Annotated in this window: 52 protein-coding genes (1 of these 52 only partly in view); 46 read left to right on the top strand and 6 right to left on the bottom strand. The window is 58.2% G+C overall.

Annotated features, from left to right (window positions below; translation table 11 throughout):
* The 3 genes from OL236_RS00300 to OL236_RS00310 all read right to left on the bottom strand — a co-directional run.
* On the bottom strand, window positions 1–825 hold the 5' portion of the coding sequence (locus OL236_RS00300) for a glycoside hydrolase family 3 protein (protein ID WP_265070905.1). It extends 372 nt beyond the left edge of the window; 825 of the gene's 1,197 nt are visible here — the first part of the coding sequence; the start codon lies at window positions 823–825; its stop codon lies beyond the left edge, outside the window.
* A 26-nt stretch (window positions 826–851) separates the two neighbouring features.
* Window positions 852–1,763, bottom strand: coding sequence for a PD-(D/E)XK nuclease family transposase (locus tag OL236_RS00305; RefSeq protein WP_265070906.1), 912 nt, complete (start codon window positions 1,761–1,763; stop codon window positions 852–854).
* Between the two features lie 147 nt (window positions 1,764–1,910).
* Window positions 1,911–2,261, bottom strand: coding sequence for a heat-shock protein Hsp90 (locus OL236_RS00310; RefSeq protein ID WP_265070907.1), 351 nt, complete (start codon window positions 2,259–2,261; stop codon window positions 1,911–1,913).
* Window positions 2,262–2,476: 215 nt separating this feature from the next.
* On the opposite strand from OL236_RS00310, the gene OL236_RS00315 reads away from it, so the two are divergent.
* The gene (locus OL236_RS00315; RefSeq protein ID WP_265070908.1) at window positions 2,477–3,349 is read left to right on the top strand and encodes an NAD(P)/FAD-dependent oxidoreductase; all 873 of its coding nucleotides are present in this window, start codon (window positions 2,477–2,479) and stop codon (window positions 3,347–3,349) included.
* A gap of 213 nt (window positions 3,350–3,562) precedes the next feature.
* The gene (locus OL236_RS00320) at window positions 3,563–5,665 is read left to right on the top strand and encodes a methyl-accepting chemotaxis protein (protein WP_265070909.1); all 2,103 of its coding nucleotides are present in this window, start codon (window positions 3,563–3,565) and stop codon (window positions 5,663–5,665) included.
* Between the two features lie 164 nt (window positions 5,666–5,829).
* Here the strand turns inward: OL236_RS00320 and trxA are convergent, their stop codons facing one another.
* Window positions 5,830–6,138 (bottom strand): thioredoxin, encoded by a 309-nt coding sequence (gene trxA / locus OL236_RS00325; RefSeq protein ID WP_265070910.1) that lies wholly within the window; start codon window positions 6,136–6,138, stop codon window positions 5,830–5,832.
* A gap of 208 nt (window positions 6,139–6,346) precedes the next feature.
* On the opposite strand from trxA, the gene OL236_RS00330 reads away from it, so the two are divergent.
* The 4 genes from OL236_RS00330 to OL236_RS00345 are packed head-to-tail and all read left to right on the top strand — an operon-like array spanning window position 6,347 to window position 9,241.
* The gene (locus OL236_RS00330) at window positions 6,347–6,910 is read left to right on the top strand and encodes a beta-class carbonic anhydrase (RefSeq protein ID WP_265070911.1); all 564 of its coding nucleotides are present in this window, start codon (window positions 6,347–6,349) and stop codon (window positions 6,908–6,910) included.
* Between the two features lie 57 nt (window positions 6,911–6,967).
* Window positions 6,968–7,483: an ECF transporter S component gene (locus tag OL236_RS00335; RefSeq protein ID WP_265070912.1), complete on the top strand. Its 516-nt coding sequence runs from the start codon at window positions 6,968–6,970 to the stop codon at window positions 7,481–7,483.
* A gap of 9 nt (window positions 7,484–7,492) precedes the next feature.
* On the top strand, window positions 7,493–8,614 hold the full coding sequence (gene mqnE / locus OL236_RS00340; protein WP_265070913.1) for an aminofutalosine synthase MqnE: 1,122 nt from the start codon (window positions 7,493–7,495) through the stop codon (window positions 8,612–8,614).
* A 9-nt stretch (window positions 8,615–8,623) separates the two neighbouring features.
* Window positions 8,624–9,241 carry a Type 1 glutamine amidotransferase-like domain-containing protein gene (locus OL236_RS00345; protein ID WP_009646329.1) on the top strand — a complete coding sequence of 206 codons (618 nt, stop codon included), beginning with the start codon at window positions 8,624–8,626 and terminating at the stop codon, window positions 9,239–9,241.
* Window positions 9,242–9,263: 22 nt separating this feature from the next.
* Here OL236_RS00345 and OL236_RS00350 read toward each other — a convergent pair whose 3' ends face one another.
* Together OL236_RS00350 and OL236_RS00355 are read right to left on the bottom strand one after the other, a co-directional pair.
* On the bottom strand, window positions 9,264–9,605 hold the full coding sequence (locus tag OL236_RS00350; RefSeq protein WP_265070914.1) for a type II toxin-antitoxin system RelE family toxin: 342 nt from the start codon (window positions 9,603–9,605) through the stop codon (window positions 9,264–9,266).
* Window positions 9,602–9,829, bottom strand: coding sequence for a type II toxin-antitoxin system Phd/YefM family antitoxin (locus OL236_RS00355; protein ID WP_265070915.1), 228 nt, complete (start codon window positions 9,827–9,829; stop codon window positions 9,602–9,604). The genes OL236_RS00350 and OL236_RS00355 overlap by 4 nt, the downstream gene beginning before the upstream one ends.
* A 386-nt stretch (window positions 9,830–10,215) precedes the next feature.
* Here OL236_RS00355 and OL236_RS00360 point away from each other — a divergent pair, with 386 nt between their 5' ends.
* From OL236_RS00360 to OL236_RS00555, 40 genes are all read left to right on the top strand, one after another.
* The gene (locus OL236_RS00360; RefSeq protein WP_265070916.1) at window positions 10,216–10,575 is read left to right on the top strand and encodes an arsenate reductase family protein; all 360 of its coding nucleotides are present in this window, start codon (window positions 10,216–10,218) and stop codon (window positions 10,573–10,575) included.
* A 235-nt stretch (window positions 10,576–10,810) separates the two neighbouring features.
* Entirely contained in the window at window positions 10,811–11,152 is a 342-nt protein-coding gene (locus OL236_RS00365; protein WP_265070917.1) for a flagellar protein, read from the top strand.
* Window positions 11,153–11,356: 204 nt separating this feature from the next.
* Window positions 11,357–11,650 carry a flagellar biosynthesis anti-sigma factor FlgM gene (locus OL236_RS00370; RefSeq protein ID WP_009646328.1) on the top strand — a complete coding sequence of 98 codons (294 nt, stop codon included), beginning with the start codon at window positions 11,357–11,359 and terminating at the stop codon, window positions 11,648–11,650.
* Window positions 11,651–11,690: 40 nt separating this feature from the next.
* Window positions 11,691–12,176: a flagellar protein FlgN gene (locus tag OL236_RS00375; protein ID WP_265070918.1), complete on the top strand. Its 486-nt coding sequence runs from the start codon at window positions 11,691–11,693 to the stop codon at window positions 12,174–12,176.
* A gap of 4 nt (window positions 12,177–12,180) precedes the next feature.
* On the top strand, window positions 12,181–12,654 hold the full coding sequence (locus tag OL236_RS00380) for a flagellar protein FlgN (protein ID WP_265070919.1): 474 nt from the start codon (window positions 12,181–12,183) through the stop codon (window positions 12,652–12,654).
* Window positions 12,655–12,722: 68 nt separating this feature from the next.
* Entirely contained in the window at window positions 12,723–14,468 is a 1,746-nt protein-coding gene (gene flgK / locus OL236_RS00385; RefSeq protein WP_265070920.1) for a flagellar hook-associated protein FlgK, read from the top strand.
* A gap of 10 nt (window positions 14,469–14,478) precedes the next feature.
* On the top strand, window positions 14,479–15,819 hold the full coding sequence (flgL, locus tag OL236_RS00390) for a flagellar hook-associated protein FlgL (RefSeq protein WP_265070921.1): 1,341 nt from the start codon (window positions 14,479–14,481) through the stop codon (window positions 15,817–15,819).
* A 28-nt stretch (window positions 15,820–15,847) separates the two neighbouring features.
* Window positions 15,848–16,438: a DUF6470 family protein gene (locus OL236_RS00395; RefSeq protein ID WP_265070922.1), complete on the top strand. Its 591-nt coding sequence runs from the start codon at window positions 15,848–15,850 to the stop codon at window positions 16,436–16,438.
* Between the two features lie 11 nt (window positions 16,439–16,449).
* On the top strand, window positions 16,450–16,920 hold the full coding sequence (gene fliW, locus OL236_RS00400) for a flagellar assembly protein FliW (RefSeq protein WP_265070923.1): 471 nt from the start codon (window positions 16,450–16,452) through the stop codon (window positions 16,918–16,920).
* Window positions 16,921–17,145, top strand: a complete 225-nt coding sequence (gene csrA, locus OL236_RS00405; RefSeq protein ID WP_006193745.1) for a carbon storage regulator CsrA — start codon at window positions 16,921–16,923, stop codon at window positions 17,143–17,145.
* A gap of 129 nt (window positions 17,146–17,274) precedes the next feature.
* On the top strand, window positions 17,275–17,802 hold the full coding sequence (locus OL236_RS00410; protein ID WP_265070924.1) for a flagellar protein FlaG: 528 nt from the start codon (window positions 17,275–17,277) through the stop codon (window positions 17,800–17,802).
* A gap of 12 nt (window positions 17,803–17,814) precedes the next feature.
* Window positions 17,815–19,527 carry a flagellar filament capping protein FliD gene (fliD, locus tag OL236_RS00415; RefSeq protein WP_265070925.1) on the top strand — a complete coding sequence of 571 codons (1,713 nt, stop codon included), beginning with the start codon at window positions 17,815–17,817 and terminating at the stop codon, window positions 19,525–19,527.
* A 24-nt stretch (window positions 19,528–19,551) separates the two neighbouring features.
* Window positions 19,552–20,001: a flagellar export chaperone FliS gene (fliS, locus tag OL236_RS00420; RefSeq protein ID WP_265070926.1), complete on the top strand. Its 450-nt coding sequence runs from the start codon at window positions 19,552–19,554 to the stop codon at window positions 19,999–20,001.
* Window positions 20,001–20,336, top strand: coding sequence for a hypothetical protein (locus OL236_RS00425; RefSeq protein WP_265070927.1), 336 nt, complete (start codon window positions 20,001–20,003; stop codon window positions 20,334–20,336). The genes fliS and OL236_RS00425 overlap by 1 nt, the downstream gene beginning before the upstream one ends.
* 330 nt (window positions 20,337–20,666) lie before the next feature.
* On the top strand, window positions 20,667–21,971 hold the full coding sequence (locus OL236_RS00430; RefSeq protein ID WP_265070928.1) for a flagellin: 1,305 nt from the start codon (window positions 20,667–20,669) through the stop codon (window positions 21,969–21,971).
* Between the two features lie 129 nt (window positions 21,972–22,100).
* Window positions 22,101–23,480 carry a glycosyltransferase family 2 protein gene (locus OL236_RS00435; RefSeq protein WP_265070929.1) on the top strand — a complete coding sequence of 460 codons (1,380 nt, stop codon included), beginning with the start codon at window positions 22,101–22,103 and terminating at the stop codon, window positions 23,478–23,480.
* Window positions 23,443–26,274, top strand: coding sequence for a glycosyltransferase (locus tag OL236_RS00440; RefSeq protein ID WP_265070930.1), 2,832 nt, complete (start codon window positions 23,443–23,445; stop codon window positions 26,272–26,274). The genes OL236_RS00435 and OL236_RS00440 overlap by 38 nt, the downstream gene beginning before the upstream one ends.
* The gene (locus OL236_RS00445) at window positions 26,271–28,661 is read left to right on the top strand and encodes a glycosyltransferase (protein ID WP_265070931.1); all 2,391 of its coding nucleotides are present in this window, start codon (window positions 26,271–26,273) and stop codon (window positions 28,659–28,661) included. Before OL236_RS00440 ends, OL236_RS00445 begins: the two co-directional genes overlap by 4 nt.
* A complete protein-coding gene (locus OL236_RS00450; protein ID WP_265070932.1) occupies window positions 28,630–33,687 on the top strand; it encodes a hypothetical protein in 5,058 nt (1,685 codons plus the stop codon). The genes OL236_RS00445 and OL236_RS00450 overlap by 32 nt, the downstream gene beginning before the upstream one ends.
* Window positions 33,684–35,147, top strand: a complete 1,464-nt coding sequence (locus OL236_RS00455) for a UDP-N-acetylglucosamine-peptide N-acetylglucosaminyltransferase (protein WP_265070933.1) — start codon at window positions 33,684–33,686, stop codon at window positions 35,145–35,147. The genes OL236_RS00450 and OL236_RS00455 overlap by 4 nt, the downstream gene beginning before the upstream one ends.
* A 178-nt stretch (window positions 35,148–35,325) precedes the next feature.
* On the top strand, window positions 35,326–36,195 hold the full coding sequence (locus OL236_RS00460; RefSeq protein ID WP_265070934.1) for a tetratricopeptide repeat protein: 870 nt from the start codon (window positions 35,326–35,328) through the stop codon (window positions 36,193–36,195).
* Window positions 36,196–36,217: 22 nt separating this feature from the next.
* The gene (locus tag OL236_RS00465) at window positions 36,218–37,654 is read left to right on the top strand and encodes a hypothetical protein (RefSeq protein ID WP_265070935.1); all 1,437 of its coding nucleotides are present in this window, start codon (window positions 36,218–36,220) and stop codon (window positions 37,652–37,654) included.
* Between the two features lie 30 nt (window positions 37,655–37,684).
* Window positions 37,685–39,454 (top strand): glycosyltransferase family 2 protein, encoded by a 1,770-nt coding sequence (locus OL236_RS00470; protein ID WP_265070936.1) that lies wholly within the window; start codon window positions 37,685–37,687, stop codon window positions 39,452–39,454.
* Between the two features lie 26 nt (window positions 39,455–39,480).
* Complete coding sequence (locus OL236_RS00475) at window positions 39,481–40,218, top strand: phosphocholine cytidylyltransferase family protein (RefSeq protein WP_265070937.1); 738 nt, start codon at window positions 39,481–39,483, stop codon at window positions 40,216–40,218.
* An 87-nt stretch (window positions 40,219–40,305) separates the two neighbouring features.
* A complete protein-coding gene (locus OL236_RS00480; protein ID WP_265070938.1) occupies window positions 40,306–41,517 on the top strand; it encodes a sulfatase-like hydrolase/transferase in 1,212 nt (403 codons plus the stop codon).
* 10 nt (window positions 41,518–41,527) lie between these two features.
* On the top strand, window positions 41,528–42,826 hold the full coding sequence (gene aepX, locus OL236_RS00485) for a phosphoenolpyruvate mutase (protein ID WP_265070939.1): 1,299 nt from the start codon (window positions 41,528–41,530) through the stop codon (window positions 42,824–42,826).
* A gap of 86 nt (window positions 42,827–42,912) precedes the next feature.
* A complete protein-coding gene (locus tag OL236_RS00490) occupies window positions 42,913–44,439 on the top strand; it encodes a glycosyltransferase (RefSeq protein WP_265070940.1) in 1,527 nt (508 codons plus the stop codon).
* Window positions 44,440–44,443: 4 nt separating this feature from the next.
* A complete protein-coding gene (gene rfbH / locus OL236_RS00495) occupies window positions 44,444–45,784 on the top strand; it encodes a lipopolysaccharide biosynthesis protein RfbH (protein ID WP_265070941.1) in 1,341 nt (446 codons plus the stop codon).
* A gap of 69 nt (window positions 45,785–45,853) precedes the next feature.
* On the top strand, window positions 45,854–47,155 hold the full coding sequence (locus tag OL236_RS00500) for a glycosyltransferase family 9 protein (RefSeq protein WP_265070942.1): 1,302 nt from the start codon (window positions 45,854–45,856) through the stop codon (window positions 47,153–47,155).
* 68 nt (window positions 47,156–47,223) lie between these two features.
* Window positions 47,224–48,033, top strand: coding sequence for a hypothetical protein (locus tag OL236_RS00505; protein WP_265070943.1), 810 nt, complete (start codon window positions 47,224–47,226; stop codon window positions 48,031–48,033).
* Window positions 48,030–48,713: a glycosyltransferase family protein gene (locus OL236_RS00510; RefSeq protein ID WP_265070944.1), complete on the top strand. Its 684-nt coding sequence runs from the start codon at window positions 48,030–48,032 to the stop codon at window positions 48,711–48,713. The genes OL236_RS00505 and OL236_RS00510 overlap by 4 nt, the downstream gene beginning before the upstream one ends.
* Before the next feature lie 14 nt (window positions 48,714–48,727).
* A complete protein-coding gene (gene rfbG / locus OL236_RS00515) occupies window positions 48,728–49,816 on the top strand; it encodes a CDP-glucose 4,6-dehydratase (protein WP_265070945.1) in 1,089 nt (362 codons plus the stop codon).
* Complete coding sequence (fliB, locus tag OL236_RS00520; RefSeq protein WP_265070946.1) at window positions 49,813–51,237, top strand: flagellin lysine-N-methylase; 1,425 nt, start codon at window positions 49,813–49,815, stop codon at window positions 51,235–51,237. The genes rfbG and fliB overlap by 4 nt, the downstream gene beginning before the upstream one ends.
* A 121-nt stretch (window positions 51,238–51,358) precedes the next feature.
* Complete coding sequence (locus OL236_RS00525; protein ID WP_006190680.1) at window positions 51,359–51,805, top strand: universal stress protein; 447 nt, start codon at window positions 51,359–51,361, stop codon at window positions 51,803–51,805.
* A 1-nt stretch (window position 51,806) separates the two neighbouring features.
* The gene (locus OL236_RS00530) at window positions 51,807–53,564 is read left to right on the top strand and encodes a methyl-accepting chemotaxis protein (protein WP_265070947.1); all 1,758 of its coding nucleotides are present in this window, start codon (window positions 51,807–51,809) and stop codon (window positions 53,562–53,564) included.
* Window positions 53,561–54,052 (top strand): deoxycytidylate deaminase, encoded by a 492-nt coding sequence (locus OL236_RS00535; RefSeq protein WP_009646319.1) that lies wholly within the window; start codon window positions 53,561–53,563, stop codon window positions 54,050–54,052. The genes OL236_RS00530 and OL236_RS00535 overlap by 4 nt, the downstream gene beginning before the upstream one ends.
* Before the next feature lie 241 nt (window positions 54,053–54,293).
* Window positions 54,294–55,121, top strand: coding sequence for a UDP-3-O-acyl-N-acetylglucosamine deacetylase (gene lpxC, locus OL236_RS00540; protein ID WP_265070948.1), 828 nt, complete (start codon window positions 54,294–54,296; stop codon window positions 55,119–55,121).
* Window positions 55,122–55,204: 83 nt separating this feature from the next.
* Window positions 55,205–55,648 carry a 3-hydroxyacyl-ACP dehydratase FabZ gene (gene fabZ, locus OL236_RS00545; protein ID WP_006190687.1) on the top strand — a complete coding sequence of 148 codons (444 nt, stop codon included), beginning with the start codon at window positions 55,205–55,207 and terminating at the stop codon, window positions 55,646–55,648.
* Window positions 55,649–55,869: 221 nt separating this feature from the next.
* Entirely contained in the window at window positions 55,870–56,733 is an 864-nt protein-coding gene (lpxA, locus tag OL236_RS00550; RefSeq protein WP_006190689.1) for an acyl-ACP--UDP-N-acetylglucosamine O-acyltransferase, read from the top strand.
* 18 nt (window positions 56,734–56,751) lie between these two features.
* On the top strand, window positions 56,752–57,558 hold the full coding sequence (locus tag OL236_RS00555) for an LpxI family protein (RefSeq protein ID WP_265070949.1): 807 nt from the start codon (window positions 56,752–56,754) through the stop codon (window positions 57,556–57,558).
* The last annotated feature ends 113 nt before the right edge of the window (window positions 57,559–57,671 follow it).

Consider the following 57,671-nt stretch of genomic DNA (forward strand, 5'->3'; position numbering starts at 1 on the left):
ATTCTTTGCAGCGTTCCTCTTGCCGATCATCTCGCGAAACGGCACGAGGTCACTCGCTTCGAGGGTGGCGCGGTCGGCGTGCACGGTGACCGTGTCTTCATGCGTGTCGCTCTCGCCGCGTCCGAGACCGGGGAAGTGCTTGAGCGTCGCGAGAAGCCCGGCGTCGGAGTGACCTTCGAGGGCGGCGGCGACGAACTTTGTCGCGGTGGCGGCATCGTTGGCATAGGAGCGCCCATAGGTCGCACCGAGGTCGGCAACGGGCGCGAAGTTCAGGTTGAAGCCCATCGCCTTGAGTCCGTGCGCCGTGTCGGCGGCATAGCGGTATGCCGCTTGGGGGTCGCCCGTGCGGCCGATTTCGGCGGCGGCGGGCGGCGGCGGGAACGCCTCCTTCATGCGAGCGACGGCGCCGCCTTCCTCGTCGATGGCGAGAAAAAGCGGCAGTCCTGCATCTGCGGCATTTTTCTGCAAAGAATCGTTCAGCGCGCGCACCTGCTCCTGGCTCTTCATATTGCGGTCGAAGAGGATGATGCTGCCGACATGGTACTCCGAAAGCATGAAGCGGCTGTCCGCATCGAGCTCCGTTCCCTGTATGCCGATCATGAGAAGCTGCCCGACCTTCTCGGCGTCGCTCATCTTCTGTACAATGGCGGCCGCTTTTTCATCGGGCGAGAGTCTTTTTTGCGTATGGCTCGCAGCGGAATCTTTCGAGGCGGCATCGTCAGAGCGTGCAAGGCAGCCCGCGAGGAGCAGGCTGGTGCAGAAGATGATCAGACAGAGGAGTAGAGGACCGAGGGAGGTTTTGCGGTTCGCGCGATTTTTCGCCATGGATGATTCCTTGCTGGGAGTGTGTTTCATAGCAGTGACATATACTTGCTGCGAGCCATGGCGTCAATGCCGAGCAGATCCATGGCTTTTTCTGCCGAGACGCCCGCATTCTTCATCAGATTGCGGATGCTGCTGAGAAAGGCGCGTTCTTCGCCATGTGCTTTACCGCGAGCTTCACCGCGAGCTTCACCGCGAGCTTCACCGCGAGCTTCACCGCGGGCCTCACCGCGAACCTCGGCTTCGGCTACTTCGGCTTTGAGGATGTGTTCCAAGTCACTTTTGACGAGGTCTTCAATTAATTTGCACATGGTGGAGGCTCCCCTTTCGTTTTCTTTGAAAAATCTCGCTCGATTTGCTAAGACGCTGTAATGCATGTCGTTGGGGTCTTCGCAGAAGAAATCATGCATCAGGCGACCGAGCGGCGTGTCGTCTTGATATGCGGCATTGACGTAGATAATATGTGCGCCGTCGTCGAAGGCGATTCCTGTTTCAGCGAAGGACTTCTGCACATGATAGAGTGGTCGATTGCCTTTCCATACATCGTGTTCCGTAATGAAGATGACGTAGGTTTCGGGCAGTTCCCTGAAGTCCTTTCCCTTGTCGAGCTCGCGTGCGTCCATCATGCAGCTGTTGTAGCGCGCTCGCCTGGGATCGGCGCCCTCGTCATCGCGCTGGACTTCGACATCGAAGATGCGCTCACCGTCAGTGGCAATTGCATCGAAACGCACACCGCGTCCGAAGAGGTTTGGGACAGATCTTTGCGTCAATACTTCTTTGACGCGCAGTTGCGGATTGCCAAAGATGATTTGCAGCAAAAGTTCCATACAGGCGATGTCGCCGTCAAAACAGCTGTTGAAAAAAGCGTCGTCAATCAAACGCAGTTTCTTGATGATGTCACGATAGATTTTTTGTCGCTCCGGCGTGTTAAAAATCGTCATGTGCCGCTCCTTTGCAACGAGGCTTCGCTTACCTCATATTTTATAAAAAATCCGTCCCATTAGCAAGCATTCGCGCTTCTCGATGCAGGAAAAGCCGGGTGCAGCTTTTCCTGCATCCGGCTTTGGCAGTCTGTTTGATTCCGTGTCTTACTTGAGCAGAACGCTCGCATTCTCGAGCACGGCTTTGCCTGCCTGGCAGGCGGGGCAGAAGCAGATCTTGTTGCCGGCAGCTTTGAACGCTTCGGCCTTCTTTGCGAGGTTTGCCGCCTCTTCACTGCCAAAGATGCTTTTCGCTTCGTCGGACTGGAAGAAGGCGAGTGAGGCGTCGATGCTGGCAACATCTTCCTTGAGAGCGGCGATGAGCTTTTCGGAGAGCTTCTTTTCCGCGTCCGTGCCGACGGCGGCGAGCCAGTCTTCGCCGAGCTTTCGGAGTCCTTCGTAGCAGCTCGGGGCGCTGACGATCTCTTTGACCTTTCCAATGAGGGTTTGCTTGTCCATGAACAACATCCTTTCTCTTTCGTTGACATTGCCTATTACGACTATAGAAGAAATGGGGCAGAATTGCAAGTGGTTATTGACAAAGTGCGGAAAATTTACGTAGTATAGTAATGGAAGAATGGTGGAAGCGCGGCTGAGACGGGGTCGTCCGGATATGCGAAGATGGGCGGCTGAGCTTATTTGTACTTCCTTTGGAACGGAAAGGAGATTCAGGCATGAAGCATCTTCTTGTCATCGGACAGGGGCCTGCGGGCATTTCGGCGGCTGTTTACGCGAAGCGCGGCGGGGCGGCGGTCACGGTCGTTGCGAACGGCGTCGGTGCGCTCGAAAAGGCGGAAAGGATTGAAAACTACTATGGCTTCGGTGAGCCGCTGACGGGCAGGGAATTGGCCGCGCAGGGCGTCGAGGGCGCGAAGCGTCTCGGCGTGGATTTCGTCGAGGGGGAGCTTGTCGGCCTGCGCTTCAAGGACACGATGGACGGCTTCGTCGCTGAGCTCGTGCATCGGACGCTCGAAGCGGATGCTGTCGTGCTCGCCATGGGCGCTTCGCGCCTCGCGCCGCCGCTCGCAGGACTCAAGGAGTTGGAAGGGCACGGCGTGAGCTACTGCGCGATCTGCGACGCTTTCTTCTATCGCGGCAAGGAGGCCGCCGTCCTCGGCGCGGGTGACTATGCGCTTGCAGAAGCTGCGGCGCTCCTGCTGCACGCGGCGAAGGTGCATCTTTTGACGAATGGCGAGGCGGCGCCCGCGCATGTGCCGGCAGGGCTTCTCGTGCATACGGAACGGCTCGCCGCGGTCGAGGGCGAGGGCAGGGTCGAGCGCGTCGTCTTCGCGGGCGGCGCGACGCTTCCCGTCAGCGGCATATTCGTCGCCTTCGGCACGGCGGGCAGCACGGCGATTGCCAAGAAGCTCGGCATTCTTCTCGACGGTGTATATCTGAAAGTGAATGAGAAGATGGAGACAAACGTGCCCGGCGTCTTTGCCGCGGGCGATGCGACGGGCGGGCTCCTGCAGGTGGTGAAGGCCGTGCACGAGGGCGCGGTCGCGGGGCTTTCGGCGCTGAAGTTTTTGCGCGGCAAAAAGGCTTGAATGGAAGACGTGCGTCGGACGGCAAGTTTCCTTTGAAAAAATTGGAAAGAAACGCCCCTTCCATGCTATAATGATGGTCAAGGTATGTACGGCAGCCGGGGCGGGCGTGTCCGGCAGTTTTTCTTCGGGAAATGGTGATAAATTGAGGCTGCATAGAAGTGTGAGCATGAGCGGCCGAATTTATCCGTGCTTCTTTCGTCAGGAGGTTCGAAGGTGTTTGATTTTTTGAAGAGCAGAAAAGACGGGGAAGGGAAATCTTCTCTGCGCGATCGCGTGGATGCGAAGCCCTTGCCGCAGGTTCAAAAGGCGGCCGCGCAAAACGGAGCGCCGGCAGGCAGAGACTTGCAGGGCGCTGATGTCGCCGTCTGCTACCTGCATCGAAGCGAGATCGCGCGGGAAAACCTCGCGCCCATCGTCTCTCTGCCCGATGGCGTGGCGCTCGTCCTCGGCTTTGTCTCGCCCGATCTCGACTTGACGGACGTCGGCAGAGCCGTGCAGCAGGCGCTCGGCAAGGAGGTGCGCGTCGTGCTCATGACGGACGCGGGCGAGCTTTGTCGTCCGCAGGGCAGTGCGACGCTCTACCAGGAAGCCGGCGAAGGACGCGCACGCGTGCTTCTGCAGGGATATTCGCGCCGCATGATCGAGGGCGTCTTCACGATGAGCGTTCCGCTTCACTCGCAGGACTTGAAGGCGGATCGCATCGACATGAGCCTTGAGGCGCGTCTCCAGGCGATCAAGGGCGAGCTTGAGCGACATGTGCCGCCGTTTCGCATCAGTCTCTACCACACGTTCGCGCTCGTCTACATCGACGGGCTTTCGCGCTCGGAGACGTTCCTCATGCAGGCGCTCTACGAGTCGCGCAAGTTCCCGTGCCCTTATATCGGCGGCTCGTCTGCTCCCGATGCGCATGGGCGCGCCTGTGTCTACGACGGCGAAGCGAGTCTTGAAGATCATGCCGTCATCACGCTCGTGCGTCTCAGGCGCGGCTACCGCTACGGCATCTTCAAGACGCAGGCGGTCGAAAAGACGGATACGTCCTTCATCATCGACAAGGCCTCGACGGCGCTTCGCTCCGTCGAGACGCTGCAGCTTTCGTCGGGCGAGACATTGCCGGCGTTGGAGGCTTTGAAGCGCACGCTTGGCGTGCATTCTGCCGCCGATCTTGATGCGGCAATGCAGAAGTACACGTTCGCTTCCGATATCAACGAAGACTTCTTCATCCGCTCGGTCAGTGCGCTCGACCATGCGCGAGGCCGCCTGAATCTCTACTGCGACATCGTGACGGGCGAGCGGCTTCATCTGATGAAGCGCGGCTCTCTCGCCGATACGCTCGCCAAGGGTCTCACCGATTTCCAGCGCGGCAAGCCTGCGCCGCTCGGCGGCATTCTGAACGACTGCATCCTGCGCCGCCTCTGCTATGCGTCGGAGACGGGGCACATTGACGAGTTCCGCGATGTGCCTGTCGCAGGCTTTTCGAGCTTCGGCGAAATCGCGGGCCTGCATGTCAACGAGACGCTGACGGCGCTCTTCTTCTATCATGTGCCTTCGGGCGTGAGTTTCCGCGATGACTACATTGATAACTTCGCGAGCATCTACGCCGACTGCGACGCCTTCTTCTTCCGCCGCATGATCGATCGGCAGGCGCATGTGGGGGCGCTCAAGGATGACCTTGTCGCCATGTTCCGCGACTATCAGCAGAAGATTCCTGCGATCATCGCCTCCATCACGCGCATTTCCGATGAGGTGCATGCGATTCAGGCGGCGCTCAAGAACCTTTCGGACGGCTCGGCCGAGCAGAAGCAGCTCTTCGCTCAGATCGTGCGCCAAGGCGAGGAGATCGGACCGACGCTCGAAAAGCTGGCGCAGGACACGAAGCGCATCGACGAGGTCATCCGCCTGATTGCAGGCATCGCTTCGCAGATCAATTTGCTCGCCTTGAATGCGACCATAGAGGCGGCGCGTGCGGGTGAGGCGGGACGTGGCTTCGCCGTCGTCGCGCAGGAGGTCAGCAAGCTATCGGGCACGACGCAGGAAAACCTCACGGCATCCGACGAGGCGGTGCGAAAGCTGCTGCACGAAGTGCGCAAGATCGACGCCATCATGGAGGCAAACGAGGAAATGGAGAAGAAGATTCGTGCTTTCGATGCGCAGTTCAACGAGCAGATGACCGTGCTGCAGAAGACGCTTGAAGGAAGCCTCGTGCACATCGCCGAGTCGGCGCGCTCAGTCAGCGAGCTGGAAAAGGTCAGCGAGTCGGCGAATATGCGCATGGAGGCGATCAACCTCCTGATCCGAAACATCGAGCGCGGCGCGTAGGTGGGCGGGCACCGTCTGCTACATGCTGCTCGTACAGTTCGTATTCATCTGAAGAAGCACGGATGGATGCAGCGCCTATCAAAAAAAGAGCCGCCACGGCTGCAAAACCATGGCGGCTCTTTCTCGTACGTCTTGAGGAAGTGCGGAATTTATCCGCGATCCCTTCAGTTGAGCAGGCTCTCGACCATCTCGCGCGGCACGAAGCCGACGGATTCTTTCGTCTTCTTTCCGTCCTTGAAGACGATGAGCGTCGGAATCGACTGCACGCCGAACTGGACGGCGAGATCGGGCTGCTCGTCGATGTTGACCTTGCCGACCTTGAGGTCGGGATGCCCTGCAGCCACTTCGTCGATGACGGGCGTGAGCATGCGGCACGGGCCGCACCACGGCGCCCAGAAGTCGAGCAGCACCGCGCCCTTGGCGGCCGTGACCTCGCTCTCGAAGTTTTCCTTTGTAATCTCTATTGCATTCATGTTTATCCCTCGCAATCTTTTTTTTGATGGAGCTCCTACTCCATTATATCACATCTTTTTCCTCGGAAAAAGCGGGAAAGCGTGCGATTTCTTCCGTCTTGCCGTCAAATCTCTTGCAATATCGCGCTTTTTCCACTACAATGATGAACGAAAAATAATGATGGGGAATCGCTGAATTTATCCGTGCTTCCCTGGAAAGGTGGATTCCATGACACGATTGGAAGAGATGCTGCAGGCGAATGAGGCGTACTGCAAGAACCCGCCCGTCGACTACACGGGGGAGGATGTGCACGAGAGCAAGCTGCCGAAGAAGAAAATCGCCGTGTTCACCTGCATGGACACGCGCCTTGTAGAGCTTTTGGAGCCTGCCTTGGGGCTAAAGCGCGGCGACGCGAAATTCGTCAAGACCGTCGGCAACACGCTCGTCGGCCCCTTCGACGGTGTTGTGCGAAGCCTCATGGTTGCGACATACGAGCTCGGCATTGAGGAGATCTTCGTCGTCGGACACGACGAATGCGGCATGGCGAAGACGACGGCGAAGAGCCTCATCGAGGCCATGCACGTGCGCGGCGTTGACGATGCGGCGATCGCGCCCCTGCGCGAGGAACTTGTGCATTGGGCGGACAGCTTCAGCCACCCGGCGGAAAATGTCAAGGAAGTTGTCCGAAAACTGCGCGAGAATCCGCTGCTGCCGAAGGATCTCAAGATTCATGGATTGATGCTGCACCCGAGGACGGGCAAGGTCGACCTGATTGAGAGCGGCGATGCGTGAGGGCGGCATCGGATATGAGGAGAAGTTTTTTGCTGCAGGTATGCCGAAGGAGAAGTCATGATGGCCGCTCAAAGAAAGAACCGTGAGTTTGCCGCGAAGGATCTTGTCTTGACGGCGCTGATGACGGCGATCGTCTTTCTCGCCACCTTCGTGCCTCACATCCCGATTCCGCTCGGCTACGCGCATTTGGGCGATGCCGCAATCTTCCTCTTTGCGCTCTTGGCGCCGCGGCGCTCGGCGCTCTTTGCCGCGTGCTTCGGCTCGGCGCTTGCCGACTTCATGAGCGGCTTCGCGCTTTGGATCGTGCCGACGCTCGTCATCAAGTTCGTCATGGCGGAAATCGTCTGCCGCATGGCACAGGAGCGAAGCGGGCTCTGGCGGATCGCGGCGGCGCTGGCTCTCGCGAGCCTTTGGATGGCGGCGGCCTACACGCTCGCAGGTGCTGTCCTTTACGACAGCCTTGCGGCGGCGCTGGCCTCCTTCCCCGGGCTTTTCGTGGAAGGCGTCGTCAACAGCGCCTTGGCGCTCGCCGCCCTGCCGTTTTTGCGCGGGCGTTTTTTGCGCAAGGATTGAATTTTATGGATGAGGAAAGAAGTGACGGAATTGCTCGCTCCCAAGGGCTATGAAGATATTGAAGAAAAGGTGCTGGCGAAAGAGCGCCTGACGCGCGAGGACGGCGTCCGCCTCTTTGACTGCAGGAACATCGCTTGGCTCGGTGCACTCGCCGACCATGTGCGGCGCGAAAAGTGCGGCGACGTCGTCTACTACAACGTGAACTGCCATGTGAACCTCACGAATATATGCTGCGCGCACTGCAAATTCTGCGCTTTCGGACGTGACGCCGAGGACAAGGGCGCCTATGAGATGGCGGCGGACGACGCCGTCGCCGTTGTCGAGGACGCGATGAAGGATCCGCACCTTGCGGGACTGCACGTCGTCTCAGGACTGCATCCCGCGTGGACGTTCGACGACTACCTCGCGCGGCTTCGTGCGCTGCACGAAAGATTCCCCAAGCTCTACCTCAAGGGCTTCACGGGCGTCGAGATCACGCATTTCTCCAAGATTTCGGGGCTTTCCGTGCACGAGGTGCTGCAAAAGCTCAAGGCGGCAGGACTTGACGCCATCGCGGGCGGCGGTGCGGAGATCCTTTCCGACCGCATCCGCGAAGAGCTGTGTCCGAACAAGGCGACGGCGAAGGAGTGGCTCGACGCTGCGCGCACGGCGCATGAACTCGGCATCAAGTCGAACGCCTCGATGCTCTACGGGCATATCGAGACGCTCGCCGAGCGCGTCGACCATCTGCTCGCGCTGCGCTCTCTGCAGGACGAGACGGGCGGCTTCCAGACCTTCATCTGCTTCCCGTTTCTGCCGAAGAACACGGCGCTCGCCGCGGAGAGCGGCATTTCTCAGACCTCGATGTGGGACGACCTCAGGACGATGGCGATCTCGCGCCTCATGCTCGACAATTTCACGAACATCAAGGCATATTGGGTCATGCTGACCGTCCCTGTCGCCCAGGTAGCGCTCGCCTTCGGCGCGAACGACATCGACGGCACGGTGCACAAGGAGACGATTCTGCACGATGCGGGCGCGAAGAGTCCGCGCGCGCTGACGGAGGACCGCATCGTTCGCATCGTCAAGGAAGCCGGCCGCATCCCCGCGGCATGTGACTGCAACTTCAATATCCTTCATGTGTATGAATGAGGTGGAAAAATGAAAAAACTTTTTCTAGCATCTTATTTGGCCGGAGTGAAGACGTTGGTTGGAACATGGTTGGAGGAGAAAAGGCCGGAAGAGATTCTCTTCGTTCCAACGGCGGCGAATGTCGAAGAATATACCGACTATGTGGAGGAAGCGGCGGATACATTCGCCGCTCTTGGCTACCGTGTGAAACGTATGGATTTTAGCAAATTCGCACGGGAAGAATGTGAACGAGAATTGCAAATGTGCGATAGCCTTTATGTTTCAGGCGGTAATACCTTCTATTTGCTGCAGGAGCTGCGCCGCAAAAATCTTCTGGGGGCTTTGCATGAGAGAATTGAAGAGGGGATGCTTTATATCGGAGAGTCGGCAGGAGCAATGATCACGGCTAGGGATATTGCCTATGGTCAAATCATGGACGACAAAAAAGCCGCACCGGACCTAAAAGACATGAGCGGCTTATCTGTTGTGGATTTTTATATTTTGCCTCATCGAGGAGAAGAACCGTTTGTTGAAGCTGTGGAAGAAACGCTTCGTGTATACGATGGGAAACTGGAATTTTTGACAATGGACAACAGTGAGGCAGTGATTGTTGATGGTGCGGAGCACAGAGTGGAGAGAGAAGCGTAGGTGCGATCGGCTCCGCTTAGGCTTATAGGGACTCACTGTCGTCAAGTTTTGCAATTCTGCGTGCAGCGGTTTTATATACGGCAGAATCGCTGCGCAACCCGATGACGATGATAAGCATGTGATCGCGGTCTTGCACCAGTTTGTAGACGATACGGATGCCTGAGCGCTTCAGCTTGATTTTTAATAGACCGACGCGATTCGTGTCGGTGTGTGCGCCCAATGGCTTGCCGTAGCCGCCCTCGCTTGCAGGCAGGGGATTTTGAGAGACCTTGCAGATGGCTTTGACCGTTTCCCGTTTTTGACTGCCGTCAAGCCGCTCGAAATCTTTTTGTGCCGCGGCCAGGAACTGTACCTGCCACGTCATTCGATTTCGACGCTCTCAAAATCGAGAGAAGGAAGGTCGATGCCGTTTCGCTTGCAGACTTCCTCAAAGGGAATAGCCGCCTGCTCTTTGCTGTCGAAGTCTTTCAGCCTTTCGGAAGCGAGATGCAGAAGGTCAGCGTCTTCTAAGCGCTCGACAAGGGCGTTGTAATCGGCAGGCGACAGCAGAACGCACTCCGGTTCATTGTTCTTCATGACGACCGTCATGCCGATTTGTTTTACGTTGGAGAAAATTTTTCCGGCTTGGCCGCGATTGAAGGCTGTGATGGGAATCGTAGGGGGAAGCGGGCGTATTTGCGGCATGATGAACCATCCTTTCCAGATCATGCAGGTACTCTGCGTTCAGTATAGCAAGATGTCGATAAAATGGCAACGAATTTGTCGACACCTCTGCTGCGGGGATCGGAGCAGAGTATCCAGTGGTATAACACATGATCGAGAAAAGAACTGTTTTATGCGTGTAGTTTACCATGAAGCCCCAAGAGGTCAAGCCGAAGGCGCAGACCGATTGGCTAGGCTTCTGTAAGGGCGGCGCACAATGTCCACAAAGTGGACGTTTGTGCGTGTAGCTTATGAACGAAAGGAGCATTTGCATGAAGAAGGGGCTTTTCGTATGCTATCCGCGCTGCACGACATGCCAAAAGGCGCGGCGTTGGCTGGAAGAGCGCGGCGCTGCGGTCGAGGAGCGCGACATCAAGGAGGAGAGGCCGACGGCCGATGAACTGCGTGCCTGGCACGCGAAGAGCGGCCTGCCGCTGAAGCGCTTCTTCAATACGAGCGGCTTGAAGTATAAGGAACTTGGGCTCAAGGACAAACTGCCCACCCTGAGTGAGGCCGAGCAGTATGACTTGCTCGCTTCCGACGGCATGCTCGTCAAGCGTCCGCTTCTCGTCGCTGCTGACTTCGTCCTCGTCGGCTTCAAGGAAACGGAGTGGCAGGAGCACTTTGAATGAATTTCCAGCGAGATGCGCCGGGATGAGTGACTTCGTTTTATCCGTGTTTTCGGGGCTGTGCCCGGGCTTTCTGCCTTGGGTGCAGTCTTTTTTTGCTTCTTGGAGAGAAGCGCTTGCCAGGCGGTGGGAAGCCATTGGAAAAATCCTCGGATCTTCCCTTAGGAATAGAGGCGTTCGCTACGATAGATACATTGGACGCATATATTTTGGCTACTTTTACGGAGAGAGGTACAAGATGAACGGAGATTTGAAAAACTGCCCTTCGTGCGGCAAGCTCTTTATCGCACAGCCGAAGCAGAGACTGTGCATGGACTGCTTCGAGAAGCAGCGCGAGGAAGAAGAGCGTATCATCCGCTATGTGAATGCGCATCCGGAGGTGACGACACTCGATGAGATCGCCGCAGGGACGGGGGCTGAGCCAAAGGAGATCCTGCGCATGATCCATGACTCCCGCCTCTTGCAGGCAGACCGGGAGATCCGCTATCCATGCGAGAGCTGCGGCACGCTGATCTCGCGCGGGCGCTATTGCGCGGGCTGTATGCGCGATTTCAAGGCGGGGGCGAACCGCATCGGCTGAGGGCGGATGGCCGCTTCTTTCCGGCGGCGCACTTCCGTGCCCGTCGCCAAGGAACAGGATGCTTGAGAGCCGCTCTTTCGCAGAAACTTCTCATGGAGCGGCGCTTAAGCTGAAAGAATTTTTTTCCGATACTACTCATGAAAGACGGGTATGTGAGTGAGGATGCTCCGTTTCCGTCTATAACAAGAAAGGTGGTGAGGTGCGATGTCCATCCAGGTGCAGGGACGTGTGCAGACTCTTTATGGCGTCTATGCGGCGAATGAAGCTCTTTCCGCCGTGCAGACGCAGGACAGATACCGGACGGAAGCGCCGCGCAAGGACGCCGTTGTGCTTTCCGAGGAAGGCAGGACGTTCGGTGAGATTCTCAACCGCTTGAAAGCGGATAACGATAAGGTTCGAGAGGACAGAGTTGGCTTTTATGAAGAGCGCATCGCCGCAGGTGACTATTATGTTGCCGGGCGCGATATAGCTGCGAAAATGCTCGACCAGCGCATTTGAGAAAACCTTGTTTTGACGTGCTGTCACGAGGAGGATGCTTATGTGGCGTGAAATGAAGGAAGTCATGAAGGCACTTTCTTCGTGCTATGCGGAGCTTGCAAAAGTCAGCGGGGCAAAGCACAAGGCACTGGCCGCGATGGATCTCAAGGCGATCGAGCGCGTCGTGAAGGAAGAGGAACGGTTCGCGGCGGAGATCGAGCGGCTTGAGGCGCGCCGCAAGGAGGTTCTCCGAAGCCTTGCGGAAAAGGACGCGGGCATAGAGGCGACGATGAAACTGCGCGAGCTTCTGGCACGCTGTCCAGATCGGCAGATTGCCGGAGAACTTGAGTCGCTGCACGAGGAGCTTGATCGACGCATGAAGGAGGTCGAGCGCCTCGGCGAGCGGAATACGCTGCTTGCCGAAGGTGCACTCGCCGCAGTGACGGCGAACCTCAACCGCATCGGCGGCACGGCGGCGGGCGCGTCCTACGGAGCGGGCGGCAAGGAAAGCGTGACGCGCGAGCGCCGCTTCGACTTCAAGGCGTGAAGCTATGGGAGAGATCATCAAGCTGCTCAGACAGCAGATCGACTTGTGCCAGAGACTTCTCCTCGCGGTGGAACGTCAGCGCCAGGCTCTTTGCGACGGTTCGGGCGATTCTATGAGCAAGGAGACGAAGGCAATCGAGGTTCTTCTCATCGAGCTGCGACGCATAGAGAAGCGCCAGGAACTACTCCTGAAGGGTACGGCAACGCACGACCTCGCGGAGCTTCTCTCGCGCACGGCTCCGTCTGAAGAACGTGCTGTTGCGAGACGCCTGCTGGAGGAAACGAACGGGATCATGCGTGAGATGCAGGAAGCGGTCGCCATGAACGACGCCCTGCTCGAACGCCACATGCAGTTTATCCTCTTCAACATCAATGTGATGGCGGGGACGCCTGCAGAGGCGACGTACACGGCGAAGGACGTGCGGAAAGGGAAGAAGCAGACGGGCGCGGGCACGAAGGTGTTTGATGCGAACGTTTGACGGGATAGATAGAGAAAGCGCAGATTTGCAGGAGCGAGGCGGCGCTTCCGAGGGAAAAGGGTGAAAGAATGCGATCAACATTTTCCGGACTGAACACGATGGTTCGCGGCATTTACAACAATCAGCTGTCCCTTGATACGGTGGGACACAACATCACGAACGCGAATACAGAGGGTTATTCGCGCCAGCGCGTGAATCCTGCGACTACGCGGGCATTGGAGCACAGCAGTCTGTATGGCGGACTTTTCGTCGGTACCGGCGTCGATTCGGATTCGCTGACGAGAGCCCGCGATTTTTTCGCGGACAAGCAGTATTGGCAGGAGGAGGCGACGGAGTCCTACGCGAAGTACCGCCAGAAGAACTACGACAAGATCGAGGCGGTCTTCAATGATTCTAAGACCAAGGGCCTGCAGAACGAGATGCACAAGTTCTACAGTGCGTGGAACGACCTCAGCGTCTATGCGAGCGATCCCGCGAAGCGCGTCTCCGTCATTGAATCGGGCAAACAGTTTGCCGACCGCCTCGAAGAATCGGCGCAGAACGTGCAGAAGCAGCTTGATCTCGTCTATCGCGAGATGGACACGCAGGTCAAGGATGTCAACGAGATCACGCGGAAGATTGTCGAACTCAATAAGAATATATCGCTCGCCGAGGCGAATGGTGCGATGGCGAACGATCTTCGCGACAAGCGAGATCTCCTTGTTGACAAACTTTCGGGCTACATGAGCCTGCACGTCTACGAGATGGATAACGGCATGTACCAGGTCGTCTCGGGCGGCGCGTCCATCGTCAACGGCGTTTCACGTCTCGAACTCAAGATGGACGGTCCCGTTGAGAATAAGCGTTACGGCGTCAATGACTACTCGTTGATTTTCAAGGATACGAACACACTCTTCGTGCCGGGAAATGGCTCGCTGCAAGCTGCCGTCGACTCCATCAAGGAGGACAAGGCGTACATGGATAAGCTCGCGAACATCGCAGCGACGTTCATGACGCAGTTCAATGACCAGCATCGCGCGGGTGCCGGAATTGACAAGGACAAGACCTCGAACCTCAACTTCTTTGGCAGAAATGACAAGTATTATATTTGGGACAAGGAACGTCAGTCGCTCCTCGCGGCGAAGGTGACGGGTACGGCGTCGACGACAACTGGCTCGCCTCCTGTGACGACGCATACGACGACGCTCTCTACGGCGGCCGGCGATACGGAGGAGCTTGAAGGCCTTGAAATCATCAAGGCGATGAAGGTCAGTGCCGAACTCGTCGCACAGAACGGCGAGCTCAAGCTTGCCGCACGCGGCTTCGGTGACAACAGCGATGCGAAAAACTCCTACGTGCAGAATCTCGGCTACAACAATGCGACGATCCCGCCGAATCTTACGGGCGCGGGCACCGTCGTTCATACGACGAGCGACATGAACGGCACGGCGGACGGCAGCAACGCCGTTCTCTTGACGAACATCTTCAACATGGAACAGAAGGACACGGGCCTCACGATATACAAGACCCCGACGGCGGGCAGCCCAACAGAGCACCGTCCGACCGGCACGGTCTCGCTCAACAACTATTACAATTCGGTGACGAGTGCACTCGGCATCGATTCGAACGCCATGGATACGAAGGTCAAGTTCCAACAGGATGTCATGACGCAGATCGAGGCTTGGCGCACGTCGGTCTCAGGCGTCAACTGGAACGAGGAACTTTCCAACATGATCAAGTTCCAGCAGGGCTACAGCGCGTGCGCACGCTGCATGACGACAATGGACGAAATGCTCGACCGTCTCGTGAACAACACGGGAATGGTGGGAAGGTAAGGTGAAATAGATGAGAATCGGCAGCTTGCAGATGGTTTCGCGCTATCAGAAACAGCTGAACACCGCCGCGGAGGAGCAGGCGAAGCTCATGGAGCAGTCGGACGGACAGTCGCTGCACCGCCCGTCCGACGATCCCGTGCGCTACTCGAACTGGCTTCGCTACAGCACGGAGCAAAACGAGAATGAGCAGTATCAGAAGAACGTCGACGCCGGCAAATCGTGGATGCAGCGCACGGACGGCGCCGTCTCGGGCATGGCGGACATCTTCAAGACGTTGAAGGAAAAGACGATCCAAGCAGCACAGTCGCCGCACCAGGATACGGATATGGCGGCGATTGCCAAGGAGATGACGGCGAAGCTGCATGAGATCGTCTCCCTCGGCAATTCGCAGCAGGGCGACCGCTACATCTTCTCGGGCCAGTCCGACCTCACGCAGCCGTTCCTCCTCACGGAGAAGAAGGTCGCGCGCGGCGTGCCCAAGACGCTCGACGATCAGCAGTCGAAGTTCTTCAACAATACGAACGTGTCGGGCCGCATGAAGCAGATGATCACGCTCCAGGGCGACGACAATAATGAATATTATCTCGACACGAAGACGGGAGACATCTATTCCTACGACTTCATGAAGGACGGCTACAAGAAGAAGGTCGCGGCAGGGCAGACGGAAGTCAATCCGGCGGCTGACCGCGCGGGCACTCTCGGCGGCGCATTCAACGTGTCGGACAACTTCCTCAACACGGGGCAGATCAAGGACGCCTCGACGACGCCGCCGGCCGCTGCCGGCAAGGGTGCGAATTGGTCGCAGAGCATCACGGTGAACGGTCAGACGGTCAACTTGAAGCTCAAGACCATCGACCAGCAGATCGTCAAGTACCAGGGCGATTTCAAGCAGATTTCCATGGTCAAGAAGAATGGCGCCGTCGAACCGACGGCAGATACCGTCAACGCTACGGCGGGCGATATCTTCGGCACGGATATCTTCGACGATGAAAACTCGGGCAACACCCAGTCGGGCACGGCGGCGATCAACGATATGCTGACCGTGGCGGCGAAAGTCGATTCTTCCGACGTCAACTGGCTGATTTCCGACGGCGTGACGCTCGCCGACGAGTCGCACAACAACGTCGTCATATCGCAGGATCATATCGCGGCGCGCCACAACGTCTACAAGGGCATGGCAGATATCCTCGACGACTACGCCGTTTCCATCAAGCAGGATATTTCCGACACGAACAGCACGGATGTCGCGAAGCTCGCCGTCCAGCTCATGCAGGCGTCGGCAATCTACAACATGTCGCTCTCCGTCGGCTCGCGCATCCTGCCGCCGACTTTGACCGACTACTTGAGGTAAGAACAAGACAGAAGAAAGGAGGGACGCGATGCTTTCCAATATGACGTATCTGAATGTGCGCCATACCCTGCCCATGCTCGGCTGGCAGACGCGCTCCTTCCAGCTTAAAACGAGCATGACGCCGACACAGATGCGAGGGGTGCGGCGCGAAGCGAGCGCAAATCTCGGCGCGACGCAGGTGCGCATTGACATCGACAGCTACGAGAGCCGTAAGGCGTACGGTTTCCGCAAGGATGCCGATCTCTGCGCGGACTTCAAAAACGCAGGCCTTTCAGGCGTGAAAAGTGGCACGAGCCGCCGCTCATCGGAGGCTTGGCAGGCGATTGACGGTGCGGCGAAGCCAAATGCGGACTTTTTCCAAAAGCAGGCGAAGGGCAAGATCGAAGCTGAGATCAAGGAACAGAAGGAAATCGAGCTCAAGCCCATCCCGCGTCCGAAGATCACAGTGCATCCGGCAGAGCTTAAAGGATCGCCCGATGTCGGCGAGCACTCGATCGACATACGCTCCGATCCGTTCGCCACGTACGACTATGAGCCGGGCAGTATCGACTATCATATGAAAGTGGAAGGTTCCATTCATATGTGGACATCCATCGGCCATTATGATGTATACGCATAGGGGAGAAGAACATGAGAAAGATCACGACGACGCGCTTTGGAGAAATCGAGGAAGACGAGAGCAAAATTGTTCATTTTGCTGCAGGCCTTCCAGCCTTCGAAGACGAGCATGAGTTCATCATCATACCATACGACGAGGAAAGCCCCTACGTCTTTCTGCAGTCGGTGACAACGCCCGATCTCGCATTTCTGATGGCGATCCCGTTCATCTTCTTCCCTGACTACGAGTTCCGCTTGGAGGACGATGTTCTCGAAAGCCTTGCCCTTGAACGACAGGAAGATCTTCTGCTCTACACGCTCTTGACAATCCCAGGCAGTGACATACGCGAGATGACGGCGAATCTTCTCGCACCGATTGTCATCAACAGCCGCACGAACGAGGGGCGGCAGATCGTCCTCGACAAGAGCGGCTATTGCACGAAGCACAAGTTGTTTTCCAAGAAGGCGGAGGACAAGGAAGCAAGCGAGCGGGAGGCGAACTGAATGTTGGTATTGACGCGCAAGCCGCGCCAACAGATCATGATTGGCGACGACGTCGTCGTTCATGTCGTGGAAGTGCAGGGGGACAACGTCCGCATCGCCATCGAAGCGCCGCGCGAGGTCAAGATCTACCGCGGCGAAATATATCGCGCCATACAGGACGAGAACAAGCGGGCGGCAGCGCCTGCTGACATCGACCTCAGCGGCGCATTGCCCGGGACGGAGTGAAGCGTCTCATCCGAGGCAAGACTTTGGCAAGTCGTTCCTTGCAGGAGCAGGAAGCTCCTGTATTGCCCCGCGCAGGAAGCGCTCGGCAAACAAGGGATTGCATATATTTTATCTATGGAGGGAGAAACTATGATAAGCAAGATTCAGGACGCGCTCGGCGCGGCGGCCGTCATGCAGATGACCGATCTTGCCGTGGGGGGGAGTCCGGCACCCGCTCCTGCAGCACCCGCAAACAGCGGACAGCAGGCAGCGGCGACGGGCGTGGAAAACCCCGCGGCGAGCGGCCTTGCCGGCGAGGCTTCGCCCGCCGCCGTCGTCGACGAGCATCTGAGCACGCAGCTGCAGGCGCGGGAGATCAGCGAAGCGGCGAAGACGAAGAGCGAGGCGGCAGAGCAAGAGCGCAAGGAAAAGGCCGGCAAGGACAAGCCGGTCGACGAGTCGCAGATGACGTACCTCATGAAGGAGATCAACCGCATCATGAGCCGCATGAACTGCAACATCGCCTTCGAGTACCACAAGGAAGTCGACGTCATGAGCGTGCGCATGCTCGAAAAGAAGACGGGCAAGCTCATCAAGGAGATGCCGCCCGAGTACATGATCAAGGGCATGGAAAAGACGCGCGAATGGCTGGGCACGTTCCTGGATCAGCCGGCCTAAGGAGGAAGAATTATGGGTGTAAACGGAATTTACGGCCTTTCCGGCTCGGGTCTTGACGTAGAATCCCTCGTCAAGATGGGCATGAAGGGCAAGCAGAACCAATACGACAAGATGTACAAGCGCGAGATGACGAACGAGTACACGAAGACCGCGCTCAACGAGCTTTACAACAAGGTCAATACATACAACCTCTCCGAGCTTACGAAATACAAGCAGCAGTCCGACATGGCGGCGAAGAGCGCGTCAAGCTCGGACGACAAGACGGTTACGGTCAATGCGAACGGTGCGGCGGCCGTCATGAGCCATACGGTCACGGTCGAGAGTCTCGCGTCGAACGCCTATTTCGTGTCAAATGCGCCGATCACGCGCTCCTCGGATAATCCGAGTAAAGCACTGTCGACCGAGCTTGCCGACATCGCTTTCAAGCGCATCGATAAGCTGACGACGCCCGGCCCCGGCGGCGTGCAGCAGTATCACGTCTACTATGCGGACGGTACGGATGCCGTCGTCAATGAAGGCGACACGGCGATCGATATGGATCTCGCGGACAAGAGTTCGGCATCTGCCGACGATATCTACCACGTCAAGTATACGTTCAAGGATCTCGTGGAAAACAAGAAGACGCTGAATGACCTCGCGAGCAGCATACAGAACGCCAAGCGTCCGCCGAAAGGGCCGAAGGATGTCGCGCACAAGGCTAATTTCAACGCGAGTTACGATGCGGCGACGGGTTCTTTCAGCATCTACAACAAGAACGGCGGCGCTAGCAATGTCATCAGCGTCAAGACGCTCGACAAAGGTTCGACACAGCTCGTGAACAACCTTCACCTCGCGAAATTCGATCAGTCTACGAACACCTTGACGAACCTGCCCTCTTTCGTGCAGGGCACAGAGCAGCAGTTCGGCGGCACAGCAGGCAAGGTCAAGGTCGACGGCAGAGAGTACATTGTCGATGAGAATCGCCTCGTCGCGGGGGGCGTCACCTACAACTTCCTCAACAAGACGCAGACGGGACAGACCGTCACGGTTTCCGTTTCGCAGAACGTCGACGCCGTCGTCGACAAGGTCAAGAAGTTCGTCGAGAGCTACAACAAGCTCCTGGACGAGCTGCAGAAAGAATACAACACGCAGCACGACAAGGATTACGACCCGCTGACGAAAGATCAGGAAAAGGGCATGTCGGAAGAGCAGGTCAAGCGCTGGAACGAAAAGGCGAAGGGCGGGCTTCTCTACCACAACACCTACCTCGGCAGGCTCATCAGCAAGATGAGAGAAGCCGTCGCGACGCCCGTCGCGTCCGCCGAGTCGAAGTACAACTCCGCATCGACACTCGGCATCACGACGAAGGTCGGGAACAACCACGGTCATCTGTCGCTGGACGAGGACAAGCTCAAGAAGGCGCTGGCGGAAGATCCCGACTCCGTCTACCGCGTCTTTGGTTCGCTGGACGAGAAGGACGACTTCAAGAACTCGGGCGTTTCGATGCGCCTGTCGAAAGTCGCTCTGGACAGCCTCAAGGAGATCAGCAAGGAAGCGGGCACGAAGTCCGATTGGGACGATGCGTCGACGCTCGGCAACCTGATACGCTCGCAGAAAAAGAAGATGAAGGACTTCAAGAATCTCTTGGACGACTTCCAGTCACAGCTCTATAAGAAATACGACGCGATGGAATCGGCGTTGCAGCGCATGAACAGCACCTACAGCTCGATTTTCGGCGCGAAGTGATAGGGGAAGGCAGGGGGAAAACGAATGGTAAATGCAGCAGCGGAAGCATATAAGAGACAGCAGATCATGACGGCGACGCCCGAAGCCCTGACGCTCATGCTCTACAACGGCGCCCTGCGCTTCATGTCGGAGGGCAAGGAGGCTCTGGAGAAGAAGGACTACGAGTCGGCGAACAACTCGATCATCAAGGCGGAGAAGATCATCACGGAATTTCGCGTGACGCTCGACTTCGACTATGAGATCTCGCATCAGCTACTGCCGCTGTACAACTACGTCTACGACTGCCTCGTGCAGGGTAATCTGGCGAGCGACACGGCGAAGATCGACGAGGCGGCGGGCATCATACGCGAACTGCGCGACGCTTGGGCACAGGCGATGAAGAAGGCGCGCGCCGAAAAATCGGGCGAGAGCTTGGAAAGCGCGGCGCCGCCCGTGCCCGAGATCTCGACGACGCCTCCGACCGAGGGCGCGTGATGGAGATGCGCACGCCCGAAGCGCTTTGGCAGCTGTACCTGGAGCTTTCGCACGAGATGCTGAAGTTCATCAAGGAGGACGATATCGATCGCTTCCTCGATCTTGAAGCGCAGAGGGCCAAGGTATTTGGACAGATGGAAGAGTGCAGCATCGAAGCCTTCAAGGTGACGCAGGAGGGGCGAGCTCTCGTCGAAGAGCTCAAGCCCATCGAGATGCAGATCATCTACAACACGAAGGTCTGGCTGAACAAGTCGCGCACGCAGCATGAAACCGTACGCGACTATGAGGTCAGGGGTTTTGACCCCAGCGGTCATCTCGTGAATCGAGAAATGTGAAGAAGCACGGGGTGGTGCAGCCTTCCGTAAAATAAATTTTCACCGGCGGGAAAAAAGTTTCAAAAAACGCTTAAGAAAATAGAGCGTCCCACCGATAAACTAATTGAGCAAAGGCAAGAAGCACTTGTCGCTCATCAGATGTCAGCAGTCAGGCGGGTCTCCGATCAACCCGCTGCATGAAGCTAGCTAGCGGCGGCATGCAGCAAAGACGGAAAACGCCTGTTTTGCTTATTTGCGCCGCAAGGCGCAGGGACGGCAAAGCCGTCTCGAACGCCGGACAAGGATGCCCGGCAGAAGAGAAAATAGGAACAACCAGGGAGGAAAAGACAAATGGCATTGGTAGTTAAGAACAACATGATGGCGGTCAACACGCTGAACACGTTGAACAAGAATCAGAGCGCGCTCTCGACGAGCCTCAAGCAGGTTTCGTCCGGCATGAAGATCAACGGCGCTGTCGATGACGCTTCGGGCTATGCGATTTCCGAGCGCATGCGCGTCCAGATCCGTTCGCTCGATCAGGACAACCAGAACACGCAGAACGGCAACAGCATGATGAAGGTTGCTGAGGGCGCTGTTTCCAGCACGGTTGACATCCTCAAGACCCTCAAGGAGAAGGTCATCAACGCTGCGAACGATACGAACACGGATGACGATCGCGCGACGATCCAGAAGGAGCTCAACCAGAGCATCGACCAGATCAACGACAACGCGAACATCACGTTCAACGGCAAGTACCTCGTCGACGGCACGCACAACCAGAAGGTCACGGCTACGACGACGACGTTCACGAACCAGGCGATGAGCACGGCGACGGAGGGTGCTTCGGCTCTGACGGCGCTGCTTGACCGCACGGGCCGCAACCTCAACATCCATTCGCAGGATACGATCACGGTTTCCTACGTCAACCAGGGCAAGACGGTCACGACGTCCTTCACGGTTGGTCAGTGCAAGTTCAGCGAGATCATCGCCAAGATTTCCGGCGCTGGCAAGATGGCTTCGACCGTTGGTGGAACGTCCATCATCGGCACGAACGTCGCCGGCGATACGGTCTACACGGCTTCCGGTGAGAGTGCAATTTCGATCTACGCTGGCGGCACGGGTGTCGGCAACTCGATCGGCGGCATCACGTTCAGCATCACGGACACGCAGGGCAACATCAACAAGTCCGCGAATGCTGTCCTCGACGCTTTCACCGAGACGGTTCGTGCGCAGGATAACTCGCAGGACAACTCGATGAACTTCCAGATCGGCACGCGTGCCAACCAGGCGATCCGCGTCGGCATGACCGATATGCGCGCCCAGGCTCTCGGCCTCCAGGGTTCGGACGGCTCCACGCTGAACATCAGCACGCGCGACAAGGCGAATGCTGCCATCAACGTTCTTGACAACGCGATCAGCAAGGCACTCGACCAGCAGACGACGATCGGCGCTGTTCAGAGCCGCTTGAACTACACGAGCCAGAACTTGACGACGGCAAGCGAGAACGTCCAGGCTTCCGAGTCCACCATCCGCGACGCCGACATGGCAAAGGCGATGACGAACTACACGAAGAACAACGTTCTCATGCAGGCTGCTCAGGCTATGCTCGCTCAGGCGAACCAGTCCAGCTCCGGCGTTCTCAGCCTGCTCCAGTAATTTCGTCAAAATTACACAAAGAGCAAAAAAGAACCTCCCCAGAAGGGGAGGTTCTTTTTTGCTCTTTGTCGTTTTAAGTTTCGTTCTGCTTATCACGATAACAAGACATGAGCTTATCGGGAGGGCATCATGAAAATATCTGCCTGCTATATCACGAAAAATGAAGAGCGAAATATCGCCCGCTCCTTGCAGAGTCTGGCAGACGCTGTGGATGAAATCGTCGTGGTCGATACGGGATCGACGGATAAGACAAGAGAAATTGCTGAGGCGCTGGGAGCGCGCGTATTGGATTTTTCCTGGCAGGACGATTTCTCCGCTCCGAGAAATTTCGCTGTTGAAGCAGCTTCAGGGGATTGGATTGTTTTTCTTGATGCAGATGAGTGGTTTGTCGAACCGCAAGGTGTGCGCAGTACGATTGAAGCGGAGATCGGCGCCGCTCCCAATCTGGAAGCGATGATGCTTCTGCGCCTGAATCTCGACGACCAAGGCAAAGAATTTTCACGCGACAGAAGTCTGCGCATATTTCGCAATGCACCATGGCTGCGCTATCATGGAAAGATTCATGAAAATGTATACAGCAGCAAAGGCCGTCTGCGAGTTTCCTATCCCGAAGGACTCGTACTCAATCATGACGGTTATCGCGGCGGCATGATTGAGGAAAAAATCGAACGCAACCTGTCCCTGATGCTCAAGGACATTGAGAAGAATGGTCATGCGGAGCGATTTTATCCCGGACTTACGGATTGTTTCTACCACCTTCGACAATACGAACGCTGTTTGGAGATGGCATTTTCGGGGTTGGAATTCCCTACGTATCCACGAGATACCCGCAGGGGCCTTTATCATGTTGCACTGGAAGCCATGCGATCCCTTAGCCTTCCCTTGGACTTGATGTGTGATCTTATGGATTGTGCACAGGCGGAGTTTCCTCATCTTCCCGAATTCTATGCGGAAAAAGGCATTCTTCTTTCGTGTAGGGGAGAACTGGAGGAGGCAGTTTGTAATTTGGAGAAAGCAGCCGTCCTTTTTGAGGCTGCTCGGGAAGATGAGGTGTTTCCGTACTTTTATAAGGGCGGTGGGATTGCCTATGAACGTCTTGCACAGATCTATCGCGTTCTGGGGCGTTATGATTTGGCAGCCTTGAATTTTCTGAAAAGCAGCTGCTTTCATGGAGGGATGCCTCCTTCTGCAAAGGAACTATTGGAAGAAATGTGCCGCATTTGTGGGATTCAGATGAAGGAATTTGCAGGGAATGGGAGCACGATGATGCTTCCTGCCTTGCTGCAGAAGCGTTTGCTGCAGGGCAGGCGGTCGGCTTCACCTGCTATGGCACGGATGTGCCGCTGTGGTTTGCTTCTTGTGGCAGCGGCTCGTGTGCCGCGGGCAAAGGCAGAAATGCTCGCTTTTTTGCCAAAGACTTTGCAGGAAAAGTGGAACGGCTATGAGATTGTGAAGAAGAAAAAGGAGATCGATGATGCGCATATCGGCATGCTGGATTACACGAAATGAGGCGAAGAATATAAGCTCTTCCATCGCAAGTGTCGCAGCGAGTGTAGATGAGATTGTTGTCTACGATACAGGATCAGAGGATGATACGTGCCGCATCGTAGAGAAGATTCCCAAGGCAAAGCTCTTTCGAGGTTCTTGGCATGACGATTTTGCAGCAGCACGAAACGAGGCGCTTTCCCATGCGACAGGGGACTGGGTCGTCTTCCTCGATGCAGATGAGCGCTTTTCCGAAGAAACGCGGGGGAATCTGCGCGTCATCCTTGAAGAGGCAAAGGAATATGATGCGCTTGCCGTAAAGATCGTGAATCTTGATATCGACGGCGAGAAGGAGCGACGAATCGATCACACCTACGTCGTGCGTGCTTTCCGGCGTTCACCTGAGATTCGCTATGTGGGGTGTATCCACGAGCACATTGAGCGAAAGGGGGCGGAACTGCGGCTCGCATTCATCCCGGAGGCCATGTTGGTGTTGCTTCATACGGGCTATACGGAGAGCCGCTTGAAAGGAAAGGCGGAGCGCAACTTGAAACTCCTCCTGCGGGAATTGAAGCAGACGGAAAGCCCGCAGGATCTCTATCGCTATCTGGCTGAGGCGTATGAGGGGGTGGGTGATACGGAGCGCGCCCTGTACTACGCGCGGCTCGACATCGCAGACGGCCCTCGCCCCGTGCTTTTTGCGAGTCGCTGCTATCGCATGCTGCTCTACACGCTTCCTGAGGGTGAGGAGCGCACGCGTGTGCTGGAAAAGGCGCGGCGCGACTTCCCGAGCCTGCCGGAGTTCCATGCCGAATATGCTGAGCATCTCGCACGCGATTTGAGATTTTCGGAGGCTGCAGAGGTGATGCAGCAGGCCTTTCGCGCCTATGCTGAGCATGAGGAAGATGGCGAAGCCATGGAGTTTGATGATGCGATGCTCGCCGTGGCGAAGGAGCGCACAGCCCTTTGGCAGAAGATCGCGGAAAGGGAGAAGACGCTCAAAATTTCAGCCTGCACCATCGCGCGCGATGAGGCGCATGATTTGCCACACTGGCTCGAAAATACGGCGGTTTATAGCGATGAGCGCATCGTCGTTGATACGGGATCCGAAGATGATACGAAGGCACTCGCGGAGGCGGCGGGGGCGCGTGTTTACGATCATCCATGGAGCGATGATTTTGCAGCAGCAAAGAATGCGGCTCTTGCTCATACAACGGGAGAATGGGTCGCTTTTCTCGACGCCGATGAGTATTTTGTTGCACCGCAGCAGGTGCGGCCGTATCTTGCATCGCTTTCCGTCGAGCAGCCGGAGATTGAGGCAGTCATGCTGACGATCGTAAATCTCGACGAGGATGATCGACTCAGGGAGATCCAGCGTTTTCCAGCCATACGCCTCTTTCGACGCAGGAAGGATATTGTCTTTGCCGGCCGAATTCACGAAACCATTTGCAAGATGGATGGCAAACTTGAGATCAAAATGGAAAGAAGGCATCTAACCGTCCATCACCTCGGCTACTCATCGGGGCGCGTGATGAAGAAGATGGAGCGCAATTTTGCCCTGCTGCAGGACGATATCAAAGAAAACGGCGAACAGGACAGGCACTACCGTTATTTGGCAGACTGCTACATCGCTTTTGGCGATTGGAGGAAGGCGCTGTACTATGCTCTGGCGGCACTCGATTCTTCAGCGAATTCCATCGGCAGTGACAGCGATTTGTATCGAACGGCGCTGCGCGCGATGCGCGAATGCCGAATGTCGGCTCAGGATATGCTTTCCCTGGCAGAAAAAGCGGCGGAGAAATTTCCAAGTCTGCCCGATTTTCATGCGGAAAAAGGCAGGATTCTCTTTTCGTCAGGAAGACTCAGGGATGCTGCCGCTTGTCTTGAACAGGCACTCGATATTTTTACACATGAAGATGGCGCAGGACAGGCCACGCGCTTTGCTGCGGAGGCTCCCGTCGCCTGGCGCGAGCTGGCAGAGATTCGCCTCGCTCTCGGCGAGAAGGAAAAGGCGAGGGAGGCGATCGCTTCCTCTCTGCACCTCAACCCATTCAGTGAGGAAGCGCTCGGACTCTGGCGGAGAATCTGGGGTGTTCCTTGCGGTGAGGAACTGTATAAGTTCTTCCCGCATACGCCTGAAGCGCTGCGCTTTCTGGCACGTTGGGCGATTTCTGCGGGAGAGGCGCAGCTCGCTGCTGATGCTGCTGCAGAGTTTACGGACCTTTCGGGTGAATATTTGCCCGAGGCGGCATGCCTCGCCGCTTGGCAGGTGCAAGATTGGGAAAAAATGGCGGATGTGGCGATGAAGAACGTTGCCGCTGTGATGCAAGAACTCTTCCTCGTGCTGCTGCTGGCGCTGGCCAAAGGGGATTCCGTGCGTGTACATGCATCGGAGATGCAGCCGCTTCTGCCCGAGCTGCAGGAGATCCTGCGCAGCTTTGCTAAGAAGCAGCCGATCAGCGCAGAGCTTTGGGAAGAGTGCCGAGCGTTCCTTCCCGTGCTCGCACAAAGACTGCCGAACGAAGTCCTGTTGCAATACGTCAGTATCCTTTCTGCACTGACGCCGGAAAAGAAGTGCGAGGCGGCGACGCTCCTTTTGGCAGCGGAAAAGTGGCAAGCCGCTATGGCTCTTTTGGCGGAGATTCCTGCAGATTCTCCAGCAGCAGATGATACCTTTTGGCATGACACAGGCGTCGCTTTTTATCAATTGGGAGATTTTCCTGCAGCGCGCGAGTGTTTTTCGCGTGCGCGGGCTTTGGGTTCAGCGGCGAAAGATATCGCCGCCTATGAAGCATGGATGAAGGGAGTCGGAGCATGAAGCTTTCCGCCTGCGTGATCGTGAAGAATGAAGAAGAGAATATCGGCACGTGGCTCTCTTCAATGAAGAAGATTGCTGACGAGATGATTGTCGTCGATACTGGCTCGACCGACCGTACGGTCGAGATGGCGAAGGCGGCGGGCGCACGCGTCTTTCATCATGCGTGGCAGAACGATTTTGCCGCCGCGAAGAACTGTGCGCTGGAAAAGGCGAAGGGCGACTGGATCCTCTTCCTTGACGCTGACGAATATTTCAGTCCACAGACAATTGCCAAGGTGCGCCCGCTCCTCATGGAGGTGGAGAAGAGCACGAAGCCCATCGTCGGCGTAATCTGCCGGCTCGTCAACATTGACAAGGATCAGGGAAACCGCTTTACGGGAGCGATCTTCCAACTGCGCATTTTCCGCAATAGCCCCGACCTTCGCTACGAGGGCAAGATTCATGAGCATGTTGTAGATGCTCATAGGGCGGAGCATGAGATGTTCGCGACACCGGAACTTGTGATTTTCCATACGGGCTATTCACAGCATCTCGTACAAAAAAAGCTTGAGCGCAACCTCGAATTCCTTCGACAAAAGGAAGAAACGGAAGGCGAGTCGACGGATGACGCTCTGCATTATATGGATTGCTACTATGGCTTGGGCGATTTTGCCAAGGCGGAAGAATATGCACGCAGAGCGATTGAAAGCAAGATCATCTATCTGGGGCGTGAAGGTGCTGAGTACTGGGGATTGACGCGCGCTTTACTTGCCCAGAAACGGCCGAAGGAAGAGATCGTAGCCGTCCTGGAAAAGGCGATGGAGAAGTACCCTGATCTCGCAGAGTTTCCCATGGAGTATGGACTCCTGGCGTGGGAGGAGCACGACTATCTGCTTGCAGAAAAGATGTTCCGCCTTGGCATGAAGCTCAAGGAGAAGGCGCCTGCGTCGCTTCGATCGGACAACTCGCTGCAGATGTTTCCCTTTGTCTGTGCATCTCTTGGAAAGATAGCGGCAATGCAGGGAAGAGCGGACGAGGCATTCGATCTTTTCCTGCGCGGTCTCCGGGAATATCCGTATGACGAGGGGCTTTTCCTCGCCCTTTACGATGCTCTCGCAGGCCAGGAAGCGGCGGACGTCATCGCACTCCTCGATACGCTCTACGACAAGGAGCACGATGCGCTGTTTCTTACGAAGGCTTTACGCGCACGGGAGGCGACGCCGATCGTGCTTTACTATGCGCGATTTTTGCCGCAGGATCAGAAGGATGAAGCATATCTCTACATGGCGGCGAATCGCATGGATGCCGCAGCGGTGGAATTTTCTGCACGGCTCAAGAGCTTTTCTTCTGTGCTCGCCGAGGCGAAGGGCGAGATGCACATCTTGCCCGAGATGGATGGCGCCTCGCTCCTGCTTGCCGATGCTTACCGAAAGCAGTGGCGCAGGAAGGCGCTGCCTCTCGTCAGCATCATGATCCCGACGTACAACCGCCCGAAGTTCTTTGAGCTTGCGCTCCAAAGCGCCCTGCGGCAGACGTATGAGAATCTTGAGATTATCGTTTGCGACAACAGCGCGGACGATGAGACGGAAGCTCTTGTCGAAAAGTATCTGAACGATTCAAGGCTGCAATATCATAGAAACAAGGCGGCAAAGACGAAAGAGGAGAACTTCGTGCCGTTTGAGCAGCTTGCCAATGGTGAGTACCTGCAGTGGCTGATGGACGACGACATCCTGCTCGACGGCAAGGTCGAGAAGATGATGCAGGCGTTTCGCGAGAATCCTGCGGCGAGACTAGTGACTTCGAGGCGCGCTCAGATTGATGGGGAGGGCAGGGTGCAACCGAATCCTTGTACGGAGGGAGTGCCCGAAAGTGAAGCGGATTATTCCGTATTCGAGGGCGAGGCCGTCGGCAAGGAGACGCTGCTCGGCTGCAGAAACTTCCTTGGTGAGCCATCGGCTGTCCTCTTCCGGCGAGCTGATCTCAAGCACCACTATTGGCACGCCGAGAGCCGCGGCTACAAGACAATTTCTGACGTGGCGATGTGGCTGGAACTTTTGGAAGGAGGGGACTGCGTTTTCTTCCAGAAGCCCCTGAGCTGCTATCGGCGTCATGCGGCGCAGGAGGGGCAGCAGGAAGCCGTCATCCTCTTGAGCCGCTTGGAGTGGCTGCGACTCATCAAGGAGTATTTTGAGCGCCGCATATACATCACGACGGAAGAAGAGTATATACAGCCATTGGAGCTTCTTTACGGCGAGTATCTGACGGAGCGCGATCGTTTTGACCGTGCGGCGGCAGGCGATTATTGGCGTAAGTATGAAGATGCGATGCGCGGCGTGCGGCGCATCTTGGCGAAGCTGAAGGAAAAGGGGCGTGCGCATGGCAGGCAAAGAGGAAAAGGAAAAAAATAGGCTGCGCGAAAGAATCGGCGACTGCCTTGCCGTACGCGACTTCGATGGTGCGATGGACGCTGTGCGTGAACTGGCGGAGGATAAGTCGGCAGAGGCAGAAGCGCTCGGTGCCGCCGCGAGCATCCATATCGAGGCGGGCGACTTTGCGGGGGCAGCTCCTCTCGTTGCGGCGCTTCTGCAGAAGGAGCCGCAGTCCGTCTACGGCGCGTTCCTCCATGCGCGAATCCTCTTCGCTGAGGGGAAACTGATCTCGGCATATGACGCGCTGACGTCGCTCCTGAAGCGCGAGGAAGGACTCGCACCGGTATATGTCGAGAAGGTCTGCAACCTTCTAGGGCAGACGGCGCGTATCATGGGATTGGCAGAAGAGGCTGCTGCCGCTTACAAAAAGGCGGCGGCTGCGGCAGAGACTTCCGAGCTTCGCAGGATGGAGTGGAGCAATGTTCTCTTCGCGCTGCATTTTTTGCGCGTGCCGCAGCAAGAAGTGTATCGTGCACATTGCGCCTACGCGGAGTTTTTCCGCGATGTGACGCCGTTCCTCCACCGCCTTCGACAGAAGCGGCGCAAGATTCGCATCGGCTATATCTCGCCCGACTTGCGCCGTCATGTCGTGCTGCGCTTCGCCGAGGCGCTTTTCACGCATTACGATGCCGAGCGCTTCGAGGTCTACTGCTACCAGAACGGTCCTGAGGACGAGGAGAGCCGCCGCCTCATGCATCTCGTCGACAAATGGCACAACATCTCGCCGCTCTCGCCACAGGAGGCGGCGCGGCGCATCTACGAGGACGGCATCGACGTCCTCGTAGATCTCGCTGGTCATACGCGCGGCACGGCGCTTCCTGTGCTCGCTCATCGCCCTGCGCCCGTGCAGATGTCAGGCATCGGCTACTTCGCGACGACGGGGCTTCCCACGGTCGACTATATGATCGGCGATGTATGGCTCGACGGCGCACCGGCGGGTATCAAGGAAGCGCCGTTTTTTACGGAGAAACTGCTCGTGCTCGAGCATACACATCTCTGCTATACACCTGCAGCGGATGCGCCGCCTGCGGGTACTGCGCCGTGCATGGAGAAGGGATTCGTGACCTTCGGCAGTTTCAATGCTTTCGCCAAGGCTTCAGACGAAGTGCTCGCGGTGTGGGTGCAGATCCTTGCAGCCGTTCCGAGCTCGCGCCTGCTCTTGAAATCTGCCGCCTTTTCGAGTGAGGAGGGACGCACTGCCGCGCTCGAACGCTTGCGGACGGCTGGCTTCGATCTCGAGCACGTCGAGCTTCGCCCCGATACCCATGAATACCTGCATGAGTATCATGATGTCGACATCGCTCTCGATCCGTTCCCCTATCCCGGCGGCGGCACGACGTTCGACGCGCTCTACATGGGTGTTCCCGTCGTCACGCTCAAGGGAGATTCGCACGGCGCGCGCTTCGGCTTCAGCATCCTCGCCAATCTCGGGTTGGAGGATCTGGCGGCAGCGGATGCGGCAAGCTATGTAGAGAAAGCTGTGGCGCTGGCGAAGGAGGCGGAGCTTCTTGCCGCCCTGCACGGGAATCTGCGTTCCATGATGGAAAATTCGCCTCTGATGGACGGCGCTTCTTACGTTGCCGCTCTCGAAGCCGGCTATGAAACGGCACTTGCCGCGCACGATGCGACTGAGGCGCGGCCTTCGCCCGAAGGAGCGGCGAGGCTCGCCATTGCGCTCAAACGCTTTTTCGCGGCGGGGGACTTGCGTCAGGCGCTTGCCGCTGCCGACGCGCTCCTTGCTGCAGGCAGGGCATCGCGCGATGTATGGCGGCTTCTGGCAGGGCTTTACGTCGATGCCGAAGAGGGGGAGAATGCCGCGCGTGCGGCTGGACTGTACCTTGCAGACAAGGCGGATGGCTTTGGATTTCTCTTGCGTGCGCGCGCCGTATTTCTGCTCGGCCGTTGGCGTGATGCGCTCGAAGATGCACGCCGCGCACTCGCCCTCGGCACACTCTCACGGGGGGAGCAGGTGCTCGCGCACAACCTCGTCGCGCGCATCTGCCGCAGTATGGGTGAGATTGAAGAAGCTCTGTGCGCGGAGAAAGCGGCGTTTGATGTCGCCGATACGCTCGAAGACAGGGCGGCATCATGGAGCAACTACCTCTTCGCCCTGCACTATGTCGAGCGCGAGCCGCGCTTCCTGCTCGATGCGGCACGCCGCTACGGGGAGCTTTTCAAAGATGCGCCGCGATGGAAGGGAACGCCGAAGCGGCGCGAGAAGATTCGCGTCGGCTACATTTCGCCCGACTTCACGTTCCATATCGTCGCACTCTTCAGCTTCGCCTTTTTCACGCACTTCGACAAAGTCCGCTTCGAGGTTTTTGGCTACTCGCTTGCAGGTGAGAATGCGATGGCAGAGGAGCTTTCTTCTCATGCGTCGGCTTGGCGCTATGTGGGCGCCGAGACTCCCGCAAAGATTGCGGAGAGGATTCGCGCCGATGAGATCGACATCCTCTTTGACCTCGCGGGGCACAGCGCAAACAATGCGCTTCCCGTGCTCGCGCTGCGTCCTGCACCCGTGCAGATCTCGGGTATTGGCTACTTCGATACGACTGGGCTTTCCGCTGTTGACTACTTCCTGACGGACGTGCATACTGATCCCGTTGGGGAAAACGACGCCTGTTTTACAGAGAAGCTTCTGCGCTTGCCCGAGAGCCACCTTTGCTACCGTGCGAGCCGCGCGGGGAAAGATTCACGGATTGCGCCGCTGCCTGCGCGGGAGAAGGGCTATATTACGTTCGGCTGCTTCAACAACTTCGCGAAGGTCACAGACCGGGTGCTGCATCTTTGGGCGAAGATTCTCCGCACCGTGCCGCGCTCGCGTCTCTTTCTCAAGACGGCAGCGTTCGATGCGGCGGACGGCAGGCAGGAGGCGCTCCGCCGCATCGAGGCGGCGGGCATCGACCTCGCACGCATCAAGATGGAAGGCCATACGGCAGAGTACCTCGCGGCATACGTCGAGGTCGATATCGCGCTCGATACATTTCCATACCCGGGCGGTGGTACGACGTGCGACGCACTCTACATGGGCGTGCCCGTTGTCACGCGGACGGGCGTGCGCCATGGCGCACGCTTCGGCGTGAGCATTTTGGCAAATCTTGGCCTTGTCGACGCCTGCTGTGCGCATACGGCGGACGAATATGTGGAGAAAGCATGTGCGCTTGCCGCTGATGTACAGGCGCTCGCTGACCTGCGGCGTACCTTGCGCATGCGCATGGAGGCGTCTCCCCTCATGGACGCCGCGCGCTACATGCTCCATCTCGAAGCGGCGTATGAAAAGATCTGGGCGCATCGGCTTGGAGAAGATGAGGGAGAGGTACGCAAGGCGCTTGTGCTCAAGATGGAAAAAGAGACGGATGCGGCCTTCAACGCACGCGATTGGCGGCGTTTTCTCCCTGTCGCCGCACGTCTTATGGCTCTCCATGCTGCCTCGGGGCGGCTCTTGATGAGCATGGGCTTTGCCGCCCTGCAGCTGCAGCAAGTGGCACGGGCACGCCTTTATCTTGAAATGGCGCTTGAGAAGACGCAGGAGGAAGAGCCGGAAATCCTGCAGCTTCTCGCCGAAGCGCAGAAGCTGTCGGGCGATCATAAGGCGGCGCTCGCGAGTTTGAAAGAGGCGGCTGCGCTGACGGAAAAGACGCACGAGACGCGCCCCTTCCGCTATCGTCTTGCGCTTGCACATGGTCATGCCGCATACATGCTCGGCCATGCCGACGAGGCTGCTGCAGCCTATCGTGAGGCTGCCGACTTAACAGAGGATCTTCGCGCACGCACGGCAGCCTACAGCTCGCATCTGCTTGCTTTGCACAATACAGCGATTGGGCGGGAGGCGCTTTTTGCTGCGCATCGGGATTATGAGAGGATTCTCGAAGGGATCGAGCCGCTTGCCGCGCGTATTTTACAGACACGCAGCAAAATTCGCATCGGGTATGTGTCGCCCGATTTTCGCCGACACGTCATGTTCTCCTTCATCTACGGCCTTTTCGTACGCTATGACAGCACGCATTTTGAGGTCTATGCGTATTCGCTCGCAGAGGAGGAGGACGGCTTCACCGCTGCCCTAAAGGAGCACGCGACGGCATGGCGCGACGTCGCGGGACTTTCCTATGCGGAGATCGCCGAAAGGATTCGTGCCGATGAGATCGATGTCCTCGTCGATCTTGCAGGGCACAGCGCGGGCGGCGCACTCCCCATATTCTGCTATCGTCCCGCTCCTGTGCAGGTTTCGGGTCTTGGCTATGTCAATACGACGGGGCTTTCCTCGGTCGATTACTTCCTCACGGACGATATCGTTGACCCGCCGGAAAGACACGACGCGTTCTTCACGGAAGAGCCTGTATGCCTGACGAGCCAGTTCCTCTACACGGCGAAGAGTGATGTGCCGAATCCTTCGAGTGCACCATGCAGGGTGAAGGGATATATCGTTTTCGGTGTTTTCAACCACTGGTACAAGGTCACGGAAGAAATGCTCTTTTGCTGGCGCGAGATCTTGGAGCGCGTGCCGAAGAGTCGTCTGCTCATCAAGTGCCAGGAGTTTTTTGCGCCAGAGATGCGAGAAGAGGTGCTGCGCCGCATGGCAAAGGTGAAGATCGACATTGAGCGTGTCGACCTGGAGCCTGCGACGAGCGACTACATGGAGCGATACAGGACGGTCGACATCGCGCTCGACACCTACCCATACCCGGGCGGCGGCACGACGTGTGACGCGCTCTACATGGGGGTGCCCGTCGTCACGCGCTATGGCAGGCGGCGCGGCTCGCGCTTCGGACTGTCACTGCTGAAGAACGTGGGCGTTTCGGAGCTTGCTGCTGCTGACGCGAGGTCATACATTGAGAAAGCCGCGGCGCTCGCTCATGATGCAGATCTTCTCGATCAGCTGCACCGGACGCTTCGGGCGCGTCTTGCTGCTTCGCCCGTCATGCAGGCTGCGAACTATATGGAGGAGTTGGAACGTTTCTATTGCACGGCAGTCGAACGAAAGAAGGAGGAGTCGGACGAAGGATGAAAGATTTTTCAAAAATCGCTGGAGAGCTTGCTGTTTTGCAGGACAAGGGGAGATGGGAGGCGGGAATCGAGCGCGTAGAATACCTGCTTAGAAGGCGTGCGTCAGAGCTTGAACGCGGCGAGAAGAGTTTCCTCTGCGGCAGGCTCGGCTACTTCCTGCATTTCGTTGGCCGCATTGAGAAGGCGGCTGCTGCTTATCAAGAGGCGGTCGCCCTTGCGCCGTACCTTGCACAGCAGAGAAAGCTCTACAGTGACTACCTCATGATTTGTCACTATCTGCCGCAGATCGGTGACGAGGAGCTTGCCATACGCCATTTCACCTATAATCAGTTTTTCCGTTCGGAGGAGGAACTGCATCACGAGCGAGAGATTCACCGCCGCCACGAGAAGATCCGTGTAGGCTACCTCTCGTCGAACTTCAAGACGCACATCATGAGCTGCTTCATGATGCAGCTGCTCGCCATCGCTGACCGCAGTCGTTTCGAGGTCTATTGCTACGACTTTGGCAACGATTCCGATGCGGCGGCCGAGCAGATGAGATCCTTCGGTAACATTTGGCGCAGCATCGCCCTGCCTGAGGCGAAGGATCGCGCGCGGGCGATTGCTGCAGATGAGATCGACATTCTCTTCGATCTCAGTGGTCATACGGACGGCGGACATGGTTTGGCGACGCTTGGCTACAAGGCGGCGCCCGTGCAGCTCACGGGAATCGGCTACATGAGCACGTCGGGGCTCAAGGCGGTCGACTACTGCCTGTCGGATATTTTTCTAGATCCAGAGGGCAAGGGCGATGCGTATTTCTCCGAAAAACTTCTGCGCCTTCCACATTCACACTTCTGCTATACGCCGTTCGAAGCCGTGTTCAAAAGTACTATTGACTGGCAGCCGCATGAACGACTGGTGTTCGGCTGCTTCAATAACTCCGCAAAAGTTTCCGACGATATGCTGCGCCTCTGGCACACGCTCCTTATGCGTGTGCCGGACTCCAAGCTCGTGCTGAAGGCGTGGAAGCCTAAGAACCTGCGCAAAAGGGCACTTTCTCTCGGCTATCGTCCCGATCAGATCGAGGTGCGCCCCATGACGCTTGACTATATCCACGAGTATATGGACATGGATATAGCACTCGATACCTTTCCCTATACGGGCGGCGGCACGACGTGCGAGGCACTCTACATGGGAACGCCCGTCATCACGCTCGCGGGCACGCGCCATGGCACACGCTTCGGATTGTCGCTTCTGGAAAATGTCGGCCTTGGCGAACTGGCGGCACAGACTCCGACAGAATATATCGAAAAAGCTGCGGCGCTCGCTTCGGACAGAGAATTGCTGACAGCGCTGCACCGAAACTTGCGTCCCATGATGCAGCGATCCCCCGTGATGGACGGCAGAGGCTATGTGCGTGAGGTCGAGGCGATGTATGAGAAGATTTGGAAGGAATGGCTCGATGGGGAGAATCGTTGAGGAAAATATTGGAGTTACTATGAAAGTCCAAGAAGTAAAGCCCGAAGGGCGCAGGCTGATTGGCTCTTTCATGTATGGCCTGAAAGTTTATTTGTACTTCCTTAAGCCTATATCGAGCTTTTTCGATATAGAGACATATGATATAATAGACGTAAAGGAAATCTAGGAGGAATATATCTTGTCAAATTGGAATACGAGAAATTCGCAGGGAACGGTGATCTCGGCAGATGAGATGAAGCGCAAGCTTGCTGCGCAGATGGCAGATGAAGAGTATGCAGAGGCGCTTGGCACGGTTGCGGCGATGATTGAAAAGGGGATCAAGGATGCCGACGCCTTTTATGATGCAGCGTACAGCTACTTCATGAGCGGTGACTATGAACGCGCAACACAGTGGGTAGACAACACGCTGAGCCTTATGCCGCAGCACGTCAGGGCGCGCATCCTGCTCGCTCGCATCTGCCTCTTGGAAGAGCGCACGTCGGATGGCCTTGCCATTTTCGAATTCGTGCTGAAGAATTATGCGGCATCCCTTTCGACAGAAGATAAGGAAGACCTTTCCGAGGTGCTCGATTACTATGCTGCGACGAAGAAAGATGAGATCCGTGCAGGTTATCCCGCCATCGCGCATTTCCTGCAGCTCGATCATGCGGCATCGGAGAAGCAGACGGAGGCATTTCAGCCGTTGGCACAGCAGGTGCAGCGCATCGAAATGCCGTTGGCGCAGCAGAAGCAGTCTGTGCAGCAAAGTGCGGGGGATGATGAGAATGAGGCTATGCGCTTGACGCAGGAAATTCTTGGGAAGGATGTCGCGCTTTCGGAGAAGGTGCGTCTTTTGAATTCGTTCGCAGGGGGGTTCTTCCTCGCAGGTTCTTTCACTGCAGCGAAGCATCTCTTGAAGCAGGCGCTTGGTCTCGATGCGCACGATGAGATGACGCTCAAAAACATGGGATATACACTCGCTGCCCTTGGAGAGCGCGATGCAGCGCTGGAACTTGCCGCTAAGATGAAAGTGCCCGACTTTGGCCTTCTGGTCGCTGTCCGTGGCTGAGGCGCACTCTTTTGCGGAGGCGATGATAAGCGTTCGTGCCCTCCTTGCTGAAGGCAGGGGAGGAGCCGCGCTTGAGGCGCTGCGCCGCTTGGCGCGAGCGCCTCTTTCGCCGCGTGCCGCCTTCGAACTGGCGGCGGCGCAGGCATCTGCCTACACAGCCTTGGGCGATGCGCACGGAGTCGTCGAGGCGTACCGTGCAGCATGCTCGTCGGGCGGTGCTCTGCCGGAAGAACATCGCATGGCGTACAGCAACTATCTCTTTGCGCTTCACTACTTGCCGGGCGTGGAAGATGCCCGGCTTTTTCGTGAACACTGCGGCTTTGCGGCGCTTTTTGAGGGCGTGAGGCAATATGCGCACGATGCGCTGCTTCACCGCCATGAGAGATTGCGCATCGGATATATTTCGCCGGATTTCGCCATGCAGATCAATGCTTTCTTCATCATGCCGCTTCTTGTTCATCGGACGAAGGAGCGCTTTGAGGTCTACTGCTATGACACGCGCGGCGCAGGCGACAGCGTGACGGAGCAGATGCGCTCTCTCGCGGATGTCTGGCGAGATGTGTCGTCTTTGCCTGCAGCGGAGCAGGCGGCATGCATCCACGCGGACGAGATCGACATCCTCGTCGATCTTTCCGGTCATGCAGCGGGCGGAGAAACTCTCGTCGCTCTCGCCCATCGCCCCGCTCCCGTGCAGGTGACGGCGATCGGCTGGTTCGATACGACGGGGCTGCCTGCGATCGACCATGTGCTTGCTGACCGCCTTTCGGCTACGGCAGACAACGAAGAGCTTTTCCTCGAAAAACCGCTGCGTCTGCACGATCACTCCCTGCTCTGTTACATGCCGCCGTCCTCGGTGCAGTATGTGACGAAGCAGCGCGAGCGACACGCGGCGCCGGTGTTCGGCAGCTTCAATAATTTTTACAAGATTACGCACGAGCAGCTTCTTCTTTGGCGTGAGATTGTAGAGCGTGTGCCGGGCGCACGCCTCGTGCTCAAGAATACGGCAGACAGCGAGGTGCAGGAGCACCGCATGCGCCGCATGGCGAAGCGTGCGGGCTTCGCCGAGGGAGTGGTCGAATTTCGGCGTGCGTCGAGCGATTACCTCGCGCAGTATCTCGACATCGATATCGCACTCGATACTTACCCTTATCCGGGCGGCGGCACGACATGCGACGCGCTCTACATGGGCGTGCCTGTCGTCACGCGCTATGGCAGGCGCTTTGGCTCGCGCTTTGGCCTGAGTCTTTTGTCGGCTGCAGGGTTTTCGGAGCTTGCGGCAGCGACGCCTGAGGAGTATGCGGCGAAGGCCGTGTCGCTCGCTCGTGATACGGAACTTCTGACTGCGCTGCACGAGACTTTGCGTGTGCGTATGGAAGAGTCGCCTTTGATGGATGGCGCTGGCTATGCGCGCGAGGTTGAGGCGCTCTATGAAGAAGCGTGGCGGGCATGGCTGCAATAGGGAAAGCACCGTAGGAGGAGATGCGAGGGAATGAACAAGATTATCGCTATATCCCTAGTCGCGGACTGTGCTGACATCATCGAAAGCTTCGTGCGTCACACGCTGACGTACGCGGATGAGATGCTCGTGGTCGACCATGCGGCGGCGGACGGCACGGGAGATGTCCTGCACGCACTTCAAGAGGAAGGACTGCCCCTTTGCATTGAGCGCTACGAGGCGGCGGAGCTTCGCCATGACGAGATTATGACGGCTGTGATGCACAGGGCGTTTGACGAGTATGATGCCGACATCGTTGTTCCTGTTGATGCCGATGAGTTTCTCGTAACACAGGACGCGGCGAAACCTTGCCGTGCTGTCCTTTCGCATTTGCGCACCGATGTGACATTCTGCGCATGGCATTGGATGTATGAATTGGAGAAGCCGGAAGAAGATGCAGGAAAGTTTCTGCTCTCGCGTCCGCTGCGACGAAAGAAGCGGCATGAGCCGGTACAGAAGGCGATCATTGGGCGCGAGGCTGCATGTTCGTATCCGTTGTTGGCGCAGGGCACGCACTATCTCTACCGCATGGAAGGAGAGGAGCGCGTGCCGGCGCCTGCGCTCCCCATCAGCTTCCTGCACTTCGCGCATTTTCAATGGCGCGGCACTCTGCATACGGCGGTCAAGGTCCTGAACGGTTGGATTGGCAATGCGGCGAAGTATTCCGTGCACACGGCGCGCTGCTATTATTGGAAGGAGCACTTCGACACGGTATTCGAGGGCAGAGTGCCGCCCGTCGCGCTTTCGCCGGAGGAAAGCGAGGCAGTGCAGGGATTGGTCTTGCCGCAGGGACAGATTGAACTGCACTATACAAAAGGTGCGGCATTCTCTCCGCTGCAGAGTCTGATGCGTCTATCTGAGCAGCTCGCGCAGGATTTTGCCGAGGAGCGTGTGCTTGCGCGCCGGAGGCTCGTGAGCATTGTCGTGCCGTATCTTGGAGACTTTTCCTTATGGCAGCGTTCTTTGGAAAGCGCTGCAGCACAGACGTATCCGCATATTGAAGTCGTTGCGCTTGATTTCGTGGGCGATGAAGCGCGCCTGCAGGAATCTCTGGAGGCCTTGGGAGCGCCGCATGGAATTGTTCCCGCCGTCTCTTCGGGATGGGGCGCACGGCTTTCCGGCACAGTGCGCGGAGCATACGTTCAATGGATCGTACCCGGCGACCGGCTTCTTGCCGAGAAGGTCGTGCGGATGGTGACGACTTTGGAACTTGACGATGAACTTGATTTCGTGATTGCCGATCCAGAAGAAGCGGCGAATGCGGAGAATGATGCGTTGGAGAGCTTCGCCTTTCGCATGAGGCAGTCGCACTGCATCGTCGCCTCTGGCGCATGGCATCGCAGTTTCGTACTCTCGGAAGGGCGTTCGCCCGCAGGAGGGCTGTCGGGTGCACTGCTGCGCCGCAGCGTGCTGGACGAGTGCGCGTGGTTGGAACCGGCGTTCTTCCAGGGGCGCTTTTTCCCTCTGGCAGCGTTTGTCCTGCTCTTCCAAACGCGGGCGGATTTCCGTGCCGGCGTCTTCGAGATTCCTCTGCTCGCCCGCGGAATGCAGGATGCAGGCGAGATTTTATGGCATCCGGCGGAATGGGCGGCATTGCTCCTTTCGTGCGACGGCGAGGTTGACATGACGGCACGAAAGAGAGCTAGGGAGGCTCTGGCGCAGCAAGCGTATGACATCTTTGCGCGCGAAGCTCTTTGCAGCAGAGCGGATTTTGCGTGTGCGCGCCGCGTGTTTGAGGAACTTTTTGCGTCTCTTCCCGAATGAGGCGCTGTTCCCGAAGGCAAAGGAGGATGACTGAGATTATGCAAAAAGCGCCGTACATCGCTGAGCGCGCCATTGTCCTTGCGGCGGGGCGCGGCGAGAGGATGCGTCCCTTGACCGATGAGACGCCGAAGCCCTTGGTGCGCGTCGGCGAGCGCCGCATCATCGACACTCTGCTCTCGGCGCTTGTGGCGGCGGATTACCCTGAGATCTGTGTTGTGCGCGGCTACTTGAGCGAGAAGTTTGAGGCTCTCAAGGAGGAGTACCCGATGATCCGCTTCATCGATAACCCGCACTGGCATGAGGCGAACAACATCGCATCGTTGCTCGCCGTGGGAGAGCTTGTCGAGAATGCGATGATCGTCGAGGGAGATCTCTTTCTGCAAAATCCCGCGCTCCTTTGCCGTGAGCAGACAGGGACGAACTATCTGGCGATTCCTGTCGAAGAGACGGATGACTGGTGCTTCTTCCCCGATGAGGAGGGCGTCATCCGCCGCATGGCGGTTGGCGGTAAGGAGTGCTGGAAGATGGTCGGCATATCCTATTGGACGCCGAAGGATGGCAGGAAACTCTCCGAGTCTTTGCAAAGGCTCTATGAGACGCCTGGCGGGTCTGAACGCTATTGGGACGAGGCGGCTCTTTCGGCCGACATCGAGGATTTCTGCGTCCGTGTGCGTGCCTGCAGCGAGAAGGATGTGCAGGAAATCGATACGGTTGAGGAGTTGGAAACGTTGAGGCGGAAGTACGGGGAAATGGAGGAGAAGTGATGGCTACGCGCGCATTTCCGCCGGGAAACGCAAGGGGAGCGGAAGTTTTTCAGGTTCTGCTGCAGAAGAGTCGCGACGGTATGTACGATGAGACCTTTTTTGCTCTTGTTGAGCAGTATCGTCAAATGTATCCGTTATCTCAAAAGGGAAGGCTACAGGGCAGTGCCCAATCTCATGCGATTTTTCTCCTCGGGAATCATATTCGACAATCACTATGCTGCTGCAGAATATACATACCCGTCGTTGGCTGGAATGGAAACAGGACTTTACATGCATCGCCTGCAGGTGTTTGATAACTGTTTCGGCGGGGAGATCGATGGTGGGATCAAGACGCTTTCGGAAGGCGCGGCGGAGCTCGGGTACTACTGCGTCAACGTCATGGGAGCCTCGGAGGGCGTTTACAACGGTGTCACGCGCGGCTTCCATCGGCTCATCGTCAACCTGAATCACCTGTCGTCTGCCGAGGCTGTGGAAAGGACGATCCGCCAGATCGAGGCATTTGATGAATACGATCAGTATGTATTCCTGCATTTTTCCGATACGCATACGCGCTCCATATTGATGGATGCACTGCCTCTTGCGACGCAGACGCATCTGCCGTTGGAAGAGCGTTTACTGGGGGCGGAAGACGAAAAAACAAGCGTATTTCTCTCGGAACGCGCCATTTATTCCCATGCCAATCGAGAGGGGATACGTCGGGTGGATCGGATCCTAGGGGACTTTTTTTCGCATCTGGAGAGCCGCTTTGCGCCGGAGGAGTATGTGGTTCATCTCTATTCCGACCACGGGGTTCCCGTTTACGAGAAGGAGCCTTATCCGACGAGCGAAAACCAGGCCTGCGCCGCATTGATGCTACGCGGCGCGGGAATTCCAAAGATTGGGCGTTGTGCGGAACTCGTGAGCGGACTCGATTTTTATCCGATTGCGGCGCACAGCCTGGGATTCTTGCCCAGCGCGTCCATTGACGGCAATCTGCCGAAAGTCTTGGGCGGTAAGGAGCGTGAATATGTGGTTTCCAGCACGCAGTTTCCCGGGCAGCCGTATCGCGTAAGCATACGCACCCAATTGCATGAATGCCGCATGGAAAGTGTTTTTCCCGTGACGCAGGAAGGCACCGTCAATCTTGCGGGAGCATCTATCGAGATTTATACGCGCGAAGGCCATGAGCAGGTGGAAGATGAGGCGCTTTACCGTTATTTTATTTCTCTGCTCGATGACCATACGCGCTCATTTAATACAGAGGGGCATGAATGGCTAGAGCACTTCATGGAAAAGGTGAAGGAATCATGGCACGCATGAGGAGGAATCTATGGGAAATATTGCTTACGCCTGCTTCTGCACCGATGTGATTCACGAAGGGCATCGAAACATTCTGCGCGAAGCCAAGAAGCACGGTACGGTCGTTGCCGGTGTCCTTTCTGACCGCGAGATGGTGCGTTACAATCGCTTTCCCTCCATATCGCTTGAAGAGCGCATCGCGCTTTTGGAGGCCGAGTCAGAGGTCGAACGCGTCATCGTGCAGGACGCCATCATGTACGATGCGGTCATTGCATCTCTGAGACCTGATTTCGTCGTGCACGGAGACAACTGGCGCGGCGGTCCGATGTCTGCAATTCGCGAGAACGTGCTGGCCAATCTCAAGAAGACGGGCGGTACACTCATCGAGGTGCCATACACATGGAATCCGGATGTCAAGAAGATTGACGAGCGCGTGAAAGAGCGGCTCGTTATGCCAGAGTTTCGGCGGCGGCGTCTGCGCCGTCTCTTGGAGATCGTACCGATTGTCAAGACGATCGAGGTGCACGACGGGCTTACGGGACTTCTCGCAGAAAAGACCGTCGTCGAGCATGAGGGCGGTCTCGATCAGTTCGATGCGCTTTGGATTTCGAGCCTCTGCGACTCGACGGCGAAGGGCAAGCCCGACATCGAGCTTGTCGATATGTCGTCGCGTATCCGCACGATCGATGATGTCATGGACGTCACGACGAAGCCCATCATCCTCGATGCCGATACGGGCGGTCTTATCGAGCATTTCGTCTACCATGTGCACACGTTGGAGCGCATGGGCGTTTCCGCTGTCATACTGGAAGATAAGATCGGTCTCAAGAAGAACTCGCTCTTCGGCACGGAGGTCGAGCAGCAGCAGGATACGATCGAGCACTTCGCGGCGAAGATTCGGGCAGGCAAGGAGGCGCAGCGAACGGATGATTTCATGATCATCGCACGCATCGAGAGCCTGATTCTTGAAAAGGGACTGGCGGATGCCTTGGAACGCGCTTCTGCCTATGTGGCAGCGGGTGCGGACGGCATCATGATCCACTCGCGCAAGAAGGAGCCGGACGAGGTATTCGCCTTTGCCGACGTTTTCCGCAAGACGCATCCGGCTGTGCCGCTCGTCGCTGTTCCGACATCCTACAGCGCGGTGACAGAGGCGGAGCTTGCCGCGCATGGCGTGAATATCGTCATCTATGCGAACCAACTGACGCGCAGCGCCTTTCCCGCGATGGAGCACACGGCAATGTCCATCTTGAAGCACCATCGTGCTCTTGAGGCGGATGCGGATCTTATGCCTTTCAAGGACATCATCCGCTTGATCGATGATGTCTAGTTGTTTTGAATAGACGAAGACGCAGGCCCTAACGTACGAAAACAGACTGTGGGCGATGAATGGGTGAAAGGACGGAGCGTGCATGGATGAATAAAGAAAAGAGGGAAGAGGCGATGAAGGATCAAGAAATCCAGCCTCAGAACGAAGTCGTGCAGGACGCGAAGAAGATCGCCGTCATTGTCGCACGCCAAGGAGAGGAACTTCCTCAGGATCTCCTGATGTCGATTCGACTTTTGGAGCAGCCGGCGGGCTTCATGATGGAACTCGTCGAAGTCGAGGGCAAGGCCGGCATGGCGGCGGCATACGGACAGGCGATGGAAGCGAGCGACGCGAAGTACAAGGTCTATCTCGATGAGCGCGTGCGCATCCTGGACTCGCATCTCTTGGTGCGCCTCGTCCGCCTCTTTGAAAAGCACATCGATCTCGGCATACTCGGTGTTTCAGGCACGAAGCGCCTGCCGCCCGACGGCATCGCCTTTCATTCGACGCGGCGCATCGGCGCCCTCCGGCTTGCCGAGGGTGCGCGCACGGTGTCCTGGGGGCGGGTGCTCGGCGAGATGGAGAATGTGCTCGCCGTCGACGGCTTCCTCATGGCGACGCAGGTCGATCTGCCGTGGCGCGAGGATCTCTTTCATGGCGCGGCGTTCTTCGATGCGGCGCAGTGCCTGGAGTTCCGTCGTCAAGGGCTGCGCTCTGCCGTCGTGGGACAGGAGGAGCCGCTCGTGGAGTTCTTGGGTGAAAGCTTCCCCGCGGACGAGAAAGGAAGGCAGGCGTTCCTTGCGGAGTACGCGACGGAGGCTCTGCCTTTGGTGAGCATCATCATCCCGACGCACGAGAGACCGGAACTTTTCAAGCAGGCGCTCGAAAGTGCGCTCGCGCAGACGTATCGCAATATCGAGGTCATCGTCAGCGACAACAGCGAGGATGCGCGGACGGAAGAGCTGATGAAGGCCTATGCCGACGATGAGCGCATACACTATACGCATGATGCAGGACTCCCCGCCATGCAGAATTGGGTGAGGCCGCTCGAACGAATGCGCGGTGAGTATTTCGCCTATCTTTTCGATGACGACCTCTATGCGCCCGAGAAGATCGAGCGCATGGCGGACGCTTTGAGCATGGAGGACGGCATTGCCTTCGTGACCTCGCATCGCTGCGCCATTGACGAGGCGGGAAACATCGTCCCCGATCCGGCGATCGACCCCTTGCCCGTCGAGGAAACCGCACGCATCCCGGGCGATTTGGCGATCTGCGGGCTTCTCGAAAAGCAGGCGAACTTCATCGGAGAGTATACGACTGTTCTGTTGCCGCGCTCGGCGAAGGAAACGGTGCGCGAGGTTCTGACGGAGGAGCCTCGAAGTGCGCTGGTCGATGTCGAGTGCTGGATTCGCCTGCTGGAGAAGGGCGATCTTCTCTACATCGTCGATACGCTCAGCTACTTCCGCAAGCATGAGGGGCAGTCGAGCAATGATCCTGCCATCCACGCTGCATGCGCGCGCGCTTGGGCGAAGCTCTTGCGCGAGCGTGCGGCGCAGGAGAGCGGCATGAGACGCAAGAAGATGTTCGAACAGGCGGAACTCATCGAGATGTTTTTGCGTGCGAGAGGGAGATGACGTTATGAAAGAAAGAGAAGAGAAGCGTCAGGAACTTCATGACAAGATCCTCGCGCTCGTGCGCGAGTACGCCGACGAATACCACAAGCCTGAGCCATGGACGAAGGGCGCACGCATTCCCTACGCGGGGCGCGTCTACGATCACGAGGAGATGGAAGCCCTCGTCGACAGCTCTTTGGAATTCTGGCTGACGGCGGGACGCTATGCCGTACAGTTTGAAAAGGGGCTGGCCGCATTTCTCGGCACGCGTCACGCGCTTGCCGTCAATTCGGGTTCTGCGGCGAACTTGCTGGCGTTCATGGCGCTGACTTCACCGCTCCTCGGCGAGCGCGCCGTGCGCCCGGGCGATGAGGTCATCACGGTCGCGGCGGGCTTCCCGACGACGGTCGCGCCGATCATCCAGTACGGCGCCGTGCCCGTCTTCGTCGACGTGACGATCCCGCAGTACAACATCGACGTCACGCGGTTGGAAGAGGCGCTGTCGCCCAAGACGCGTGCCGTCATGCTCGCGCACACGCTCGGCAACCCGTTCGACCTTCGGGCGGTCAAGGCATTTTGCGAAAAGCATGGGCTTTGGCTCGTCGAGGACAATTGCGACGCGCTCGGTTCGCGCTATGAGATTGACGGCAAGCAGTGCTATACGGGCACGGTCGGCGACATCGGCACGTCGAGCTTCTACCCGCCGCACCACATGACGATGGGCGAGGGCGGTGCCGTCTATACGAAGGACGCGCTGCTCTTCCGCATCCTGCGTTCTTTGCGCGACTGGGGGCGCGACTGCATCTGCCCGCCGGGCGAGGACGGCTTCTGCGGCCACCGCTTCGACGGGCAGTACGGCAAACTGCCGAAGGGCTATGATCACAAGTATGTCTATTCGCACTTCGGCTACAATCTCAAGGTCACGGATATGCAGGCGGCGGTCGGCTGCGCGCAGCTCAAGAAGCTGCCCTCCTTCGTCGAAAAGCGCAGGCAAAACTTTGCACGCCTCAAGGCGGCGCTTCAAGGTATCGAAGAAAAGCTCATCTTGCCCGAGCCGTGTCCGCACAGTGAGCCTAGCTGGTTCGGCTTCCTCCTGACCTGCCGCGAGGGCGTCGAAAGAGAGCCAATCGTCCGTGCCCTCGAAGCGCACGGCATACAGACGCGCATGCTCTTCGCGGGCAACCTCGTCAAGCATCCGTGCTTTGACCGCCTACGTGAAGCGAAAAGTGGCTACCGCGTCGTCGGCGAGCTTTCGGCGACCGACCGCATCATGCGCGATACCTTCTGGCTCGGCGTCTACCCGGGCATGGCGGCGGAGCAGATTGACTATATGGCGGAGGTCCTGCACAGCGTCCTCAAGGGGTAGAGAAAATTGCGGCGCGGCAGGGAAGCGGATTCGTCAGCGGCTTTGCACCTTGCTAGTACAGGAGGATTTATGAAAACGATACTTGAGTCATTCGAGGCCTTTGGCGAGCGCCTTTCGCCCGGTGCGCCATTTCCCGCGCAGGATTTCGTGCGCGTCATGGAGCCTGTCTTTGCGGCGGAAGGGTACCGCACACCGCGCACCGCAGGCGAGAAGATGCAGATGCTCGTCATCATGGATGCGGGCGTCGGCGACTTCCTGTGCTTTTCGGGCGCTCTGCGCGAGCTTCGCCGCCTCTATCCTGCGGCGGCGATTACGCTCATGATCTTTCCGCCGGGATTCAAGCTTGCCGAGCAATGTCCGTACATCGACTTCCTGCTCGGCAATGAGCAGCTTCCCGTGCTGCGTCATGTGTCGGAGCTTTTTGCAGCGCACGCCGGGTATGCGGCGGAGCATCTTTTGGGGCAGCGCTTCGATCTCGCCTTCGTATTCGGGCACTATGCGAGCGCCTACCTTCTCGCCTACATGGCAGGCGCGAAGGAGCGCATCGGTCATATAGGCGATTTTTCGGCAGGCGGACTTTCACGCGAGAACTGCGCGGCGCTTTTGACGCGCCCTTTGGAAAAGCCCGTGCATCCCTTGCACATGGCTGATCTTTGCTTCGATGTGCTCGATCAGATGCTTGCCGCACCCGTGGCCGATCGTTCGCTGGAGCTTTGGCTGACGAAGGAGGACATCGCGGGCGTGCGCGAAAAGCTCTCATATCTCGGAGCACCTTCGGCAGGGCGAAAGCTCTTCGCCATCGGTCTGGGCGGCAGCACGCGGCGCAAGCATTGGCCGCCCGCCGCTTACGCTGCATTCTTGCGCCTGCTTTTGACAGAGGAGAGCGAGGCGTTCTTCCTGCTCCTGGGCGGCAGGGACGATGCGACGGAAGCGGCGGAAGTAGCCCGTGCGCTCGGCGAGGAGCGGGCGCTTTCCCTCGCGGGCGCGCTCGACTTTCGCGAGACGGCTTCTGCCGTCACGCTCTGTTCGACGTACATCGGCAACGATACGAGCCTCCTGCATATAGCGGCGGTCATTGGTCTGCCCGTGCTGGAGATCTGTTGCTACGGCGCCGATCTGCCGCTCGATGAAAAGGCGATTCCCATGCACCATTATCCGTACCGCACGGCTGCCGTCGTCGTGCAGCCCGCAAGGGCTCTGGCGGATTGCGCCGAGGAGCCGCGCGATGCTTACGGCTGCAAGCACACGGGGGAAGCGCACTGCATCGCCTCGATTGCGCCTGCGACGGTGCTCGAAGCGTATCATCTGCTGCTGCAGCAGGCGGCGACGGGGAAGCGGCAGCCGCTTTTCGTCTGTGAAGAAGAGGCGTGACGGCGTGCACGCTGCCGGACGTGGTAGCGCATGGAGATAAAGTGCTGACGCAATGAGGAGACGATACGATGCTCGATATGCCCTTCAATGAAGCCGTTTATGGGGAAATGGCGGCATTTTTCTCGGAGAAGGATGCCGGAGATATCTTGCTTTTCGGCATGGCGAGCGCTTGGGAGGAGCGCTTCCGGCAGGATTTTCCGAGCGATGTGTTTCAGACGGCTTCGCTGCATACGGAGGTGCCGGAGACCTGGCACGGCAGCTTTTCTCTGATCGTCGCGGCGCCCGGCATTGAGGAAGTGGCTGCCGTGGAGAGCCTGCTCGAATATCTGCATGTGCTTCTCACGCCCGGCGGCGCTCTGATCGTGCCCTTTCGCAACGTCTGCCACTGGAGCGTCTTTCAATCGTGGTGCGACGGTGAGATGCGTTACAGTACGAATCCTCTGCTCAGGGGGCAGGGCAGGCTCTTTTCTTTTCCTGAAATCATACGGCTCGCGAAGCTCTCGCACTACGAAGCTTTGAGCGTGAGAAGAATCGCGGAGGCCGGGGAGCCGCAGCTGCTTCGGCTGCTTCGCGAATGCGGTGCAGAAGATGAGGGGAAAAATCCCGAGATCGCCTGGTGGATCATCCACATGACGGCAATCCCGATGGGCATCGTGCGGCTCAAGGCGCGCTATACAGCAGAGGTGCGTCATCTGCTGGCGCGTCTTCTGCACCGCCTCGAAAACGGCGTGGAGGAAGAGGCATCGCTCGTATCGCTGCGGCAGCTGCTTGTTGAAAACGGCATCGAGGCCGGCTATCTGGAAGAATTCGTCAAGAGTGTTGCGGCGGACGCTGCGAGGCTGATTGACATCCTGCGCAAGGAGGGACTGTTCGGATGAACGGGGACGCGAAGAAGATCGCCTTCATTGCCTGCGTGAACGATGAAGAAATGTATGAGGAAAGTGTGCGCTATCTGCGCCATCTGGAAGTGCCGCAGGGCTTTTCCGTCGAGCTCGTACCCGTGTACGGCGCCTCGTCGATGACGGCGGGCTATGAGGCGGCGCGGCGCGCGACCACGGCGCGCTTCAAGGTTTACATGCATCAGGATATTCTGCTGACGGAGAAGAGGCTCATCCCCCGTATGCTGGAAATCTTCCGCCTGCGCCCCGAAGTCGGACTCATCGGCTTTGCGGGCTGCCGTCATATCCCGGACAGCGGCGTCTGGTGGGATTCGAAGGAGTGCTATGGCTCGGTCTGGCATGTTCGTGAGCCGGAGTCCATGGAATTGGTCAGCCGCCTTGCTGTGCCGGACGAAGGCATCGAGGTGGCGGCGCTCGACGGTATCTTCCTGGCGACGCGGACGGATGTGCCGTGGCGCGAAGATATTTTCATGGGCTGGCACTTTTATGACATTTCGGCTTCCATGGAGTATCGGCGGCGCGGCATGCGCCTCATGATTCCGCGTTTTGAAAAGCCGCCGTGCATCCATGAGACGGGGCGCAAGCGCCTTGATGACGCATGGGAGACGGCGCGGCAGGTCTTTCTTGCCGAATACGGAAAAGAATTGCAGCATGGCTGAGAGGGGGAGCGCAGATGAAGAAAATGACGCGGCAGGATGACCTTGCCTTTTATCGCGGCAAACGCGTGCTTTTGACGGGGCATACGGGCTTCAAGGGGATATGGCTCTCGAAACTGCTGCTCGGCGCAGGAGCGCAGCTTACAGGATTTTCGCTCGCTTCGCCGACGGCGGACGGCGCACGGCTCTTTGAGAAGTTGAAGCTAGCGGAATCCATGCGCTCGATCGAGGGCGATGTGCGCGATCTCGCATCTCTTCGCGCGGCCTTTCGCGAGGCTCGTCCCGAGATCGTCGTGCATCTTGCGGCGCAACCGCTCGTGCGCGAGAGCTACCGCACGCCCGTCGAGACGTATGCCGTGAACGTCATGGGAACGGCACACGTCCTCGAATGTGTGCGGGAAAGCGATACGGTCAGATCCTTTCTCAATGTGACGACGGACAAGGTTTACGAAAACAAGGAATGGGAGTGGGGCTACCGCGAGGACGAGCGTCTCATGGGCTTCGACCCGTACTCAAACAGCAAGAGCTGCTCAGAGCTCGTAACGGCGAGCTATCGTCAGAGCTTCTTCGCGGACGGCGGCGTGCGCATCTCGACGGCGCGCGCGGGCAATGTCATCGGCGGCGGAGACTTCTCGCCCGAGCGCATTGTGCCCGACTGCATCCGCGCGGCGAGCGAAGGGCGCGCCGTTGTCCTCAGAAATCCCGCATCGACGCGGCCCTATCAGCATGTCTTGGAGCCTCTCTCTGCGTATTTACGCATCGCGCATGCGCAGGCATGCGATGCGTCGCTCGCCGGAAGCTACAACGTCGGGCCTGCGGACTCCGACTGCGTGATGACGGGCGAGCTGGCCGAGCTCTTCTGCCGCGCTTGGGGCGAGGGTGCTTCGTGGCGTGCTGAGGAGGAGTGTGCCGCGCCGCACGAGGCGGGATTTCTGAAGCTCGACTCCTCGCGCATCAAGGCGCATCTCGGCTGGCAGCCGCGCTGGCACATCGAGGAAGCGATCGCGCATACCGTCGATTGGGCGAAGGCATGGCGGGCAGGCGAGGACGTCGGTGACGTCATGGAGGCGCAGATTGCCGCCTACTTCGAGGAGGCGGAGGCGTGAATCGACAGGATGAGTGCTTGAAAAAGGTTGCGGCACGGGGGCTGGAGAGCGATGAAGGCGACGGGAAGGGCGCTGCGTCCATCTTCGCGCCTGCCGCCGCGTCGCGACTGTGCCTGCAGCCCGTTTACATGCGCCGCTTCGTCTGCGACGGCAGCCGATGCGGCTCGCTCTGCTGCTGCGCGAAGTGGGGCGTCGCGCTCGATGCGGCGACATTGGCGCGCTATGAGGGGCGGCCGGAGCTTCTGCACGAATTGAAAAAAGGCTTGGAACGCAGCGAGGCGACGGGCGGCTGGATCATGCGCCACGAGAACGGACGCTGCGTTTTTTTGCGCGCTGACGGACTTTGCTCGCTGCAGCGACGCTTCGGCATCGGCGCGATCTCCGACGTCTGCGCTGAGTATCCACGCAAGATGCACGAGGTTGGCGATACGCTTGACCGCGCCCTGTGCCTGAGCTGTCCTGTGGCGGCAGAGGAAGTCTTGTTCACCGAAGAGCCGCTGGCGTTCGAGTGGATGGAATTTGCCGCACCGCGCCCCGATTATGTTGACCGCACGCCGCTTGGCGCACCACTGTCGGCGGCGGCCTTCCGCAGCCTGCAGCTTGCCGGAATCGCGCTCTTGACCGAGCGCCGTCTCTCGCTCGACGCGCGTCTCGCGGCGCTCGGACTCCTGCTCGCGCGCGCCGAAGCGTATGTCGAGCAGGGGGCGGCGGAAGATCTGACAAGGGACGTCGCCGCCATCGCCGATGCCGCCGCAGGGGAGGCAAAGGCTCTCCTCGCGGCGAATCCCTTCGACGCGGCGCTGTATCTGCGCTTCTTCCAACGGCTCTTTCCTGCTCTGGCAAAGGCGACGAAAGATGATTTGCCCGAAACAGCGGCATATTTGGCGAGGATTCGCAGACTCTTCGGCGAAGGGGACGGCGATGTGCCGGGAGAACGGGCAGATGCGGCGCATACGGGCGCGGCGCAGTCTCGGCAAAGCGGCATCGCCGCTTTTTTGGAACGGCGCAGACAATATGCGAAGAGCATCCATTCAAAGTACGGCAATGCTTTGGAGAACTGGCTCGTCAACGAATTTATGCTCGGACGCTACCCTCTGACAGGAGGCACGAGCTTTCTGGCAAACTATGAGGTCTTCGTCGTGCTTTACAAGCTGCTGGAGTTCCTGCTTCTTGTGGATGCCTCGCTCGATGGGGGCGGTGTGTCTGCGCCGCACAGCGTGGTGCGGACGGCTTTTGCTGGCGTGGAGAGTGCAGAAGACGAGGATGATCGTACAAAGAAGTGCATCCTTGCCGCTGTCGAATGGCTTGCCGTGCGCACGAATCACTTTTACGGTTATATCGATGCGTTGGCGGAAGAGATCGCCCGCCTGTTGCCCGGCGGGCGTTTGCTTAGTTTGCTTGATGGCGAGCACATTGTTTAATCAACGCAGCAGGGTGCGGGAAATTGGCAGCTAAGCCGCAGAAAAAAGAGGAATTTTTCCCTTCGTTGGCGAAATAAGAAAATACTTATGGGAGTTTGGGAAATTCCGGGAGGTAAGCAAGATGATGGATTTTAAGGACAGCGAGATTCGGCGGATTCTCGTGCCTTATGATGGTTCGGAGCAGGCGCAGCAGGCCGTGCGGCAGGCGGCGCACATCGCGCGGCTGCAGGGGGCGACACTCATGCTGCTCTCGGTCGTCGATCTCAATGCCGAGGTCGCGGCCTTCGAGCGCGTGAGCATGGACGGCTATGATCCTGCGGCTCTGAAGGAGGGCGCTTACAAGGAGCTGGCGAAGATCCTGCGGGAGGTGCCCGCAGACATCCGCACGAACAGCGTGGTGGAACTTGGCTCGCCCGCCGAGGTCATCGTGGAGACGGCGGACGATGAAGGCTACGACCTCGTCGTCATGGGCAGCCGCGGTCTCGGCCGTCTGACGGGATTCTTGATGGGCAGCGTCAGCCAGTATGTGCTGCAGCACGTCCACTGCCCTGTCATGGTGGTTCGCTGATATGCAGAACGACAAGAAAAAAAGCTTCCTTTCCCGATTCTTTCAGAGCAAGGATGACGCAGCGCGACTGAGGCGCGGCGTCGTCCTTTTTGCGGTCTTTTTCCTCGCAGCGTTCCTCGCGCTCGGCTATCGCGCCTACGACAGCGCACGCACGTCGAACGCGACGATCTGGAAGGAGAAGGTCGACGCTGACATGCGCGGCATTCTCTTGCTGATCGACTCGACGCATCCCGGCGATTGGACGGTGCAGGACGGACGCATCTACAAGGGAGGCAGACTGCTCAACGATAATGGCAGTTTCGTCGATCACTTGAAAGAGGTTACGGGATCGGACGTCGCTCTCTTCGTCGGCGAGCAGTGCGCATCCTCGACGTACGAGACGAGCGGTAAGAGGCTCGTCGGACAGAAGGCGGATGCCGCCGTCACGAGGATCGTGCTCACGGGCTGTACGCCGTATCTCGGTCGCTCCGATTTCGGCGGCGGGCGACCCATCGGTTCGTATCGTACGCTCTTCGATGCGGACGGCGAGGCGGTCGGCATGATTTTCGTCGGCGTGCCCGAGGCGGAGGAGGAACGCTCGCTCGGCGCACTGACGAACTCCATGACTCTGGCGGGGTTGCTGCTGCTCTTGCTCGTGCTCACGGGATTGGGGCTTCTGCTCGCTTATGCCGGGCGCATCGCACTCCCGCTGCAGGGGCAGAAAGAAGAGGAACAGGTTCCTTTGCCAGAGGTCTCGGATGTTCCTGCAGGTGAAGTGCTTGCCGCGCAGGAATTGGGGACGCCTCAAAGAGATGCAGCGTTCGAGGCCGTGCCATCGGAGACGCTTTCGCGCATGGGCGCCTTTTGCACGAAACTTCTCGCGGGGGCGCGGGAGCAGGCGCAGGCGATGGAGTCGGCTCTCGCACAAGCGGGGACATTGAAAGAGCGGGCGGAGAAAGCGGCTTCGGTGCTCGCCGAAGCCGCGGACGGCATGGACGAAGACGCGTCGGACGAAGCGCAGAAAGAAGCCGAAGAAGTGCGCCGTCAATTTGGCGAGAGCCGGAGGGCGGCGCACGATGCGGCAGAGCGCACGAACGCGCTCGCGAAGGAGTTGAAGGCGGCGGACGAGATGGCGCGCGATCTGGGAAAACGTGCAGCGGCGATCGGCGATACGCTCGCCGAAGTCGCGGAGCTTGCGAGCCAGACGAACCTCCTCGCGTTTAACGCGGCGGTCGAGGCGGCGCGTGCGGGTGATGCGGGCAGGCGCTTCGCCGCTGTCGCCGACGAGGTGCGCCGCCTGTCGGAGGATGCGGGTAAGCTTTCCACAAATGCGGCAGAGCTTCTGACGGCGCTCGCCGGCGACGTCTCCAAGGCAGCCGAGGCCATCGAGGCGGGCGGCCGAGGCGCACGGGAAAACCGCACGGCGCTTCGTGCGCTCGCCGATACGGCGGCGCGCCTGGAGGAGGCGGCAAGGCGCACGGCAAGACGCGGAAGTGGGACGGCAAGATCCCTGCCGGCGCTCGTCGAGGCGCGTGCGCTGCACGAGAAGATGGCGCAGGATGCGGGGAAACTCCTCGCAATCAAGGAGGGCGAGGAAGCGAAGATCGCCGAACTGCACGCCGCTGCCGACGGCCTGCGCGCCCTTCTGGGCACGGTTCTGCCGACGCTTGGAGCGGCGGGCGGCACGGATGAAACGTCTGAAGCGGGGGAAGCGAGCGACGCGGATGCCGCAGACAGCGCGACGGAATCGTCTGAGATGCGAGGGGAGGAAAAGCCATGATCATATCGTGGGATGAATACTTCATGGGCATCGCCCTTTTTTCCAAGTACCGCAGCAAGGATCCGCACACGCAGGTTGGCGCCTGCATTGTCAACGAGGACAAGCACATCGTCGGCGTCGGTTACAACGGTATGCCCAACGGCTGCTCCGATGCGGAGTTCCCGTGGGGCAGCACGGGCGAGTTCGGCGACAAGAAGTATGCCTATGTCGTGCATGCTGAGCTGAACGCCATATTGAACGCGAGCACCTCCTTGAAGGGCTGCCGCATCTACACGTCGCTCTTTCCCTGCAACGAGTGCTGCAAGGCGATCATCCAAAGTGGCATCAAGGAGGTCATCTACCTGTCGGACAAGTACGCGGCGACCGACAGCACGCGCGCCTCGAAACGCATGTTCGCTGCTGCCGGCGTTCACTATCGGCGGCTGGAAACGGACATCGAAGAGCTGCCCGTGAATTTTGCGCTGCCAAAAGGCGAGCAGGAAGGATGAATAGTGCGCCGCCCTTACCAGAAACCTAGCCAATCAGTCTGCACCCTTCGGGTTTGACTTCTTGGGGTTTCATGGTACAATAATAAAATGTTGAAACGGATTCTACTGAAAAGCCGCCTAATAACTATTATGCGTCCTTATTTCATGGTACAATAATAGAACGTTGAAACGGAGGGCTGCATTTGGCAGCTGCGACTTTATATTGCCGGCTTTTGCATTTTCCAGCGGAGGAGGATTTCTATTGCCCTTTCAGACGACGATCGCCCGGCGCGTTGATTACGACGGCGTGGGGCTTCATTCCGGCGTCCTCGTGCATCTCTCGCTCCTGCCGGCGCCTGTCGATGCGGGAATCGTCTTCGTGCGCAAGGATGTTGCGGGCGAGCCGAAGATTCGCGCGACCGCGCCGCATGTGACGTCGACGGTGCGCGCGACGACGCTCTCTGAGGGCGGCGTGCGCGTCTTCACGGTCGAGCATCTGATGAGTGCGCTCGCGGCGTTCGGCATCGACAACTGCTTTGTCGAACTCGATGCCGAGGAGCCTCCCGTCGCGGATGGCTCCTCGCTCGTCTTTTTCTCTCTTTTGAAAGAAGCGGGGAAGGTGCAGCAGGAAAAGGAGCGGCAGGAGATCGTCATCGACCGCGTCTACCGCATCGACGACGGCGAACGCTTCCTCGTTGCCGTTCCCTATGGCGGCGGCCTGCGTGTGAGCTTTACGTCGCTCAATGAGCATGCGCTCGTCGGCACGCAGTACCGGGATTTCCTCGTGCGAGAGGACGCTTACGAGAAGGAAATCGCCCCTGCGCGTACGATTGCTTATGAAGGCGAGGTCGAGGCGCTGAAGAAAGCGGGACTCGGACTCGGCGGCACGCTTGAAAACGTCATCGTCTACAACGATGAGCGCTGGCTCAACGAGCTGCGCTTCCCCGACGAGCTTGTGCGCCACAAGATCCTCGACCTCATCGGCGATCTGCGTCTCGCGGGCTTCGTGCGCGGGCATATTCTCGCCGTGAAGTCGGGTCATGCGCTGAACGCGCAGCTCGCGAAGGCGCTCTGCGCCTCGCTGGTGTGAAAGCGCAGAAAGGTGTTTCTGCTTACGGTGAAATCCGGTGCATTTCGTGTCGGTTCCAATTAAGAAAGAAGGAGCGAAACTATATGATTTTGGACATCAATGAAATTCAGAAGATCCTGCCGCATCGCCCGCCGATGCTTCTCGTCGACCGCATCATCGAACTCGTGCCGTTCGAGTCGGCGACGGGCATCAAGTGCGTGACGATGATGGAGGACTTCTTCCGCGGTCATTTCCCCGGCTCGCCGATCATGCCCGGCGTGCTCCTTCTGGAGGCCATGGCACAGGTCGGCGGCATCACGATGCTCTATCCCGAGGAGAACCGCGGCAAGCTCGCACTCTTCGGCGGCATGGAGGGCGTGAAGTTCAAGAAGCCCGTCGTGCCTGGCGATCAGCTCGTGACGAAGGCGAAGATCACGAAGGTGCACGGCGACTTTGGCAAGCTTCATGCCGACGGCTACGTCGACGGTGTGCTCGTCGCCAAAGCGGACTTCACCTTTGCCCTGCAAAGAGCTGAAAATCTCTCTTAAGGGGCAGATTTGCCGGGAAAATGAGTGCCAGTCTTTTATCAACCCCCGAAAATTGCCGATTTTGCCTGAATATCACAGGCAAAAAACGACAGGATTTGCAGGATTATAACAATATGGCGCTTTATCCGCACAGGAATCGCGGATAGTTTCAGCGATTTCTATAGAAAGCATAGATTGAAAATCCTGTCAGCTCTTTTCGAGTGGAATAAGGGGTGGAAAAAATGATGGACAGCAAAGTAGTGGCATATATCCACGAAACAGCGGTCGTAAGCCCTCGTGCCCATGTGGCGAAGGGCGTGGAGATCGGTCCGTATGCTGTGATTGAAGAGAATGTGACGCTCGCTGAGAACGTCAAGGTCGGTGCGCACGCCGTCATCGGTGCGAACGTTTCGATCGGCGAGGGCACGCGCATCGAGCCGCATGCCGTCATCAACAGTTGGACGAGCATCGGCAAAGACAGCCATATCTTTCAGTTCGCTTCGGTCGGCGCGGAGCCGCAGGACTTGAAATTCAAGGGCGAGAAGAGCTATACGATCATCGGCGACCGCACGACGATCCGCGAGTATTCGAGCATCCACCGTGCGACGGGCGAGGGCGAGGAGACGCGCATCGGCAGCGACAGCCTGCTCATGGCTTGCACGCATGTCGCGCACAACTGCGTCGTTGGCAATCATGTCATCATGTCGAACGCGGCGATGATCGCAGGCCACGCCATTGTCGAAGATCGCGCGGTTCTGGGCGGCATGTGCGGCATTCACCAGTTCGTGAAGATCGGCCGCAACGTCATGATCGGCGGCATGTCGAAGATCGTGCAGGACTGCGTGCCCTACACGATCGTCGACGGTCATCCGGCGCGCGTCGTCGGACTCAACAGCGTCGGAATCGCGCGTGCGGGCATCGCGGTCGAGGCGCGGCGAAATATCAAGCGCGCCTACAAGATCCTCTTCCGCTCGGGCTTGAGCCTCGCACAGGCGATCGCCGTCATCGAGCAGGAGGTCGAGACGTCCGAAGAGGTCGAGCATTTCCTGCGCTTTTTGCGCAACGTGGACCGCGGCATCTGCCGCGAGCGCCGCGAGAACGAATAGAAATCGGAGGGAAAATCTTTGGAAAAGATCGGTCTTTTGGCCGGCGTGGGGCGATTGCCCGTCGTCTGCGCACAGGCGGCGAAGGCGCTCGGCATCGAGGTAAGCGCCGTTTCGCTTCTCGCGGGCACGGATAAAGAACTTGCGGAAGTCGCTTCCGATCATCGCGCGATTAACGTCGCACAGCTCGGCGCGATCATCGACTACCTCAAGGAGCGCGGCGTGACGAAGGTGACGCTTCTCGGCAAGGTTACGAAGGAGCTTCTCTTTGCGGGCAGCCACGAGCAGCCCGACATGCGCATGATGCAGCTCCTGATGTCGCTGCCCGACAAGAAGGACGACACGATCATGCTCGCCTTCGTCAGGGAGCTTGCGAAGGAAGGCTTGGAAGCCTTCGATCAGACGGCTCTCTTAAAGACGCTGATGCCGCCCGCGGGCACGCTGACGAAGCGTGAACCTACCGCAGAGGAACGCGCCGATATGGAAATGGCGCTCGCCATGGCAAAGGAGATCGGCCGGCTCGACATCGGGCAAACCGCCGTCGTCAAGGCGAAGGCGGTCATGGCGCTCGAAGCGATCGAGGGGACGGACGCCTGCATAAGGCGCGGCGGGGAGCTTTCGGGCGGCGGCGCTGCCGTCGGCAAGGCGGCGAAGCCCCAGCAGGACATGCGCTTCGATGTGCCGGCGATCGGCACGGCGACGATCGAGTCGATGATCGCCGCCGGGGCGAAAGCCCTCGCCATCGAGGCGGGCAAGGTACTCGTCGTCGATCAAGCGAAGGTCACGGCGCTCGCTGACGAAAACGGCATAGCGATCGCGGCGATTTGACGATTTGCGCGGTGGATGCAAGATCTGCATCCTCGCGCTTTTTCGGCTTAAAGAAGCGCTGGCGAAATTGAGTCCCTGGATTTGCGCAGATGGCAGATGCGTGAAGACTGGGC

Origin of the sequence: Selenomonas sputigena (genome assembly GCF_026015965.1) — a bacterium.
In the GTDB taxonomy this organism is placed as follows: Bacteria; Bacillota; Negativicutes; order Selenomonadales; family Selenomonadaceae; genus Selenomonas.

Coding starts and splice junctions, on each gene's coding strand:
- fliS (WP_265070926.1), top strand. CDS start 19,552: ATGGTAAATGCAGCAGCGGAAGCATATAAGAGACAGCAGATCATGACG.
- OL236_RS00365 (WP_265070917.1), top strand. CDS start 10,811: ATGAACGGAGATTTGAAAAACTGCCCTTCGTGCGGCAAGCTCTTTATC.
- OL236_RS00435 (WP_265070929.1), top strand. CDS start 22,101: ATGAAAATATCTGCCTGCTATATCACGAAAAATGAAGAGCGAAATATC.
- OL236_RS00500 (WP_265070942.1), top strand. CDS start 45,854: ATGAAAACGATACTTGAGTCATTCGAGGCCTTTGGCGAGCGCCTTTCG.
- OL236_RS00395 (WP_265070922.1), top strand. CDS start 15,848: ATGCTTTCCAATATGACGTATCTGAATGTGCGCCATACCCTGCCCATG.
- OL236_RS00345 (WP_009646329.1), top strand. CDS start 8,624: ATGAAAAAACTTTTTCTAGCATCTTATTTGGCCGGAGTGAAGACGTTG.
- OL236_RS00350 (WP_265070914.1), bottom strand. CDS start 9,605: ATGACGTGGCAGGTACAGTTCCTGGCCGCGGCACAAAAAGATTTCGAG.
- fliD (WP_265070925.1), top strand. CDS start 17,815: ATGGGTGTAAACGGAATTTACGGCCTTTCCGGCTCGGGTCTTGACGTA.
- OL236_RS00355 (WP_265070915.1), bottom strand. CDS start 9,829: ATGACGGTCGTCATGAAGAACAATGAACCGGAGTGCGTTCTGCTGTCG.
- OL236_RS00445 (WP_265070931.1), top strand. CDS start 26,271: ATGAAGCTTTCCGCCTGCGTGATCGTGAAGAATGAAGAAGAGAATATC.
- aepX (WP_265070939.1), top strand. CDS start 41,528: ATGGGAAATATTGCTTACGCCTGCTTCTGCACCGATGTGATTCACGAA.
- OL236_RS00490 (WP_265070940.1), top strand. CDS start 42,913: ATGAATAAAGAAAAGAGGGAAGAGGCGATGAAGGATCAAGAAATCCAG.
- csrA (WP_006193745.1), top strand. CDS start 16,921: ATGTTGGTATTGACGCGCAAGCCGCGCCAACAGATCATGATTGGCGAC.
- mqnE (WP_265070913.1), top strand. CDS start 7,493: ATGAGGAAAGAAGTGACGGAATTGCTCGCTCCCAAGGGCTATGAAGAT.
- OL236_RS00440 (WP_265070930.1), top strand. CDS start 23,443: ATGATGCGCATATCGGCATGCTGGATTACACGAAATGAGGCGAAGAAT.
- OL236_RS00310 (WP_265070907.1), bottom strand. CDS start 2,261: ATGGACAAGCAAACCCTCATTGGAAAGGTCAAAGAGATCGTCAGCGCC.
- lpxA (WP_006190689.1), top strand. CDS start 55,870: ATGATGGACAGCAAAGTAGTGGCATATATCCACGAAACAGCGGTCGTA.
- rfbG (WP_265070945.1), top strand. CDS start 48,728: ATGAAGAAAATGACGCGGCAGGATGACCTTGCCTTTTATCGCGGCAAA.
- flgL (WP_265070921.1), top strand. CDS start 14,479: ATGAGAATCGGCAGCTTGCAGATGGTTTCGCGCTATCAGAAACAGCTG.
- OL236_RS00450 (WP_265070932.1), top strand. CDS start 28,630: ATGGCAGGCAAAGAGGAAAAGGAAAAAAATAGGCTGCGCGAAAGAATC.
- OL236_RS00315 (WP_265070908.1), top strand. CDS start 2,477: ATGAAGCATCTTCTTGTCATCGGACAGGGGCCTGCGGGCATTTCGGCG.
- flgK (WP_265070920.1), top strand. CDS start 12,723: ATGCGATCAACATTTTCCGGACTGAACACGATGGTTCGCGGCATTTAC.
- OL236_RS00335 (WP_265070912.1), top strand. CDS start 6,968: ATGATGGCCGCTCAAAGAAAGAACCGTGAGTTTGCCGCGAAGGATCTT.
- OL236_RS00535 (WP_009646319.1), top strand. CDS start 53,561: ATGATCATATCGTGGGATGAATACTTCATGGGCATCGCCCTTTTTTCC.
- fliW (WP_265070923.1), top strand. CDS start 16,450: ATGAGAAAGATCACGACGACGCGCTTTGGAGAAATCGAGGAAGACGAG.
- OL236_RS00330 (WP_265070911.1), top strand. CDS start 6,347: ATGACACGATTGGAAGAGATGCTGCAGGCGAATGAGGCGTACTGCAAG.
- rfbH (WP_265070941.1), top strand. CDS start 44,444: ATGAAAGAAAGAGAAGAGAAGCGTCAGGAACTTCATGACAAGATCCTC.
- OL236_RS00465 (WP_265070935.1), top strand. CDS start 36,218: ATGATAAGCGTTCGTGCCCTCCTTGCTGAAGGCAGGGGAGGAGCCGCG.
- trxA (WP_265070910.1), bottom strand. CDS start 6,138: ATGAATGCAATAGAGATTACAAAGGAAAACTTCGAGAGCGAGGTCACG.
- OL236_RS00410 (WP_265070924.1), top strand. CDS start 17,275: ATGATAAGCAAGATTCAGGACGCGCTCGGCGCGGCGGCCGTCATGCAG.
- OL236_RS00480 (WP_265070938.1), top strand. CDS start 40,306: ATGAGACCTTTTTTGCTCTTGTTGAGCAGTATCGTCAAATGTATCCGT.
- OL236_RS00470 (WP_265070936.1), top strand. CDS start 37,685: ATGAACAAGATTATCGCTATATCCCTAGTCGCGGACTGTGCTGACATC.
- OL236_RS00360 (WP_265070916.1), top strand. CDS start 10,216: ATGAAGAAGGGGCTTTTCGTATGCTATCCGCGCTGCACGACATGCCAA.
- OL236_RS00505 (WP_265070943.1), top strand. CDS start 47,224: ATGCTCGATATGCCCTTCAATGAAGCCGTTTATGGGGAAATGGCGGCA.
- OL236_RS00370 (WP_009646328.1), top strand. CDS start 11,357: ATGTCCATCCAGGTGCAGGGACGTGTGCAGACTCTTTATGGCGTCTAT.
- OL236_RS00430 (WP_265070928.1), top strand. CDS start 20,667: ATGGCATTGGTAGTTAAGAACAACATGATGGCGGTCAACACGCTGAAC.
- OL236_RS00525 (WP_006190680.1), top strand. CDS start 51,359: ATGATGGATTTTAAGGACAGCGAGATTCGGCGGATTCTCGTGCCTTAT.
- OL236_RS00510 (WP_265070944.1), top strand. CDS start 48,030: ATGAACGGGGACGCGAAGAAGATCGCCTTCATTGCCTGCGTGAACGAT.
- OL236_RS00425 (WP_265070927.1), top strand. CDS start 20,001: ATGGAGATGCGCACGCCCGAAGCGCTTTGGCAGCTGTACCTGGAGCTT.
- OL236_RS00475 (WP_265070937.1), top strand. CDS start 39,481: ATGACTGAGATTATGCAAAAAGCGCCGTACATCGCTGAGCGCGCCATT.
- OL236_RS00530 (WP_265070947.1), top strand. CDS start 51,807: ATGCAGAACGACAAGAAAAAAAGCTTCCTTTCCCGATTCTTTCAGAGC.
- OL236_RS00305 (WP_265070906.1), bottom strand. CDS start 1,763: ATGACGATTTTTAACACGCCGGAGCGACAAAAAATCTATCGTGACATC.
- OL236_RS00455 (WP_265070933.1), top strand. CDS start 33,684: ATGAAAGATTTTTCAAAAATCGCTGGAGAGCTTGCTGTTTTGCAGGAC.
- fabZ (WP_006190687.1), top strand. CDS start 55,205: ATGATTTTGGACATCAATGAAATTCAGAAGATCCTGCCGCATCGCCCG.
- OL236_RS00380 (WP_265070919.1), top strand. CDS start 12,181: ATGGGAGAGATCATCAAGCTGCTCAGACAGCAGATCGACTTGTGCCAG.
- OL236_RS00375 (WP_265070918.1), top strand. CDS start 11,691: ATGTGGCGTGAAATGAAGGAAGTCATGAAGGCACTTTCTTCGTGCTAT.